Here is a 57,671-nt window from a genome sequence, read left to right on the forward strand (position 1 = left end):
CGCCACACCAACCTACCTCAACGCGATGGTGGCGATCGGTATCGTGGTTGGCGCAGGCGCGGCAGCGAAGCTGGTTACGCTGGAAACCGTTTCACGCTGTATGCCTGCTGGAATTTTGATTGGCGTGGTGGTGCTGATTTTCTCCCTACAACACGATCTGCTGCCTGCCTATGCCTTGCTGATGTTGATTGGCATGTTGGGTGGTTTTTTTGTTGTACCGCTCAATGCGTTATTACAGGAGCGAGGCAAAAAAAGCGTCGGGGCGGGGAATGCCATTGCGGTACAGAACCTGGGCGAAAACAGTGCTATGTTGCTGATGCTGGGGATTTATTCACTGGCGGTAATGGTGGGAATTCCGGTTGTGCCCATTGGCATTGGTTTTGGTGCGCTGTTTGCGCTGGCAATAACGGCGCTGTGGATCTGGCAACGCCGTCATTAATCTTTTGCCAGATGGCACATTCAGCCATCTGGTGAAGGTCACATTCCCGAAGGGGGCATACCTTTCGGATACTTCACGCTGTAAGAGAATGGCAGACTCACGTTCTCTTTGCCCGACAGTTTCAGCGTCCAGGTCAGTTCACCCGTTTTCGCATCAAACTGCGCCTGCCCGTACTGCATTTTTTCTACCGTAATATCACTATTAGTACTGACTGGGATCTGGTCGAGCAGAGTGATATCCACCGCTTCGCCGTAGCTGTTCTTCACATTAAGGGTGTAACTGAAGTTACGTATTGCGCTGTCGTTAAAGATAGATAACGCATTCTCTTTTTTGAGAGCGGCTTTACGCTGAATAATCAACTTAGGATCGCGGTTAAGCTGAATATCCAGCGACTTGCCATCTTCCGGCGGCACTTTTATTGGTTAATGTGCTATTTGCCTCTAATACCTTAATTTGAGCCGCAATATTGTTTTTCTCGGCGGTTAGTTTTGCCTGTTCCACCTTTGCTGCTTTTAACTGTTGCTGAATCTCTGACGGCAACGCATTCGGTTGTGTTTCCTGTAGCTCGATACGTGAGGAAAGCACCGTCACTCCGTTATCGATAGAGATGGCGATGCTGTCGTCAGTTACCGAATTGGCAATATGGGTGAAGATGATTTCGCTTTCACCTGCCGGTAAGTTGAGTGTCTCTTCACCTTGCAGGCTGGCACCATGCAGATAAACAGTGACGTCTTTAAGTGTTAGCGCTGGGTTAACTGCGCCCTCCAGGCGGAGGACATACACCCAGTAAGTAACATGGCGAGGGGAAGAGGTTTGAAAATCAACATGGTTATCCTTAACAATGGGCACAGACATTGAAACGCGCTCTGGCGTTGACCAAAAGAGTCTATTGCGCTTTGTCAGGAAAGATGCGGCGAAAAGTAGTGAATATATTCTGAAAAGTGGAGAAAAGAGACGCCTGGCGCATAACACCAGGCGAAAGGATCACGGTGCCGGATAAGTATAAACCTGATGTACCGCTTCAATTTCAGCCAATACGTCTTCGCTTAACTCCAGATGCAAACTTTCGACGTTGGTTTTTAACTGTTCCATCGTCGTTGCGCCCAGCAGAGTGCTGGCAACAAACGGTTGACGGCGTACAAAGGCCAGCGCCATCTGCGCAGGATCGAGACCATGACGTCTGGCGATATCAACATACGCCGCGACGGCTTTTTGCGTCTGCTCGCTGCTGTAGCGGGTGAAGCGACTAAAGAGTGTATTGCGTGCGCCAGCCGGTTTTGCACCATTGAGATATTTCCCGGTCAGCGTGCCGAAACCCAGACACGAATAGGTCAGTAACTCGACGCCTTCATACTGACTGACTTCCGCCAGACCCACTTCAAAGCTGCGGTTTAACAGACTATAGGGGTTCTGAATAGTGACGATGCGCGGCAGATCGTGTTTGTCTGCCAGATGCAGATAACGCATTACGCCAAATGCGGTTTCATTCGACACGCCGATATAACGAATTTTTCCCGCGCGTTGGTACTCCGCCAGTGCATCCAGCGTGTCGAGCAGAGAAATCGCAGGGGCAGAATCCGTCCAGCTATAACCGAGCTTGCCGAAGCAGTTAGTCGGGCGCTGTGGCCAGTGCACCTGATAAAGATCGAGATAATCCGTCTGCAAACGTTTGAGGCTGTCATGCAGGGCTTCGCGGATATTTTTTCTGTCCAGCGCCTGATCCGGGCGAATGCCCTTGTCATTATTGCGCGACGGTCCGCTCACTTTGGAGGCGATAATTAACTTTTCGCGGTTGCCATGTTTTGCCAACCAGTTACCGACATAGGTTTCGGTTAAACCCTGAGTTTCGGGGCGCGGCGGTACGGGGTACATTTCGGCAACGTCAATAAGATTAATGCCCTGAGCGACGGCATAGTCGAGTTGTGCGTGGGCGTCGGCTTCGCTGTTCTGTTCACCAAACGTCATCGTGCCAAGCCCCAGCGTGCTGACTTCCAGCGAGCTGTGGGGTATACGGTGATATTGCATAGCCGTTTCCTTTTTATAATCACGACATAAGGAATATAAAAATGGCAGAGGGAAGGGAAAAGGGAAAGCGAAAAATCTTAAGGCCAGCCGGATGCTGACCTTATTTTTTAACGTTCAATAATTTGCGAGACATCATCACGGTTAATTTGCATAGCGTTACCTTGCTGATCGTGATAACTCACAAGCCCGGTATCATCGTCAATTTCCGGTTTTCCATCCGTCAGGATCATTCGACCATCTTTAGTTGCCATCACATAATCACTGCTACAACCGGAAACAGCAAATGCCAGTCCGACTGCAGAGATTAATACTGCCCATTTTTTCATCCGGTTATCCTCATTAAGCCCATCAATGATAATAGTCTGTTTATAATCTGACGTTATACATCTTGAAAGCAGGAAAGTCTTAAACTGTGAGGATAAAGGGAAGGCATTCGCTCTCCCGCAGAAGAGCGAACGGAACATCAGAGTGGATTCTTTTTATTGCGAATCAGGTTGAGGCTTTCTACTGCAATGGAGAAGAACATTGCGAAGTAGATGTAACCTTTCGGTACGTGGATATCGAAACTTTCCAGAATCAGGGTAAAGCCCACCAGAATCAGGAAAGAGAGCGCCAACATTTTCACTGATGGATGGCGTTCAACAAAATCACCAATTGAACGTGCGGCGAACATCATCACGCCTACGGCAATCACTACGGCCGCCATCATAATAAACAGATGATCCGACAGACCCACGGCGGTAATGACCGAGTCGAGGCTGAAAATAATATCCAGCAGCATAATCTGCACGATAGCACCGAGGAATGAAGAAACGCGTGTTTTCAGCCCTTCTTCTTCGCCTTCGATAGACTCGTGGATCTCCTTACTGGCTTTCCAGATAAGGAACAGACCGCCCAGCAGCAGAATCAAATCACGAGCGGAAATTTCCTGACTGAAGATTGTAAAAAGCGGATTCGTCAGGCGAGTAACCCAGGCAATTGATGCCAGCAGCGCCAGACGCATAACCATGGCTCCAGCCAGCCCCAGACGCCGCGCATGACCACGCTGTGCGGTGGGCAACTTTGCGACCACCAGAGAAAGGAAAATAATATTATCGATCCCAAGAACGATCTCCAGCAGCGTCAGCGTACCGAGCGCAAGCCAGGCGTTAGGATCGGTTATCCATGCAAATAACATCTAAAAAGCCCTGCCAAAAAAAATGAAGCGGTAATTATATGCCCGGAATGCGGCAGGTCAAAGCGATGGCTACTGGATCAAAAAATGACGCGCCAGTAGCGCACTGGTGAAATTCTTCTTCAAATAAAAACCGCGTGGCAGCGTCAGAATCCGTTCGCCCCGGGTGCCAATGGCTTCGGTCAGAGCTTTCGCATTCGCTGCTTTCGGCCGTATTTGTAAATATTCCCCATGACGAGCGGTGATTCGCTCAACCTGACCGAGGACAATCATATCCATCAATTCTTCCCAGTCCTCGCGCAACTGCTGGTCTTCCTCTTCATTCGGGCTCCACAACAACGGTGACCCTACGCGACGTAGCGCCAGCGGGATGCTGCGCTCGCCTTCAACCGGTATCCACAGCACCCGTTTGAGTTTGTGGCGCACGTGGCTGGTTTCCCAGGTCACGCCGCTATTGCCGGTTAACGGTGCAACACAAACAAATGTCGTTTCCAGCGGACGTCCCAGACTATCCACAGGAATCGTTTTGAGTTCCACGCCTAAAGCAGCAAAATCTTGTTCAGGTTTACTGCCAGCGCTGGCTCCGAGCCAGATCTCCAGTAACACACCGATCCAACCCTTATCGCGTTTTAAATTCTCCGGTGTAACCAACCCGGCAAGCGCCGCTAGTTCACCTAGTGTGTAACCAGAAAGTTGCTGTGCTTGTGCCAGTAACTGCGCTTCAGTTTCGGGGGGAGAGAGCAATGGGCGAGGTTGGGACATGGCTTAACACCTTGGTTAAAAAACAAGCAGCTATTCTGTGCCGAATACTCAGAGTGTAACTTTTTCCACATGCGTTGTTCAATTCTATGATTTATCTTGTTTTTTAATCTACAGGCTACTGTGTTGCGCAACGTCCAGGTGGGTTTTCCAATTCTGGTCACTGAAAATAAACAGGATCTTACACCATGTTATCCACAGAAAGCTGGGATAACTGTGAAAAACCCTCACTACTGTTTCCATTTACAGCCTTGACGTGCGACGAAACTCTAATTTTTAGTGGTACGGTGCTTAACTTAGTGGCACATTCTGTGGATAAATACGACGTTGGTTGATCTTTCGCCAACGCGTAAATGAGTGGTGTGACCATGGTCACAAATATCTCTGTATCATCACTCTTTACGTATATAATATACTGATTAATAAAAAATATTTTAAAGCGCGTTTATCCGGCTGATTCAGAGTGTTCTGGGTTTTCCCGTGGTAATTCCGTACTTCTTCACAACTCTATCCACAGAAAAGGTGAATAAAAACGGTTATCCGCCCCTTCCTCTGTTTATAACTCTGCACTTAACTGTGAGTTATTCAATTGTTATTAGTGTGTAATGCCCTGCAGAGAGTGGTTTACCGTCTTCCTGGAGTATGAAACAATCATTCGTATATAAAGCTTTATTTTGAGGTAGTCCGGTGATTGATGACGATGGCTACCGCCCAAACGTAGGTATCGTGATTTGTAATCGTCAGGGGCAAGTAATGTGGGCCCGGCGATTTGGTCAGCACTCCTGGCAGTTTCCGCAAGGCGGAATTAATCCCGGAGAATCCGCAGAACAGGCGATGTACCGTGAATTGTTTGAAGAAGTAGGATTAAGCCGTAAAGACGTTCGAATCCTTGCTTCAACACGTAACTGGTTGCGCTACAAATTACCGAAACGTTTGGTGCGTTGGGACACGAAGCCGGTTTGTATCGGCCAAAAACAAAAATGGTTTCTCTTGCAGTTGGTGAGCGGCGATGCGGAAATCAATATGCAAACCAGCAGTACACCAGAGTTTGACGGCTGGCGATGGGTAAGTTACTGGTATCCGGTCAGACAGGTGGTGTCATTTAAACGTGATGTCTACCGTAGGGTAATGAAAGAGTTCGCGAGTGTTGTGATGGCGCTTCAGGAAAATACGCCTAAACCACAAAACGCATCAGCTTATCGACGTAAAAGAGGTTAAGTCACGCCAATTATGCTCACTCGCCTGCGCGAAATAGTCGAAAAGGTAGCCAGCGCACCACGCCTGAACGAGGCGTTAAATATTCTGGTTACCGACATCTGTCTTGCGATGGATACTGAGGTCTGTTCGGTCTACCTGGCCGATCACGACCGACGTTGTTACTACCTGATGGCGACCCGGGGATTAAAAAAACCACGTGGTCGCACTGTAACGCTTGCGTTTGATGAAGGGATCGTCGGTCTGGTTGGCAGGCTGGCGGAACCGATAAACCTTGCGGATGCGCAAAAACACCCCAGCTTCAAATATATCCCCTCCGTAAAAGAAGAGCGTTTCCGTGCGTTTTTAGGCGTGCCGATTATTCAACGTCGCCAGTTGCTTGGTGTACTGGTGGTGCAGCAACGCGAACTGCGGCAGTACAACGAAAGCGAAGAATCCTTCCTGGTGACGCTCGCCACCCAGATGGCCGCCATTCTATCCCAGTCGCAGTTGACTGCGTTGTTCGGGCAATATCGCCAGACGAGAATCCGCGCATTACCGGCCGCGCCCGGTGTAGCGATTGCCGAAGGTTGGCAGGATGCAACGTTACCCTTAATGGAACAGGTGTATCAGGCTTCAACGCTGGATCCGGCGCTGGAACGTGAGCGACTGACCGGGGCGCTGGAAGAGGCGGCCAATGAGTTTCGCCGTTACAGCAAACGCTTTGCCGCCGGGGCGCAAAAAGAAACGGCGGCTATTTTCGATCTTTACTCACACTTGCTTTCCGATACGCGTCTGCGTCGCGAACTGTTTGCTGAAGTGGATAAAGGTTCGGTCGCAGAGTGGGCGGTGAAAACGGTCATTGAAAAATTTGCCGAACAGTTCGCCACACTAAGCGATAGCTATCTCAAAGAACGAGCGGGCGATCTACGCGCGCTGGGTCAGCGATTACTGTTTCATCTTGATGATGCCAATCAGGGGGCGAACGCCTGGCCGGAACGTTTCATTCTGGTGGCAGATGAACTGTCAGCGACTACCCTTGCGGAACTGCCTCAGGATCGCTTAGTCGGCGTTGTCGTGCGCGATGGTGCTGCCAACTCCCACGCCGCGATCATGGTGCGTGCACTGGGGATCCCTACCGTGATGGGCGCGGACATTCAGCCTTCGGTGCTGCATCGTCGGACGTTGATCGTTGACGGTTATCGTGGGGAATTGCTGGTCGACCCGGAGCCGGTGCTGCTACATGAATATCAGCGGCTGATTAGCGAAGAGATTGAGCTTAGCCGTCTGGCAGAAGATGATGTCAATTTACCCGCGCAGCTAAAAAGCGGCGAGCGCATAAAAGTTATGCTCAATGCGGGGTTAAGTCCGGAACATGAAGAAAAATTAGGCAGCCGCATTGATGGCATCGGACTCTATCGCACTGAAATTCCCTTTATGCTGCAAAGCGGCTTCCCGTCGGAAGAAGAACAGGTGGCGCAGTATCAGGGCATGTTGCAAATGTTTAATGATAAGCCCGTCACGCTGCGCACGCTGGATGTCGGTGCTGATAAGCAACTGCCTTACATGCCTATCAGCGAAGAGAATCCATGTCTTGGTTGGCGTGGGATCCGCATTACGCTCGATCAGCCGGAGATCTTTTTGATTCAGGTACGGGCGATGTTGCGTGCTAACGCCGCCACGGGCAACCTGAACATCCTGTTGCCGATGGTCACAAGTCTCGATGAAGTTGACGAAGCACGCCGCCTGATCGAGCGTGCCGGACGTGAAGTCGAAGAAATGATTGGTTACGCAATTCCTAAACCGCGTATCGGTATCATGCTGGAAGTGCCATCGATGGTATTTATGTTGCCGCATCTGGCAAACCGGGTCGATTTTATCTCGGTAGGCACCAATGATCTGACCCAGTACATTCTGGCTGTCGATCGCAACAACACGCGGGTGGCAAACATTTATGACAGTCTTCATCCTGCAATGCTTCGAGCCCTGGCGATGATCGTCCGGGAAGCGGAAGCGCAGGGGATCGACTTACGTTTGTGCGGTGAAATGGCGGGCGATCCCATGTGTGTGGCGATCCTCATTGGGCTTGGGTATCGCCATCTATCTATGAACGGACGCTCTGTCGCGCGCGTAAAATACTTGCTGCGGCGCATTGATTTTGCCGAAGCAGAAAATCTTGCTCAGCGCAGTCTGGAAGCGCAACTGGCGACTGAAGTTCGTCATCAGGTTGCGGCATTTATGGAGCGTCGCGGCATGGGTGGGCTGATTCGCGGAGGATTATAGCACGGTTCCTATACATATCTTTTAACGGTATCCGGCAACCAGCCAGGTCCCCTTGTGCTATTATTCGCACCTTTGGAGCGCCTGAAACCTGCGGCGTGCATTTCAATCGCTGTTCTCTTTCAGCGAAATAACAAGAACTTGTGGTGACAGATGACCAGTAGCTATCTGCATTTTCCGGAATTTGATCCGGTCATTTTCTCAATAGGACCCGTTGCGCTTCACTGGTACGGCCTGATGTATCTGGTGGGGTTCATTTTTGCAATGTGGCTGGCGGGGCGTCGGGCGAATCGTCCGGGCAGTGGCTGGACCAAAAATGAAGTTGAAAACTTACTCTATGCGGGCTTCCTCGGTGTCTTCCTGGGCGGACGTATTGGTTATGTTCTGTTCTACAACTTCCCGCAGTTTATGGCCGATCCGCTGTATCTGTTCCGCGTCTGGGACGGTGGCATGTCCTTCCACGGCGGCCTGATTGGCGTTATCGTGGTGATGATTATCTTCGCCCGCCGTACCAAACGCTCCTTCTTCCAGGTCTCTGATTTTATTGCACCGCTCATTCCGTTTGGTCTTGGTGCCGGGCGTCTGGGCAACTTTATTAACGGTGAACTGTGGGGCCGCGTTGACCCGAACTTCCCGTTTGCCATGCTGTTCCCTGGCTCCCGTACCGAAGACATTCTGCTGCTGCAAAACAACCCACAGTGGCAATCCATTTTCGACACTTACGGTGTGCTGCCGCGCCACCCGTCACAGTTGTACGAACTGCTGCTGGAAGGTGTGGTGCTGTTTATCATCCTTAACCTCTACATTCGTAAACCGCGCCCAATGGGGGCTGTCTCAGGCTTGTTCCTGATTGGCTATGGCGCGTTTCGCATCATTGTTGAGTTTTTCCGCCAGCCCGACGCGCAGTTTACCGGTGCCTGGGTGCAGTACATCAGCATGGGGCAAATTCTTTCCATCCCGATGATTGTCGCGGGTGTGATCATGATGGTCTGGGCATATCGTCGCAGCCCACAGCAACACGTTTCCTGAGGAACCATGAAACAGTATTTAGAACTGATGCAAAAAGTGCTCGACGAAGGCACACAGAAAAACGACCGTACCGGAACCGGAACGCTTTCCATTTTTGGTCATCAGATGCGTTTTAACCTGCAGGATGGATTCCCACTGGTGACAACCAAGCGTTGCCACCTGCGTTCCATCATCCATGAGCTGCTATGGTTCCTGCAGGGCGATACCAACATTGCTTATCTGCATGAAAACAATGTCACTATCTGGGACGAATGGGCCGATGAAAATGGCGATCTCGGCCCGGTGTATGGCAAACAGTGGCGCGCATGGCCAACGCCAGATGGTCGTCATATTGATCAAATCACCACGGTATTGAATCAATTGAAAAACGACCCGGACTCCCGCCGCATTATTGTTTCGGCGTGGAACGTGGGCGAACTGGATAAAATGGCGCTGGCTCCGTGCCATGCGTTCTTCCAGTTTTATGTGGCAGACGGCAAGCTTTCTTGCCAGCTTTATCAACGCTCCTGTGACGTCTTCCTCGGCCTGCCGTTTAACATCGCCAGCTACGCACTACTGGTGCATATGATGGCGCAGCAGTGCGATCTGGAAGTGGGTGATTTTGTCTGGACCGGTGGCGACACGCACCTGTACAGCAACCATATGGATCAAACCCATCTACAATTAAGCCGCGAGCCGCGTCCGCTGCCGAAGCTGATTATCAAACGTAAACCAGAATCCATCTTCGACTACCGTTTCGAAGATTTTGAGATTGAAGGCTACGATCCGCATCCGGGCATTAAGGCTCCGGTTGCTATCTGATTTACGAAACATCCTGCCAGAGCCGACGCCAGTGTGCGTCGGTTTTTTTTACCCTCTGTTAAATTCTTCGAGACGCCTTCCCGAAATTTTGCAACGCCCTGCAACAACGTAAATAGTGCGGAAGACGCGCCGAGAAAATAGAAACAGGGCCTCGCCTTTTTTTCTCCTCGTCGCATACTGCCGACATGAAAACACAACGTGGTTATACGCTGATTGAAACACTGGTTGCGATGCTGATTTTAGTCATGTTAAGCGCAACTGGACTCTATGGCTGGCAATACTGGCAGCAGTCGCAACGGCTATGGCAAACCGCCAGCCAGGCGCGGGATTATTTGCTCTATTTACGTGAGGATGCCAACTGGCATAACCGCGACCACAGTATCAGCGTCATCAGGGAGGGAACGTCATGGTGTCTTGTAAGTGCCGCCGCAGGGACGAATACCTGTCATGGCCATTCACCGTTGGTCTTTGTGCCACGCTGGCCCGAAGTCGAAATGAGTGACCTGACCCCTTCGCTTACGTTCTTTGGCCTGCGCAATACCGCATGGGCCGGGCATATTCACTTCAAAAACTCAGCGGGCGAGTGGTGGCTGGTGATTTCACCGTGGGGAAGACTCCGGCTTTGTCAGCAAGGAGAAACACAAGGATGTCTGTAAAAGAACAAGGATTTTCGCTGCTGGAAGTGCTGATTGCTATGGCTATCAGTAGCGTATTGCTGCTGGGGGCTGCGCGGTTTCTGCCAGCATTACAGCGGGAAAGCTTGATTACAACGCGCAAGCTGGCACTGGAAGATGAGATCTGGCTGCGGGTCTACACCGTCGCGAAGCATCTTCAAAGGGCTGGTTATTGTCATGGTAACTGCACTGGTGAAGGGCTGGAAATTGTCGGGCAGGGTGACTGCATCATTGTGCAGTGGGACGCGAACAGTAACGGTATCTGGGATCGTGAGCCGGTAAAAGAGTCCGACCAGATTGGATTTCGTTTGAAAGAGCATGTGCTGGAAACGTTACGTGGTGCCGCATCCTGTGAAGGTAAAGGCTGGGATAAAGTCACCAACCCGGACGCCGTCATTATCGACACTTTTCAGGTCCTGCGTCAGGATGTCAGCGGATTCTCGCCGGTATTAACGGTTAGTATGCGCGGTGCCAGTAAGGCTGAACCACAAACCGTGGTGGATGCCAGCTATAGCGTAACAGGATTCAACCTGTGAACCGTGAACGGGGCGTTTCATCGCTGGCACTGGTCCTGATGTTGCTGGTATTGGGCAGTTTGCTGCTACAAGGAATGAGCCAACAGGAGCGCAGTTTTGCTTCTCGGGTGACTATGGAAAGCCAGTCATTGCGTCGTCAGGCAATTGTACAGTCGGCGCTGGAATGGGGAAAAATGCACACCTGGCAGACGCAACCCGTAGTTCAGTGCTCACAGTTCGCTGCAACCGGTGCCCGAGTTTGTCTGCGTTTACTGGCTGATAGTGAAATCTTGCTGATTGCCAGTTATGAAGGCGTTTCATTATGGCGAACAGGCGAAGTGAACGATGGAAATATTGCTTTTTCGCCACACGGCTGGAGTGATTTTTGTCCGCAGAAAGAGGTGGCGTTATGTCAGCTTCCCTGAAGAATCAACAAGGCTTTAGTCTACCGGAAGTGATGCTGGCGATGGTGCTGATGGTGATGATTGTCACTGCGTTATCCGGTTTCCAGCGAACATTAATGAACAGTCTTACCAGCAGAGGCCAGTACCAACAGCTCTGGCGGCATGGCTGGCAGCAAACGCAACTGCGCGCGATTTCGCCACCTGCCAACTGGCAGGTCAACCGAATGCAGACATCGCAGGCGGGATGTGTCAGCATCAGCGTTACGTTAGTTTCACCCGGGGGCAGAGAAGGCGAGATGACCCGCCTGCATTGCCCGAATCGTCAGTAGTCAGGAGCCGCTATGTTAAGGGTCTACCATTCCAATCGTCTGGACGTGCTGGAAGCGTTGATGGAGTTTATCGTCGAACGCGAGCGGCTGGACGATCCTTTCGAGCCAGAGATGATTCTGGTGCAAAGTACCGGTATGGCACAGTGGCTGCAAATGACCCTGTCGCAGAAGTTCGGTATTGCGGCAAACATTGATTTCCCGCTCCCTGCGAGTTTTATCTGGGATATGTTCGTCCGCGTATTGCCGGAGATCCCCAAAGAGAGTGCCTTTAACAAGCAGAGCATGAGCTGGAAACTGATGACTCTGCTGCCGCAACTGTTGGATTGCGAAGATTTTACCCTGTTGCGCCATTACCTGACTGACGATAGTGACAAGCGGAAACTGTTTCAGCTTTCCTCAAAAGCGGCGGACCTGTTTGACCAGTATCTGGTCTATCGCCCGGACTGGCTGGCTCAGTGGGAAGCGGGACATCTGGTTGAAGGGCTGGGAGAAGCGCAGGCCTGGCAAGCTCCATTGTGGAAGGCGCTGGTAGAATATACTGACGAGCTGGGGCAACCTCGTTGGCACCGTGCCAATCTCTATCAACGCTTTATCGAAACGCTGGAGTCTGCAACGACCTGCCCGCCAGGGCTACCTTCGCGCGTATTTATCTGCGGTATTTCCGCATTACCGCCAGTTTATCTACAGGCGTTACAGGCGCTGGGTAAACATATTGAAATCCATCTTCTGTTTACCAACCCTTGCCGTTATTACTGGGGCGATATTAAAGATCCTGCGTATCTGGCGAAACTGCTAACCCGCCAGCGTCGGCACAGCTTTGAAGATCGCGAATTGCCGCTATTTCGCGATAGCGAAAATGCCGGGCAGTTGTTTAACAGCGACGGCGAACAGGATATTGGCAACCCTCTGCTGGCCTCATGGGGCAAGCTGGGGCGAGACTACATCTATCTGCTTGCTGATCTCCAGAGCAGTCAGGAACTGGATGCCTTTGTCGATGTTACTCCAGACAGCCTGCTGCATAACATTCAGTCCGACATTCTGGAACTGGAAAACCGCGCCGTCGCAGGCGTGAACCTTGAAGAGTTTTCCCGCAGCGATAACAAACGGCAGCTCGATCCGCAGGATAACAGCGTCACCTTCCATGTTTGCCATAGCCCGCAGCGCGAAGTTGAAGTCTTGCACGATCGATTGCTGGCGATGCTGGAAGAAGATCCGACACTCACTCCGCGCGATATCATCGTGATGGTGGCTGACATCGATAGCTACAGTCCGTTTATTCAGGCGGTGTTTGGTAGTGCTCCGGCGGATCGTTATCTGCCTTACGCCATTTCCGACCGTCGGGCGCGACAGTCGCATCCGGTACTGGAAGCATTTATCAGCCTGTTATCGTTGCCTGACAGCCGCTTTGTATCGGAGGACGTTTTGGCGCTGCTGGACGTACCGGTGCTGGCGGCGCGGTTTGATATCACCGAAGAAGGGCTGCGTTATTTACGCCAGTGGGTCAATGAATCCGGCATTCGCTGGGGGATTGATGACGACAACGTTCGCGAGCTGGAACTTCCCGCCACCGGGCAACACACCTGGCAATTTGGCCTGACGCGTATGTTGCTGGGCTACGCGATGGAGAGTGCTCAGGGAGAATGGCAATCTGTTCTTCCTTATGATGAGTCGAGCGGCTTAATTGCAGAGCTGGTGGGGCATCTGGCGTCACTGCTGATGCAGCTCAACATCTGGCGTCGCGGGTTGGCACAGGAGCGACCGCTGGAAGAGTGGCTGCCGGTATGCCGCGACATGCTCAATGCTTTCTTCCTGCCGGATGCGGAAACCGAAGCGGCGATGACGCTTATTGAGCAACAGTGGCTGGCTATCATCGCAGAAGGGCTGGGAGCGCAGTATGGCGACGTGGTGCCGCTGTCACTGTTACGTGATGAACTGGCACAACGTCTGGATCAAGAACGTATCAGCCAGCGTTTTCTTGCCGGTCCGGTCAATATTTGTACCCTGATGCCAATGCGTTCCATCCCGTTCAAAGTAGTTTGCCTGCTGGGAATGAACGATGGTGTTTACCCGCGCCAGCTCGCGCCGCTGGGTTTTGATTTAATGAGCCAGAAACCAAAGCGTGGCGACCGCAGTCGTCGCGATGACGACCGCTATCTGTTCCTGGAGGCGTTAATTTCCGCGCAGCAAAAACTCTATATCAGCTATATTGGGCGCTCCATTCAGGATAACAGCGAACGTTTCCCGTCGGTTTTGGTGCAGGAACTGATCGACTACATCGGGCAAAGCCATTATCTGCCGGGCGATGAAGCGCTTAACTGCGATGAAAGTGAGGCGAGGGTGAAAGCGCATCTTACTTGCCTCCATACCCGGATGCCGTTTGATCCGCAAAACTACCAACCCGGTGAGCGACAAAGCTATGCGCGCGAGTGGCTACCGGCAGCCAGCCAGGCAGGCAAGGCGCACTCTGAATTTGTTCAGCCACTGCCGTTTACCTTGCCGGAAACTGTGCCGCTGGAGACGCTACAACGATTCTGGTCACATCCGGTGCGAGCATTTTTCCAGATGCGCTTGCAGGTGAACTTCCGCACCGAAGACAGCGAAATCCCCGACACCGAGCCATTTATTCTGGAGGGACTTAGCCGTTATCAGATCAACCAGCAGCTATTAAATGCATTGGTCGAGCAGGATGATGCCGAACGTTTGTTCCGCCGGTTCCGGGCGGCAGGTGATTTGCCGTATGGCGCATTTGGTGAAATTTTCTGGGAAACGCAGTGCCAGGAGATGCAGCAACTTGCCGACAGAGTCATTGCCTGTCGGCAACCGGGGCAGAGTTTAGAAATCGATCTCACCTGCAATGGCGTGCAAATTACGGGCTGGTTGCCGCAGGTCCAGCCGGATGGTCTGTTGCGCTGGCGTCCCTCTTTGCTCAGTGTGGCACAGGGAATGCAACTTTGGCTGGAACACCTTGTCTACTGTGCCAGCGGTGGTAACGGTGAGAGTCGCCTTTTCCTGCGTAAAGACGGTGAGTGGCGTTTTCCGCCGCTTGCAGCCGAACAGGCTTTACATTACCTCTCACAACTGATTGAAGGGTATCGTGAAGGAATGTCCGCGCCGTTACTGGTGTTACCTGAAAGTGGCGGCGCGTGGCTAAAAACCTGTTATGACGCTGAACACGATGTCATGCTGGATGACGAGTCCACTGTGCAAAAAGCCCGTACGAAATTCCTTCAGGCTTACGAAGGCAACATGATGGTGCGTGGAGAAGGTGACGATATCTGGTATCAGAGGCTCTGGCGGCAATTAACGCCAGAGACAATGGAAGCCATCGTTGAGCAGTCGCAACGTTTCCTGTTACCGCTGTTTCGTTTTAATCAGTCATGAGTGTTGTATAAAAATTGCGCAATCCATTTGCTTACTTTATTATGCGCACCAGTCACGGACTGATGGTTATATAGACATAGGCTGACTTGTTCAGCGCGAGATTAAATTCTGCCGGATGATTTACGTTAACGTGTTGAATCTGGCTGAAAAATAAAGTTGATAATGAGGTCCGTGAATGCCCCGCAGCACCTGGTTCAAAGCAGTACTGTTGTTTGTTGCCCTTTGGGCCCCCTTAAGTCAGGCAGAAACGGGATGGCAGCCGATTCAGGAAACCATCCGTAAAAGTGATAAAGATAACCGTCAGTATCAGGCTGTGCGTCTGGATAACGGCATGGTGGTATTGTTGGTTTCTGACCCGCAGGCGGTAAAATCCCTTTCTGCACTGGTGGTGCCCGTTGGATCGCTGGAAGATCCCGAGGCTTATCAGGGGCTGGCACATTATCTTGAACATATGAGCCTGATGGGGTCGAAAAAGTACCCGCAGGCTGACAGTCTGGCCGAATACCTCAAAATGCACGGTGGCAGTCATAACGCCAGCACGGCACCGTATCGCACCGCTTTCTATCTGGAAGTGGAAAATGACGCCTTACCAGGGGCGGTAGACCGCTTGGCGGACGCCATTGCGGAACCTTTACTCGACAAGAAATATGCCGAACGTGAGCGTAATGCAGTGAACGCCGAATTAACTATGGCGCGCACGCGTGACGGGATGCGTATGGCGCAGGTCAGCGCAGAAACCATTAACCCGGCCCACCCTGGTGCAAAGTTTTCTGGTGGCAACCTGGAAACCTTAAGCGACAAACCCGGTAATCCGGTGCAGCAGGCGCTGAAAAATTTCCATGAGAAATATTACTCCGCCAATCTGATGAAGGCTGTTATCTACAGTAACAAACCGCTGCAGGAGCTGGCGAAGATGGCGGCGGACACCTTCGGTCGAGTGCCGAACAAAGAGAGCAAAAAACCGGAAATCACCGTGCCGGTAGTCACCGATGCACAAAAGGGCATTATCATTCATTACGTCCCGGCGTTGCCGCGTAAAGTGCTGCGTGTCGAGTTTCGCATCGATAACAATTCGGCGGAGTTCCGTAGTAAAACTGATGAGTTGATTACCTATCTGATTGGCAATCGCAGCCCAGGAACGCTTTCTGACTGGTTGCAAAAACAGGGATTAGTTGAGGGCATTAGCGCCAACTCCGATCCTATCGTCAATGGCAACAGTGGCGTGTTAGCGATCTCTGCGTCCTTAACCGATAAAGGTCTGGCTAATCGCGATCAGGTTGTAGCGGCTATTTTCAGCTACCTCAATCTGTTACGCGAAAAAGGGATTGATAAACAGTATTTCGATGAACTGGCGAATGTGCTGGATATCGATTTCCGTTATCCGTCAATCACTCGTGATATGGATTACGTCGAGTGGCTGGTAGATACCATGATTCGCGTTCCCGTTGAGCATACGCTGGACGCGGTCAATATAGCCGATCAGTATGATGCTAAAGCAGTAAAAGAACGTCTGGCGATGATGACGCCGCAAAACGCGCGTATCTGGTATATCAGCCCGAAAGAGCCACACAATAAAATGGCTTACTTTGTCGATGCGCCGTATCAGGTCGATAAAATCAGCGAGCAAACTTTCGCTGACTGGCAGAAAAAAGCTGCCGACATAGCGCTCTCCCTGCCGGAGCTTAATCCCTATATTCCTGACGATTTCTCGCTGATTAAATCAGAGAAGAAATACGACCATCCAGAGCTGATTGTTGATGAATCCAATTTGCGTGTGGTGTATGCGCCGAGTCGCTATTTTGCCAGCGAACCAAAAGCCGATGTCAGCCTGATTTTGCGTAACCCGAAAGCGATGGACAGCGCCCGTAACCAGGTGATGTTTGCGCTCAATGATTATCTCGCAGGGTTGGCGCTTGATCAGTTAAGCAACCAGGCGTCGGTTGGCGGCATTAGTTTTTCCACCAATGCTAACAACGGCCTTATGGTTAATGCTAATGGTTACACTCAGCGTCTGCCGCAACTTTTTCAGGCTCTGCTGGAGGGCTACTTTAGCTATACCGCTACACCAGAGCAGCTTGAACAGGCGAAATCCTGGTATAACCAGATGATGGATTCCGCAGAAAAAGGCAAAGCGTTTGAGCAGGCGATTATGCCCGCGCAGATGCTCTCGCAGGTGCCGTACTTCTCGCGAGATGAGCGCCGTAAAATTTTGCCCACTATCACCCTGAAAGAGGTGATGGCCTATCGCGACGCCTTAAAATCCGGGGCACGACCAGAGTTCATGGTTATCGGCAACATGACCGAAGCCCAGGCAACAACGCTGGCGCGCGATGTGCAAAAACAGTTAGGGGCTGATGGCTCAGAGTGGTGTCGTAACAAAGATGTCCTGGTCGATAAAAAACAGTCCGTCATTTTTGAAAAAGCTGGTAACAGTACCGACTCCGCACTGGCAGCAGTATTTGTACCGACTGGCTATGATGAATACACCAGTTCAGCCTACAGTTCTCTGTTGGCGCAGATTGTACAACCGTGGTTCTACAATCAGTTGCGTACTGAAGAGCAGTTGGGGTACGCCGTGTTCGCGTTCCCAATGAGCGTGGGACGTCAGTGGGGCATGGGCTTCTTACTGCAAAGTAATGATAAACAGCCTTCGTACCTGTGGGATCGTTACAAGGCCTTTTTCCCAACGGCTGAGGCGAAACTGCGCGCGATGAAGCCAGAAGAGTTCGCGCAAATCCAGCAGGCGGTTATCAGCCAGATGCTACAGGCACCGCAAACGCTGGGCGAAGAAGCATCGAAGTTAAGTAAAGATTTCGATCGCGGCAATATGCGCTTTGATTCGCGTGATAAAATCGTGGCACAGATAAAACTGCTGACGCCGCAAAAACTTGCCGATTTCTTCCATCAGGCAGTGGTCGAGCCGCAAGGCATGGCTATCCTGTCGCAGATTTCCGGCAGCCAGAATGGGAAAGCTGAATATGTGCATCCTGAAGGCTGGAAAGTGTGGGAGAACGTCAGCGCGTTGCAGCAAACAATGCCCCTGATGAGTGAAAAGAATGAGTGATGTCGCTGAGACACTAGATCCTTTGCGCTTGCCCTTACTGGGTGAGCGCCTGATTGAAGCCTCTGCCGGCACAGGCAAAACCTTTACGATAGCAGCGCTCTATTTGCGCCTGTTACTTGGACTAGGTGGTTCTGCTGCCTTTCCCCGCCCGTTGACCGTTGAAGAACTGCTGGTGGTGACCTTTACCGAGGCTGCCACCGCAGAGTTGCGCGGTCGTATCCGTAGCAATATTCATGAGTTGCGCATCGCCTGTCTACGTGAAACCACCGACAACCCTCTGTATGCGCGCCTGCTGGAAGAGATTGACGATAAAGCGCAGGCCGCGCAGTGGCTGCTGTTAGCCGAACGACAGATGGATGAAGCGGCAGTTTTTACCATTCACGGTTTTTGTCAGCGAATGCTCAACCTGAATGCTTTTGAATCCGGTATGTTGTTTGAGCAGCAACTGATTGAAGATGAATCGCTACTGCGCTACCAGGCCTGCGCCGATTTCTGGCGTCGCCACTGCTATCCTCTGCCGCGTGAAATTGCTCAGGTGGTCTTTGAAACATGGAAAGGGCCGCAGGCGTTGCTGCGCGATATTAATCGATATCTGCAAGGGGAAGCGCCAGTTATTAAAGCGCCGCCGCCCGATGATGAAACGCTGGCTTCCCGCCACGCGCAAATTGTGGCGCGTATCGATACCGTAAAACAGCAGTGGCGTGATGCGGTAGGTGAACTGGATGCGCTAATCGAATCTTCAGGTATTGATCGACGCAAGTTTAACCGTAGCAATCAGGCTAAATGGATTGACAAGATTAGCGCCTGGGCAGAAGAAGAGACCAACAGTTATCAGTTGCCGGAGTCGCTGGAAAAATTCTCTCAGCGTTTCTTAGAAGATCGCACAAAAGCAGGGGGCGAGACACCGCGCCATCCGCTGTTTGAGGCGATCGATCAATTACTTGCTGAACCATTATCGATCCGCGATCTGGTGATCACTCGCGCATTAGCTGAGATCCGTGAAACGGTAGCGCGTGAAAAACGCCGCCGTGGCGAACTGGGTTTTGACGACATGTTAAATCGGCTGGATTCCGCGTTGTGTAGCGAAAGCGGAGAGGCGCTGGCGACGGCGATCCGCACGCGATTCCCGGTGGCAATGATCGACGAGTTTCAGGATACCGACCCTCAGCAGTACCGGATTTTCCGCCACATCTGGCACCATCAGCCGGAAACCGCATTGTTACTGATTGGTGATCCGAAACAGGCTATTTATGCGTTCCGTGGTGCGGATATCTTCACCTACATGAAGGCGCGTAGCGAAGTTCGCGCTCATTACACGTTGGATACCAACTGGCGTTCCGCACCAGGAATGGTGAACAGTGTGAACACGCTTTTTAGCCAGACTGATGACGCTTTTATGTTTCGCGAAATACCGTTTATTCCTGTGAAATCAGCCGGGAAAAATCAGGCGCTGCGTTTCGTATTTAAAGGTGAAACGCAGCCTTCGATGAAAATGTGGCTGATGGAAGGCGAAAGCTGCGGCGTTGGCGATTATCAAAGTACCATGGCGCAGGTATGCGCCGCGCAAATCCGCGACTGGCTGCAGGCCGGGCAGCGCGGAGACGCGTTGTTGATGAATGGCGATGACGCGCGTCCGGTGCGTGCTTCAGACATCAGTGTGTTGGTGCGCAGCCGCCAGGAGGCCGCCCAGATACGTGATGCCTTAACGCTGCTGGAAATCCCTTCCGTTTACCTTTCGAACCGCGACAGTGTTTTTGAAACTCTGGAAGCGCAGGAGATGCTTTGGCTGTTGCAGGCAGTGATGACGCCTGAACGTGAAAATACTCTGCGTAGCGCGCTGGCAACGTCAATGATGGGGCTGAACGCGCTGGATATCGAAATGCTGAATAATGACGAACATGCCTGGGATGCAGTCGTTGAAGAGTTCGATGGTTATCGACAAATCTGGCGAAAACGCGGCGTTATGCCAATGCTGCGGGCGCTGATGTCGGCGCGCAACATTGCAGAAAACCTGCTGGCAACGGCGGGTGGTGAGCGGCGTCTTACAGATATTTTACATATCAGTGAATTACTTCAGGAAGCGGGAACGCAGCTTGAAAGTGAACATGCGCTGGTACGCTGGTTATCACAGCATATCCTCGAGCCAGACAGTAACGCGTCCAGCCAGCAAATGCGCCTCGAAAGTGACAAACATCTGGTGCAGATTGTTACGATCCACAAGTCGAAAGGACTGGAGTATCCGCTAGTCTGGTTGCCATTTATTACCAATTTCCGCGTCCAGGATCAGGCGTTCTATCACGATCGTCACTCATTTGAGGCTGTTCTGGATCTTAACGCTGCGCCAGAAAGCGTCGATCTCGCTGAGGCCGAACGTCTGGCGGAAGATCTGCGTTTGCTTTATGTGGCGCTGACGCGTTCGGTCTGGCATTGCAGTCTTGGCGTCGCGCCACTGGTGCGCCGTCGAGGCGATAAAAAAGGTGACACCGACGTCCATCAAAGTGCGCTCGGACGCTTGCTGCAAAAAGGGGAACCAAAGGATGCGGCAGGACTTCGCGCCTGTATTGAAGCATTGTGCGATGAGGATATTGCCTGGCAAACGGCACAAACCGGTGATAATCAGCCCTGGCAGGTTAATGATGTTTCTACAGCAGAACTGAATGCGAAGACGTTACAACGTTTACCTGGCGATAACTGGCGGGTCACCAGCTACTCTGGTTTGCAGCAGCGTGGTCACGGTATCGCTCAGGATTTGATGCCACGGCTGGATGTTGACGCCGCAGGTGTGGTCAGCGTCGTTGAAGAACCGACGTTAACACCGCATCAGTTTCCGCGCGGAGCGTCACCGGGGACGTTCTTGCACAGTTTGTTTGAGGATCTGGATTTTACCCAGCCGGTTGAGCCTGACTGGGTGCGGGAAAAACTGGAACTTGGCGGTTTTGAAGCGCATTGGGAACCGGTGTTGACCGAGTGGATCATGGCTGTTCTCCAGGCACCGCTCAATGAAACGGGAGTCAGCCTGAGTCAGCTTTCCGCCCGCGATAAACAGGTGGAGATGGAATTTTATCTGCCAATTAGTGAACCGCTCGTCGCCAGCCAACTTGATGCGCTAATCCGCCAGTTTGACCCGCTTTCTGCTGGCTGCCCGTCGCTGGAGTTCATGCAGGTGCGTGGCATGTTAAAAGGCTTTATCGACCTGGTGTTTCGCCACGAAGGGCGTTATTACCTGCTCGACTATAAATCCAACTGGCTGGGTGAAAACAGCTCAGCATACACCCAACAGGCTATGGCAGCGGCGATGCAAGCACACCGCTATGATCTGCAATATCAGCTTTATACCCTGGCATTGCATCGTTATCTGCGCCATCGCATTGCTGATTACGACTATGAGCGCCACTTTGGCGGCGTTATCTATCTGTTCCTGCGCGGCGTTGATAAAGAGCATCCGCAACAAGGGATTTACGCGACCCGCCCCGATGCCGGGTTGATTGCCCTGATGGATGAGATGTTTGCTGGTATGACCCTGGAGGAGGCGTAATGAAATTGCAAAAGCAATTACTGGAAGCTGTGGAGCACAAACAGCTACGCCCGCTGGACGTGCAGTTTGCCCTGACCGTGGCGGGTGATGAACATCCCGCCGTCACCCTTGCGGCGGCACTGTTAAGTTATGATGCCGGGGAAGGACATGTCTGTTTGCCGCTTTCACGGCTGGAGAACAACGAAGCCTCGCACCCGCTCCTGGCGACCTGCGTCAGTGAAATCGGTGAGCTACAAAACTGGGAAGAGTGTCTGCTGGCTTCACACGCGGTCAGCCGGGGAGATGAACCTACACCAATGATCCTTTGTGGCGATCGTCTCTATCTCAACCGCATGTGGTGTAACGAGCGCACGGTGGCGCGCTTTTTCAATGAAGTGAATCATGCCATTGAGGTTGATGAAGCTCTACTGGCGCAAACCCTGGACCAACTTTTTCCAGTAAGCGATGACATTAACTGGCAAAAAGTGGCGGCAGCGGTGGCGCTGACGAGGCGGATCTCGGTGATTTCCGGTGGCCCCGGCACCGGTAAAACGACCACCGTGGCGAAGTTGCTGGCGGCGTTAATTCAGATGGCCGACGGTGAACGTTGTCGCATCCGTTTGGCTGCGCCGACGGGGAAAGCCGCCGCGCGCTTAACCGAATCACTTGGCAAAGCTTTGCGCCAGTTACCGCTGACGGATGAACAAAAGAAACGTATTCCGGAAGATGCCAGCACTCTGCACCGCTTGCTGGGCGCGCAGCCGGGCAGTCAGCGTTTACGCCATCATGCGGGTAACCCATTGCATCTTGATGTGTTGGTGGTCGATGAAGCGTCAATGATCGATCTGCCCATGATGTCACGATTGATCGACGCATTGCCCGATCATGCCAGAGTGATCTTTCTTGGCGACCGTGATCAACTGGCCTCTGTTGAGGCTGGGGCTGTTCTTGGCGATATTTGCGCTTATGCCAATGCGGGCTTTACCGCAGAACGAGCGGAGCAGCTAAGTCGCCTGACGGGGAGCTACGTTCCTGCGGGCAGTGGCACAGAGGCGGCATCTTTGCGCGATAGTCTCTGCCTTTTGCAAAAAAGTTACCGTTTCGGCAGCGATTCTGGCATTGGTCAGCTCGCGGCGGCTATCAATCGCGGCGATAAAACGGCAGTAAAAACCGTTTTTCAGCAGGATTTTACTGATATCGAAAAACGGATTTTACAGAGTGGCGAAGATTATATTGCGATGCTTGAGGAAGCTCTTGCGGGTTACGGACGCTATCTGGATCTGCTGCAAGCGCGTGCCGAGCCGGATTTAATTATTCAGGCATTCAATGAATACCAGCTTTTGTGCGCCCTGCGGGAAGGGCCGTTTGGCGTAGCCGGGCTGAATGAGCGAATTGAGCAGTTTATGCAACAGAAGCGAAAAATCCATCGCCATCCGCACTCGCGTTGGTACGAAGGCAGGCCGGTGATGATTGCCCGCAATGACAGCGCCCTTGGGTTGTTTAATGGTGATATTGGTATTGCACTGGATCGCGGGCAAGGAACGCGCGTCTGGTTTGCAATGCCGGACGGTAATATCAAGTCAGTGCAACCAAGTCGTTTACCGGAACACGAAACCACGTGGGCGATGACGGTACATAAATCGCAGGGTTCTGAGTTCGACCATGCGGCGTTGATTTTGCCGAGCCAGCGCACGCCGGTCGTGACGCGAGAGCTGGTTTACACCGCAGTGACCCGTGCGCGTCGCCGTTTATCGTTGTATGCCGATGAGCGCATATTAAGTGCGGCAATCGCCACACGTACCGAGCGGCGTAGCGGACTGGCAGCGTTATTTAGTTCGCGGGGATAAACGCGAATGCCTGATGCGACGCATGCGCGTCTTATTATGCCCCCGGGCATTGCGCATATCGCATCTGGCGATTTCAACTACTTACCCTAAATCCGCCATCAACGTCTTCGACTTGACGTAGGTCGGATAAGGCGTTCACGCCGCATCCGACGATGAGCGTCAATGCCTGATGCGATGCTAGCGTGTTTATCATGCCCCCGGAAATTGCGCATATCGCATCTGGCGATTTCAACCACTTACCCTAAATCCGCCATCAGCACTTTGGATTTACGCTGATAGTTGTACATCTGCTTTTTGCTCTCTGGCAGTGAATCAATATCCACCGGGGTAAAACCACGCTCCTGGAACCAGTGAATACTGCGCGTGGTCAGCACAAATAATTTGCTTAAGCCGCTTTGCCTGGCCTGGGCTGCGATACGCTCCAGCAGGACTTCACCACGGGAAGAACTGCGGTAATCCGGGTGTACCGCCACGCAGGCCATTTCGCCAATTTTCTCTTCCGGGAACGGATAGAGCGCAGCGCAGGCAATAGTTGTGTTATCGCGCTGAATAATGGTGAATTTGTCGATTTCCATCTCCAGTTGTTCCCGAGAACGACGCACCAGAATACCTTGCTGCTCCAGCGGGCGGATCAACTCCAGAATACCGCCGATATCATTGATTGTTGCGCGACGAATCTGCTCGGCGCTTTCCATCACAATTTGCGTACCGATACCGTCACGTGAGAACAGCTCTTGTAGCAGCGCGCCATCTTCCTGATAACTGATTAAATGACAGCGACGAACACCGCTGCGGCAAGCCTTCACTGCACCACGTAAAAAGCGCACCGTACCGGAGTTGTAATCGCCTTTCTCTTCCTGAGCTTCTACCCGCGATTGCGCTTCGTTGGGGAAAAGCTCGGAGACGATGTCACCGTCGTCATTGGTGACCCCCTGTGAAGAGCAAAAACCAATCATCTTCTCGGCTTTCAGCTTGATGGCGAGTTGAGTGGCAATCTCTTCCGAGGTCAGGTTAAAACTCTCGCCAGTGACCGAAACCGCCACCGGCCCCATCAGCACAATTGCACCGCTGTCCAGTTGGCGATGAATCGCTTCTTCGTCAATCCGCCGGATGCGCCCGCTATGACAGTAATCCACGCCGTCATCGACGCCCAGCGGCTGGGCAATAATAAAATTGCCACTGACGACGTTGATATGCGCTCCCTGCAATGGCGTGTTATTAAGGCTCATCGACAGGCGTGCAGTGATGTCCAGTTGTAATGTCCCCGCAGCCTGCTTCACCAGTTCCAGTGTTTTGCCGTCGGTCACACGTATATTTTTGTGATACAGCGGTTCGTGGCGATGCGCTGCCAGATTCGCATCTATTTGTGGACGCGCGCCATAGACCACGACCAGACGGATGCCGAGGCTGTGCAGCAACCCGATATCATTAACGATACTGGAGAAATTTTCATGCTCAATGGCTTCACCGCCGAGCATGATGACAAACGTTTTCCCCCGGTGGGTGTTGATATAGGGAACCGAATGGCGGAATCCCTCGACCAGCTCGGTTTTACGTTCCTTCACCACGGCACACCTCTTTGCATGATTATTCGAAATTAATGTATTTTTATTCTGTTTTTTTGCCGTGTGCAAGTGCAAATTTTATGCGTGAACATTTTTTTTATCAGTAATGCCGTGAATATAAAAAGAATGTTTACCGTTTTATAGATGACAGAATATGCGTCTTTCGCTAAAGTTTCCGGTCAAATTGGTCGTTTACTTGTTACACAGCTTAGATTTATTTGCTCGGGAGAGGCATGTCGGGATCCAACACTGCAATCAGCCGTCGTCGTTTACTGCAAGGCGCGGGTGCCATGTGGCTATTGAGCGTAAGTCAGGTGAGTCTGGCTGCGGTCAGTCAGGTCGTGGCGGTGCGCGTCTGGCCTGCGTCCAGCTATACCCGTGTAACGGTAGAATCAAATCGTCAACTGAAATATAAGCAGTTTGCGTTGAGTAACCCTGAACGCGTGGTAGTGGATATCGAAGATGTAAACCTGAACTCGGTGCTTAAGGGGATGGCTGCGCAAATTCGTGCTGACGACCCGTTCATCAAGTCTGCACGCGTCGGGCAATTTGATCCGCAAACCGTGCGGATGGTTTTTGAGTTAAAGCAAAACGTAAAACCGCAGATGTTTGCCCTCGCGCCAGTTGCCGGGTTTAAAGAGCGTCTGGTGATGGATCTCTACCCGGTCAATGCCCAGGATATGCAGGATCCACTGTTGGCACTGCTGGAGGATTACAACAAAGGCGATCTCGAAAAGCAGGTGCCGCCTGCGCAGAGTGGCCCACAGCCTGGCAAGGCTGGGCGCGATCGTCCTATTGTCATCATGCTTGATCCGGGCCATGGCGGCGAAGACTCCGGCGCGGTGGGGAAATACAAAACGCGTGAAAAAGACGTGGTATTGCAAATTGCCCGCCGTCTGCGCTCTCTGATCGAGAAAGAGGGCAATATGAAGGTGTACATGACGCGTAATGAAGACATCTTCATTCCGTTGCAAGTGCGTGTAGCAAAAGCACAGAAACAACGTGCTGACCTTTTTGTTTCTATCCATGCAGATGCCTTTACCAGCCGCCAGCCGAGCGGTTCTTCCGTGTTTGCGCTTTCGACCAAAGGCGCGACCAGTACTGCGGCAAAATATCTGGCACAAACTCAGAACGCCTCGGATTTGATTGGTGGCGTGAGCAAAAGCGGTGACCGCTATGTCGACCACACCATGTTCGATATGGTGCAGTCGCTGACCATTGCCGACAGCCTGAAGTTTGGTAGGGCAGTCCTGAATAAACTTGGCAAAATCAACAAGCTGCATAAGAATCAGGTTGAGCAGGCCGGGTTTGCTGTACTGAAAGCGCCAGATATTCCATCTATTCTCGTCGAAACGGCGTTTATCAGTAACGTTGAGGAAGAGCGCAAACTGAAAACGGCGACTTTCCAGCAGGAAGTTGCAGAGTCTATCCTCGCGGGGATTAAAGCGTATTTTTCTGATGGGGCGACGCTGGCGAGAAGGGGATAGTAAAAAAGCGCTGAATAGCGCTTTTTTTATGGAAGAGCAGAAATAAAAAAACACCCATAAGGGTGCTTAATAATTGGTTGCGGGGGCCGGATTTGAACCGACGACCTTCGGGTTATGAGCCCGACGAGCTACCAGGCTGCTCCACCCCGCGTCACCGTACTGCTTTTACTTCGTCAAATTTTGATTGGTTGCGGGGGCCGGATTTGAACCGACGACCTTCGGGTTATGAGCCCGACGAGCTACCAGGCTGCTCCACCCCGCGTCCGTGGATGCGCACTATACTCCGCTCGCGTTTTCATGCAACCTTTTTTTTACCCGGATCACGGAATTGGGATGTTTTTGAACAAAAACAAACCACTAAAGCCTATTTTTTGTGCAAAATTTGCGTCAGGGAGCGGCTACGCATTTCATTAAACCCAACGGTTTGTTATCTTCGTTGCGCCTTATTTTTTAACCTGAAGAAGAGAACAATGAAAGGACGTTGGGTAAAGTACCTTCTTATGGGCGCAGTCGTAACGATACTTGCCGCCTGCTCCTCCAAACCAACCGATCGCGGACAGCAATATAAAGACGGGAAATTTACCCAGCCTTTCTCTCTGGTGAACCAGCCAGATGCCGTTGGCGCGCCAATTAACGCCGGTGATTTTGCCGAGCAAATTAACCATATCCGTAACGCGTCGCCGCGTCTGTATGGCAACCAGAGTAATGTTTATAACGCGGTGCAGGAGTGGCTGCGCGCAGGTGGTGATACCCGCAATATGCGTCAGTTTGGTATTGACGCCTGGCAGATGGAAGGGGCGGATAACTACGGCAACGTGCAGTTTACGGGTTACTACACACCGGTAATTCAGGCGCGCCATACTCGCCAGGGCGAGTTTCAGTACCCTATTTACCGTATGCCGCCAAAACGCGGTCGTCTGCCGTCTCGTGCGGAGATCTACGCGGGGGCACTGAGCGATAAATATATCCTTGCTTACAGCAACTCTCTGATGGATAACTTCATTATGGATGTGCAGGGGAGTGGATATATCGATTTTGGCGATGGCAGCCCGCTTAACTTCTTCAGCTATGCCGGAAAGAACGGTCATGCCTATCGCAGTATTGGTAAGGTTTTGATCGATCGTGGCGAAGTGAAAAAAGAAGATATGTCGATGCAGGCGATTCGTCACTGGGGTGAAACGCACAGTGAAGCCGAAGTTCGCGAACTGCTGGAACAGAATCCATCTTTCGTCTTCTTTAAACCGCAATCTTTCGCGCCGGTGAAAGGGGCAAGTGCAGTGCCGCTGGTTGGCCGTGCGTCGGTTGCCTCTGATCGTTCGCTTATCCCACCAGGTACTACCTTGCTGGCAGAAGTGCCGCTGCTGGATAATAACGGCAAATTCAATGGTCAGTACGAACTGCGTCTGATGGTGGCTCTGGATGTCGGTGGCGCAATCAAAGGCCAACACTTCGATATCTATCAGGGGATTGGCCCTGAAGCTGGCCACCGCGCCGGTTGGTACAATCACTATGGTCGTGTCTGGGTGCTGAAAACGGCCCCGGGCGCAGGTAACGTTTTTAGCGGCTGATGTGATATTCTGTACGCCGTTTTTACGGATAAGCCAGGTGAGGGATAACCTCACCCTTTTTAATTCTGAGGTGCTATGTCTGTTGTAATAAGTGATGCCTGGCGTCAGCGTTTTGGCGGCACAGCGCGTCTGTATGGTGAAAAAGCGTTGCAACTGTTTGCTGATGCGCATATTTGTGTCGTCGGTATCGGTGGTGTCGGTTCCTGGGCGGCGGAAGCTCTGGCGCGAACGGGGATTGGCGCAATCACACTTATTGATATGGATGATGTGTGCGTCACCAATACTAATCGGCAAATTCACGCGCTGCGCGATAACGTCGGGCTGGCAAAAGCTGAAGTGATGGCGGAACGTATTCGCCAGATTAACCCGGAGTGCCGGGTAACGGTGGTGGATGATTTTGTGACGCCGGATAACGTAGCGCAATATATGAGTGCCGGTTATTCGTATGTGATTGATGCCATTGATAGCGTGCGACCTAAAGCGGCGCTGATCGCTTATTGCCGTCGCAATAAAATCCCATTGGTCACGACCGGTGGCGCAGGCGGGCAGATTGATCCGACGCAGATTCAGGTTACTGATCTGGCAAAGACAATTCAGGATCCGCTGGCGGCGAAACTGCGCGAGCGCCTGAAAAGTGATTTTGGCGTGGTGAAAAACAGTAAAGGTAAGCTCGGCGTGGACTGCGTTTTCTCTACCGAAGCACTGGTGTACCCGCAGTCAGACGGTACGGTGTGTGCGATGAAAGCCACGGCAGAAGGGCCGAAGCGGATGGATTGCGCGTCAGGATTTGGCGCGGCAACGATGGTAACCGCCACCTTTGGTTTTGTTGCGGTTTCTCATGCGCTGAAGAAGATGATGGCGAAAGCGGCGCGTCAGGGGTAAACATTAGGTCGGAGGCGACGTCTGGTGCGTCTTATCCGACCTTGAACGTGCAACATCAAGCTTGCTTCGCCGCCGCGATAATCGCCTCGCTTAACGCATTCAGCCCTTGACTGCGTGAGGCTCTAAGTTGCGCACGCAATCCCAGCTCATCAAACAATGCCAGCGGCGACTGTGCCTGTAACTCGGCAGCGGTTTTCCCCTCCACTGCGGTCAACAACACGGCCAGCAGACCGCGCACAATGCGTCCTTCGCTATCACCAAAGAAATGCATCTTGCCGTTTTCAGCGACGCTATACCCCAACCAGACGCGGTTTTCGCATCCGGCAATCTCTTTGGCCTGCGCTTTTAACTCGTCTGGCAAAGCAGGAAGCTGTTTCCCCAGCATAATCAACTGGCGATATTTATCTTCCCATTGCGTCAGCGGCGCGAAAGTGTTGTGTAACGACTCTGCCGTTACGGTTGTGCCGAACGGATGTCCGGCGAATTGCGGGTTCGTCATTAATCCACCAATAATTCCAGTGCGCGGTCAACGGCGTTCACCAGCGCATCCACATCACTCTTTGTATTATATGGCGCAAAAGAGGCGCGCAGAGTGCCGGTTACGCCTAATTCTGCCAACAGTGGCTGAGCGCAATGCTGCCCGGCGCGTAGGGCAATGCCATACTCCGCCAGCAGCGTTACCATATCGCTATGATGAACACCGGCGAAATCAAAGGCCAGCAGGCTGGAGTCCTGACAGCGGAATGAACGAAAGCCAGGACGTTTTGCCAGCGCCTCTTCTGCAAGCGTCGCCAGACTGCGACTCCAGCTTTCTGCCTGGTTGATATCATAATCTGCCAGCCATTCCAGCGCCGCGCTTAACCCAATGACGCCTGCGACGTTGGGCGTTCCGGCTTCCAGTTTCCACGGCGCAGATTGAGTGGTGAAGCCGTCAAAACTGACTTCGTGGATCATTTTGCCGCCGCCCAGCCAGGGCGACATTGCTTCCAGCAGTTCTGGTTTGCCATACAGCACGCCGATACCTGTCGGGCCATAAAGTTTGTGACCTGAAAAAGCGTAGAAATCGATATCCAGTTGCTGAACATCGGCAGGGAAATGCACCGCCCCCTGAGCTCCATCAACCATCACCACCATTCCGGCGGCGTGGGCAAACGTAATCGCTCTCGCCAAATCCGGGCAACCACCGGTGACGTTCGACATCTGGCCCAGCGCCAGAATCCGGCTACGAGGCGTCATTAGCGCTGGCAATAAATCGACATCCGGCAACCGCTGCGCATTAAGCGGCAGTTTCACCACTTTGGCTCCAGTTTGTTGGGCGACCATCAGCCAGGGAACAAGATTGGCGTGATGTTCTGCCACACTGACAATAATTTCATCGCCTGGTTGCAGGCGTGGACGGGCATAACATTGCGCCACCATGTTAATAGATTCGGTGGTGCCACGTGTCCAGACAATAGTTTTGTCATCCGATGCATTCAGCAGTTGGGCGACTTTCTCCCGCGCGGCCTCATAACGTGCGGTTAACCGTTGGGCTTCGGCGTACTGGCTGCGATGCACGTTTCCAGCACTCAGGCTATAGAACTGCCGGGTTGCCTCAATAACGGCTTCGGGTTTGAGCGCAGTAGCGGCGCTGTCGAGATAGACGCCCGCATCCTGTAATGCGGGAAAGTGCGCGCGAAACGGCGCGGGATTAAAAACGTTCATGGTACTCCTCGGCTTGATAAACCGATCGTGGCGCAAAATTCACTTCGACACAAGGATAGCCCTAACCTTCGGATTCATCTGGATATCCAGGCGAAAGCGACTCGGTCGCTTATGCTTAATAGTGTTAGGCGTTAATTTTAGCCTGTTAATGAATTTTTATTGCGAGTGAATAATCGCTTTAAGGAGAAGAAGATGAAAAAGACTGCCGCAATTATCTCTGCCTGTATGCTGACTTTTGCCCTTAGTGCCTGTTCCGGTTCAAACTATGTCATGCACACCAACGATGGACGCACCATTGTTGCCGATGGCAAACCGATGACGGATGATGAAACCGGTATGATTTCTTATAAAGACGCTAATGGCAACAAACAGCAGATCAACCGCACTGACGTGAAAGAGATGGTCGAACTGGATCAGTAATTCACGATCGCAAGGTAAAAAAAAGCACCGCAATTAGGCGGTGCTACATTAATCACTATGGACAGACAGGGTAAATGTACAGGAAGTGAAAAAAGGTAGCTTTGCTACCATGGTCTGAATCGCAGACCAATTGCAAACACAACAACACAACATCACAACCGTAAGCCAAAAGTTCACCAGAACACGCATTCCGATAAAACTTTTCGTTCCGGCTCAGGAAGTGCCGCCACTATAGGTATTTGCTGGTAGAAGCTCAACGGACAAATTATAATGGCCCAGATAAAAAAAACTAATAGGTTACATACTGTGATCTAATTGTTAAATTCATTTAACATCAAAGTTTAAAAGCCATGTCAAAACGATTACCACCGCTAAATGCCTTACGAGTTTTTGATGCCGCCGCACGCCATTTAAGCTTCACACGTGCAGCAGAAGAGCTTTTTGTGACTCAGGCCGCAGTAAGTCATCAAATCAAGTCACTTGAGGACTTTTTGGGACTAAAACTGTTCCGTCGTCGTAATCGTTCACTTCTGTTGACCGAGGAAGGGCAAAGCTATTTCCTCGATATCAAAGAGATATTTTCGCAATTAACTGAAGCAACGCGTAAACTCCAGGCCCGTAGCGCCAAGGGTGCGTTGACGGTCAGCTTACTCCCCAGTTTTGCCATCCACTGGCTGGTGCCGCGACTTTCCAGCTTTAATTCAGCTTATCCGGGAATCGATGTTCGAATCCAGGCGGTCGATCGTCAGGAAGATAAACTGGCGGACGACGTTGATGTCGCTATATTTTATGGCCGTGGCAACTGGCCAGGGCTGCGGGTGGAAAAGCTTTACGCCGAATACCTGTTGCCAGTATGTTCGCCTTTGCTATTAACCGGTGAAAAACCCTTGAAGACCCCGGAAGATCTGGCTAAACATACGTTATTACACGATGCGTCCCGTCGTGACTGGCAGACATATACCCGCCAGTTGGGGTTAAATCATATTAACGTTCAGCAAGGACCGATATTCAGCCATAGCGCCATGGTGCTACAAGCTGCCATTCATGGGCAGGGTGTGGCGCTGGCAAATAACGTGATGGCGCAATCTGAAATCGAGGCTGGACGTCTTGTCTGCCCGTTTAATGATGTTTTGGTCAGTAAAAATGCTTTTTATCTGGTATGTCATGACAGTCAGGCAGAACTGGGTAAAATAGCCGCCTTTCGCCAATGGATCCTGGCGAAAGCCGCTGCTGAACAAGAAAAATTCCGCTTTCGTTATGAACAATAATTTACGTAGGGTACGACCATGACCAGCCGTTTTATGCTGATTTTTGCCGCCATTAGCGGTTTCATTTTTGTGGCTCTGGGCGCTTTTGGTGCACATGTTTTAAGTAAAACAATGGGAGCCGTTGAGATGGGCTGGATCCAGACCGGCCTTGAATACCAGGCGTTCCATACACTGGCGATTTTGGGGCTGGCAGTGGCGATGCAGCGTCGCATCAGTATCTGGTTTTACTGGAGTAGTGTTTTCCTCGCGTTAGGCACGGTGCTGTTCAGCGGCAGCCTTTATTGCCTGGCGCTGTCTCATCTGCGTTTGTGGGCGTTTGTCACTCCGGTCGGTGGTGTGAGCTTCCTCGCGGGTTGGGCGTTAATGTTAGTCGGTGCTATCCGTTTAAAGCGCAAGGGCGTAAGTCATGAATAAGGTTGTATTGTTGTGTCGTCCGGGCTTTGAAAAAGAGTGCGCCGCAGAAATTACCGATAAAGCCGGTCAGCGGGAAATCTTCGGTTTTGCCCGCGTGAAAGAGAATGCGGGTTATGTCATTTATGAATGTTATCAACCGGATGATGGCGATAAGCTAATTCGTGAGCTGCCGTTCAGTTCATTAATTTTTGCCCGCCAGTGGTTTTTGGTAGGAGAACTCCTCCAACATTTGCCGCCAGAAGACCGCATTACGCCTATTGTTGGCATGTTGCAGGGCGTGGTGGAGAAGGGCGGTGAACTGCGTGTTGAAGTCGCGGACACCAACGAAAGCAAAGAGTTACTGAAATTCTGCCGTAAATTCACGGTTCCGCTACGGGCTGCCTTGCGCGATGCGGGCGTGCTGGTGAACTATGAAACACCGAAGCGTCCGGTGGTGCATGTATTCTTCATTGCCCCAGGTTGCTGCTATACCGGTTACTCTTACAGCCACAATAATTCGCCGTTCTATATGGGCATTCCGCGTCTGAAGTTTCCGGCAGATGCGCCGAGTCGTTCCACGCTCAAACTGGAAGAGGCATTTCATGTGTTTATTCCGGCGGATGAGTGGGATGAACGCCTGGCGAACGGGATGTGGGCGGTGGATTTAGGTGCTTGCCCGGGTGGCTGGACCTACCAACTGGTGAAGCGCAACATGTGGGTTTATTCCGTCGACAACGGCCCGATGGCGCAAAGTCTGATGGATACCGGGCAGGTGACATGGCTGCGGGAAGACGGTTTCAAATTCCGTCCGACACGCAGCAATATCTCATGGATGGTATGCGATATGGTTGAAAAACCAGCGAAAGTTGCGGCATTGATGGCGCAGTGGCTGGTTAATGGCTGGTGCCGTGAAACAATCTTCAACCTCAAACTGCCGATGAAAAAACGCTACGAAGAAGTGTCACACAATCTGGCGTATATTCAGGCACAGCTTGATGAACATGGCATAAATGCTCAGATTCAGGCGCGGCAGTTATATCACGATCGCGAAGAAGTGACGGTGCATGTCCGTCGTATCTGGGCTGCGGTGGGTGGTCGTCGCGACGAGCGATAACGGGCAAGGCCGGGGCGCCGTCTCCGGCCTGCTACCATTGCCATCAGGCTGTCACCAAAGAAGCCGCAACCTGGCGCTCATCAGAAATAATGTGCGTGACCTCATCCAGATGCCCGATGCGGGCTTCTCCAGAACGATTAAATTTACTTTTATCAATCAATAACAACGATTGCGCGGCACGTTTTAATAGCATCGATTTGTAGTCAGCGTTGATCGCATTGGAGTCCCACAGTGCGCCGCTGCTGTCGATCCCTTCGCAAGAAAAAATAAACAGATCGATTTCCAGCGATTTAAGCTGGGAAATCAGCGAGGGATTGACGTAACAACCATATTTGCGCTCAAGTGTGCCGCCGGAACTGATCAGTTGAATGCGTTCGCGCTTACCGAGTTCATGACAAATTGGATGGCTATTGGTGAAGACCTGAATGTCGATGTCAGGCAACTGGCGTGCCAGATACCAGCAAGTTGAACTGGCGTCTAAGGCGATCACCATCCCTTCTTCAATCCACGCGAGCGCTTCGCGGGCAATATCTGCTTTATGCGCATAATGGCTTTTCAGCCGGATATGAAAGGGATCGCCGCTGTCTTGATTTTGACGGTGGATATATTTAGCGCGCCCATGATTGCGCAGAATTTTACCCTGCGTCTGTAATTCATTGAGATCGCGACGAATGGTTTCTTTACTGACCTTTAGCTGTTCAGAGAGAGCTTCCGTGGTCAGGCTGGTATGGTTCAGCAGCAGGTCGACTATCGCTTGCTGGCGTGCCGCTTTCATATTTTTCACCCCATCATTCGATAACCGCCCGCGTCATGCGGGCGTACCGGTATGAGATTACGGTGTTACCCCTTTTTTTAAAAGAATATTCCCGTACTTCGCTCGTTCGCCTGTGATAACGATCGCAAAGGCTTTTTGTGCCCGTTCATAAAACGCAAAACGGTCGATGCGGGTGATTTCAGGGCACGGGGTCTGTAGTGAAAGCGCATCACGATAGCGTTGTTCCACTTCAGGATCGAGGGTGTCACCTTCTACTGCCGCCATCATCACCAGCGGCGGCGCATAGCTGTCCAGTTCAAATAACGGGATAATTGCCTGGAGCAAGTCGCTCACTAACAGGCCATCAGCGCGGATCACCTGTGGTCCCATCGCATGGGCGGGAAAGTGAGCATCGGAAAAAATAATTTCATCTCCATGCCCCATCTCTGCCAGCACTTTCAATAGTTCGGGAGAAATTAACGGCGAAATTGTTTTCAGCATTTCACACTTCCTCTGTAAATTCGGGTTCAGTTTGTGGGTAGAAATAACGGTACTGATAATGAATTTGCGCGCGGGCTTCTTCCGGGCTGTTAAATTCCCCTACGCCATACCAGCCAAACAGCGCAGCTCCTGCGACGGTCGTTTCGGCATCGTCGAGAACTTTTACCGGAATATCAAGCACATTGGCTTTAATCTGATTCCACAATGTGTTGCGACTTCCGCCACCGACTAACAACAATTCAGAGGCTTTAAAGTGGCCGATTTTTTCCAGCATCTGTAGATTGCGCTGTAACTGCGCGGTTAACCCTTCCAGCGCCGCGCGATAGAAATGCCCCCGCGTGGTATTGAGCGTCACTCCTTGCCAGCCTGCGTCCTGACATGACAATAAATCACACTGCATTTTCACGCCGTCCGCGCCCGGTGGGATCAGACGAGCTTCTTCAATCAGCATTTGCCACGGAGTTTCAGTAGTCCATAACAGTTTTCTCACCCATTCCAGCACACCGGATGCCAGCCATTGCATACCCGGGTTATACAAACCTGCCTGGCTGTCCAGTTCACAGGTAGAACCGGCGTACTGACTAAGCAGTGAAGTATCAACCTGCGCGCTGCGAACCATTAAAATTTCCCATGTACCGGAAGAGAGCACGGGTTCATTTTGTTCGGCACCCGCGCCAAAAAGGGCGAACTGAGTATCGTGACCCGCGGAGATCACCGGTATGCCAACGGGTAAGCCGAGCATTGCTGCGGCGCTGTTCTGTAGTGTGCCAATCTGTTCACCCGCTTCCACCAGACGAGGGAAGAGTCGGCGTGGAATACCGGTGGCTTGTAAAATTTGCGGACTGAAATCGCGTTGCTGGATATCCAGCATCTGGCTGGTTCCGGCCATGGTGATATCGGTAGTCAATTCGCCGGTTAAACGGTGGTTAATCAGCGACGAAATAAAGAGCCAGGCGTGCGCGCGTTCCAGCAGTTGTGGATGGTTTTCTTTCAACCATACCAGCTTATATAACGTGTTGAAACTAAAGGCTCCGACACCAGAAATGGCCTGCAACTGCTGTGCGGAGATCAACCGTTCAATATTGTCCATTACCGCCGCCGTTCGCGGACATTTCCAGCTAATGACCGGATAGAGCAGATTTCCTTGCTTATCAACCAGAGCGCCGTCCACACCAAAGGTCGTTACGGCGATACCGCGGATGTGGCATTCAGCCAGTTCACTGTTGATTTGCCGACAGCAATCAGCGAAGCGTTGCAAAATAGCGTCTAAAGACCACTGGTGCCAGGTGTTGTTTTCCATCGCGATATCGCTGGCATTAGGCGTTGAGGCGCGGGCAACAATTTTTCCCTGCCGATTAACCGCGATGGCCCTGACATTGGTCGCGCCACAGTCGAGTACCAGGATAACTTCTTGTTTCATAATCGCTCCTGCAATATAGCCGGATAACATTGCTTATCCGGCTAACCACTCTTGCTTGTTCAGGCCCGGTAGCCGGAGCGACCGGGCATCACATCAGGGAGTAATGTATTAACGCTTGTACAACGGACCGTAGTTCTGGCAAGCGCGGTAATCCTGGCCTTCAATATCCATGCCGTGCGCGGCCCAGGCAGAAGGACGATACACTTTTGTCTCTTCAACGTTGTGCATACATACCGGGATCCGCAGCATTGAGGCGAGAGTGATAAAGTCCGCGCCGACGTGGCCGATGGTCAGAACGCCGTGGTTAGCGCCCCAGTTCGCCATTACCGAGTACACATCCGTAAACGGCCCTTTGCCGGTGAGGCGCGGTGCAAACCAGGTGGTTGGCCAGGTTGAGTTGGTGCGTTTGTTGAGGATGTCATGCACATCCTTCGGCAACTCCACACTCCAGCCTTCCGCGATTTGCAGTACCGGTCCCAGGCCTTTAATAATGTTGACTCGAGTCATGGTGAACGGGACGCCGCCTTCAGTGAGGAAGCGGGAAGAGTAACCGCCGCCACGGAAATATTCGTGGATCGCCGGGCACCATTCGGTAGCGGCGAGGCAAGCGTCAGCCTCTTGCTGGGAGATTTCCCAGTGCGGCTTCATCGTCGGTTTTCCTTCGCTGTCGCGTTGTTTACAGGAACCGTCCAGCGCAGCAGAACCGGAGTTGATCAAATGGATGATGCCGTGTTCTGCCAGCCCGTCCAGTTTATGCCCCGTTACGCGCTCAATTGCTTCAGGTGACCAGTAGGTACGCACATCGGCAAATACCTGAGCGGTGCCGGTGAGCTGGTGACCCATTAGCATTGCCACGCCGTTAAGACTGTCGTTTTCGGTAGCCACGACAAGGGGTTTGCGCACGCCATTCCAGTCAAATGAACTGTTGAGGATCGCTTCGGCGGTGTCGCCATTTGGATATTGATCGGTCCAGTGACGTTGTCCCTGGAAGCCCGCCGCAATGGCGTTGTAGCCAAGAGATTCTTCCACGCGACCGATATCAGCCAGTTTGCTGTTGCCTTGCATCATGTCGCGGATACACATTGCCATCAGCAAACTTTCGCGCAGAACTGCGCGGCTTTGTTCGGCATTACGTTGATATTGTTTGTTATTTTCATCTTCGCCATAGCGGAAGTTTTTATCAGCCCAGGCCAGCGCCATTTCCAGTTCTGCTTCGTCGTAAATCTTCTGATCAATACGGCGACGCAGTTCGGTCATATCCACCGCCTGGACTTTCATTCCCAGCCAGGATTCAAAGAAGTTGTGGTCAACGATGGAACCGGCGATCCCCATCGAAACGCCGCCCAGTGACAGATAGCTTTTACCTTTCATACTGGCGACCGCCAAACCGGCACGGGCAAAGCGCAGCAGTTTTTCTTCAACGTCGGCAGGAATCGATGTGTCATCGGCATCCTGAACGTCATGGCCGTAAATGGAGAATGCCGGGATACCTTTCTGACTGTGAGCTGCCAGGGCTGCGGCGAGGTAAACAGCGCCCGGGCGTTCAGTGCCGTTAAAGCCCCAAATGGCTTTCGGACGGGTAGGGTCCATGTCAATGGTTTCACTGCCATAGCACCAGCAAGGCGTTACCGTAATGGTGAGGCCTACATTCTGGCTGCTGAATTTTTCTTCGCAGGCGGCGGCTTCAGCCATCCCCGCGATACAGGTATCGGAAATGATGCACTCGACGGCAGCACCGCAGGCATGGCGCAGTTTCTCGGTTAGCAGTGCGGCCGTGGCTTTCGCCATATTCATTGTTTGTTCTTCAAGCGACTCACGAACACCCATGCGACGACCGTCAATAACCGGGCGGATACCAATTTTCGGTAACGTATTAATTTTCATCAGGATTCCTCATCTCGCTTTATTGGCGCTCTGCTAAGGCGGAGAAAGGAACCACCGAAGCAGTAATATTGATTATTAGTTGCTAACTCGAGTTAGCTTAGATATGTAGGCTTTTTGTGTACAACTTTTTTCTTGTTGAAATGTGAGGGGCTTCACGAGAAGTGGTTAAAATTCGATCTCTGTCAAATTATTATTTGGTGAGATAAAAACTAATATTGTTAATAATCATTGAGTTATGAGATTTTGGTGGTTATGCATCACAGTTTTACCTCAAATTATTTGGCTAATTTGTATACCTAAAATAGCCTTTAAAAGGTGAACGCTAACTCGAGTTAGCAAAATGCGAAAAATAAATTGATGCGATGAATATCCATTCAAACGTTATTCGTATCACAGTGAAGAGGGCTTTAGTAGCGACATTTATGTCGTACTTCACATTTTCAGTTTCTGATTATTGAGGAAAGCGGCAATGTCCGAAACATTTTTGCAAATGAAGCATATCACCAAACGCTTTCCAGGCGTGTTGGCGCTTAATGATGTGCAATTTACTCTACGCCGGGGCGAAGTTCATGCACTATTAGGTGAAAATGGCGCAGGAAAATCTACCCTAATGAAAATTTTGTCGGGTGTTTATCAACCTGACGAAGGTGAAATAGTTTTTGAAGATCAATCTGTCTCATTTTCTGAGCCGTTAAGTGCGCAGCGTGTTGGTATTACTATTATTCATCAGGAATTTAATTTATTTCCTGATCTTACAGTGGAAGAAAATATTTTTATCGGTAGGGAGTTTTGTAAAAAAAATCGCTGGCGTCTGGATGAAAAACAGCAACGTCAGGCGACGATTGAGATTTTGCAAAAATTAAATTTGGCAATTTCACCAGATACTCTGGTTGCCGACCTTACAGTAGCTCAGCAGCAGATGGTAGAAATTGCCAAGGCCATTTCAGTTAACGCAAAGATTCTCATTATGGATGAACCTACTGCAGCGCTAACAGAAACAGAAATTGAAAGTTTATTTCGTGTCACCCGATTATTGAAAGAACAGGGCACTGGGATTGTTTATATCTCCCACCGTCTGGAAGAGTTGGCGCTCATTGCCGATCGCGCGACCGTAATGCGTGATGGTCAGTATATCAATACTGTGGATTATGAATGCGTAAAAATAAGTGACTTGATTGCCATGATGGTGGGGCGCGATTTAGGAAATATCTATCCCCGTCGCGAAGCGCTACAGCAGCGGATTCCGGTACTGGAGGTGAATGGACTGACGCGTAAAGGCGTGCTGAACGATATTGATTTCACGCTCTATCGAGGTGAGATCCTCGGCTTTGCCGGTCTGATGGGGGCTGGTCGTACTGAGCTTGCGCGCGCGATTTTTGGGGCGGACTCCATTGATAGCGGAACGCTAATATTGAATGGTAAAGAAATCGTTATCAAAGATATTTCAGATGCAATTCAGCAAGGGATCAGTTATCTGACGGAAGACCGTAAAAAAGAGGGGCTGGCGCTTAACTTGTCTGTTGAGCGAAATATTATGCTAGGAAATTATCCTGAATATTCCGACCGTTTTGGGAATGTTGATTCACATCGTTGTCAGCAAACCAGTGAACAACAAGTGAAGGCCTTAAGAATTAAAACCCCACATCTTGAACAGGCTGCAGTAAATCTAAGTGGAGGAAACCAGCAAAAAATTATTATTGCGCGCTGGGTATGTAAAGATACTGATATTTTAATCTTCGACGAACCTACTCGCGGTATTGATGTTGGTGCCAAACTGGAAATCTACGAGTTAATGAATCGTCTCGTGGCTAAAGGGAAATCAATTATCATGATCTCCTCTGAATTGCCGGAAGTGTTAGGAATGTGCGACCGTATTTTAGTGATGCGTAGTGGTCGAATTACCGGCGAGCTTAGTGCAAATGAAGCCACGCAAGAAAAAATTATGCAATACGCGACGTTAGAGGATTAAATTATGACTATCTCTGTAACCTCTTCAGACAGCAATAATAAGAAAATAAAAATCAATAAGGAATTATTGATGCGTCTGGCGCCATTATTCAGCCTGATTATTTTAGTGCTGTTTTTTAGCTTCAGTTCGCCCTTTTTCTTTAATACCGAAAATATCATGACGATTGCTCTGCAAACGTCGGTAATTGGCATCATGGCCATTGGAGTCACTTTTGTCATTATTACCGCAGGCATCGATCTATCACTGGGTTCCGTGGTGGCTTTTTCTGGTGTCGCCGTGGGTATTTGCGCCACGCTGGGACTGCCGCTGCCTGTTTGTATTATTGCTGGTGTTTTAGCAGGCGGATTGTGCGGCTATGTGAATGGTTTGCTGGTTACTAAAATGACCATTCCACCGTTTATCGCTACGTTGGGACTGATGATGTCCGTCAGGGGGATCAATATGGTGATGACCGACGGGCGTGCAATCTATTTTTCCGATTACCCAACGTTCAAAACGCTCGCTCAGGGACGCTTATTTGATGTGCTGCCTTATCCTGTTTTCTACCTTGTCATCGTGGCACTTGTCGGCGCTTACATTCTGAAAAAAACCGTTATTGGTCGCTATGTCTATGCCGTAGGCAGTAATGAAGTTGCCGCTCATCTTTCAGGTATTAAAGTTCAGCGCGTGAAAATTTTCGTCTATGCCTTCTGCGGCTTACTAACGGGGATAGCGGGTGTCATTCTGGCATCTCGTCTCAACTCCGGACAACCGACGGTAGGAGTGGGTTATGAGCTGGAGGCTATTGCCGCGGTAGTGATTGGCGGAACCAGCTTAATGGGTGGTATTGGCACTATTGGCGGCACAATCATTGGCGCTTTCATTATGAGTGTACTGAAAAATGGCCTCAATTTAATGGGCGTCTCCCAGTTCTGGCAAATGGTCGCAATGGGTGTAGTTGTAGTCGCTGCCGTTTACCTCGATACATTACGCAAAAAGATTCGTTGACTTAGGCTCCCTGTTTTATCGGGAAATAACAGCCCTGACGTTAAGGGTGACTCACTCAAAACGGAGTAAAACAATGAAAAACAGGCATTTTGTCTATGCGTTATCTCTGCTGGCCTGTATGACTTCCAGCGCACTGGCAAAGGATTTGAATCTTCCGGTTGTTAGTAAAGGTTTTCAGCATGAATTCTGGCAAACCGTAAAAATGGGCACTGAAGCTGCGGCTAAAGAAATGGGTGATAAAACCAGCTATGTTGGCCCGGCTGATGAAACGCAAATAGCCGAGCAGATTCAGTTAGTCGAAAATGCGATGGCGCAAAAACCGAATGGCTTGCTCCTGGCTGCCCTCGACGCGAATGCGCTCGCCCCACTGGTAGAAACAGCAAATTCACGCGGTATTAAAGTGGTGACCTTTGATTCAGGCATCAACTCGGACATTCCGGTGAGTTTTGTCGCGACCAACAACCGTAAAGCAGGGGCACAGGCTGCCGATGCGTTAGCCGCGCAGGTCAACAATAAAGGAAAAGTCGGGATTATCGCGCATGTAGCAGGAACTTCTTCCGCCATTGAACGCTCGGAAGGCTTCATGGAACGGATGAAAGAAAAATATCCTGACATCAAAGTATTACCCGTTCAGTACAGCGATGGTGATCCCCAAAAAGCGATGGATAAAACTATCGACATGATCCAGGCCAACCCCGATCTTGCGGGGATCTATGGCACCAATGAAGGTTCAACGCTCGGGGTGGCGAATGCCATTGATAGCCAGAATCTGAAAGGTAAGGTGAAGGTCATTGGTTTTGATAGTACAGAAGCGATTATTAACTTCCTGAAGAACGGCGTCATTCAGGGCTTTGTTGTTCAGGATGCATACCAGATTGGCTATCAGGGGATCAAAACCTTGAATGCGGCCCTCTCAGGACAACCCGTTGAAAAAGAGATCGATATTCCCGTGAAATTTGTGAATACCGAGAACATTAACACGCCAGAAATCGACAAACTGCTACACCCATTTGGTAAGAAATAAAAAATTGGGGGTGAACTTTCATCCCCGTTATCTCCAGCGTCAGGGAGGCTTTATGCACAACGGTTATTTTCTCGGTGTCGATGTCGGATCGGCCAGTGTCAGAGCGGGAGTTTACTGTGCCAATGGCCGCAGGTTGGCATTTGCCACTGCGCCTGTCTCCCAGTTTCGCCCGGGCGGCGAGCGTGTCGAACAGTCTTCGGCTGAGATCTGGCAACAGGTCTGTAAAACGGTGAAAGAGGCGACAGCTCTGGCGGGCATCCCCGTTTCCGCGATTTGCTCGCTGGGTTTTGATGCTACCTGTTCGCTGGTTGTTCTTGATGGACAAGGCAAAGGTTTAGCGGTCTCGCCCAGCGGACCTGCGAATCAGGACATCATTATGTGGATGGATCATCGCGCAACAGCCGAGGCGGCGCAGATTAACGCGACGAAGGATCCCGCATTGCGCTACGTTGGCGGCGAAGTGAGTGTCGAGATGGAGCTACCAAAGTTACGTTGGTTGAAGACACATCTACCACAAACCTGGCAGGCCGCTCATCGCTTTTTCGATCTGGCGGATTTTCTGGTCTGGAAAGCAACAGGGCGAGACGTCGCGGGATTGTGCACGCTAACGTGTAAATGGAATTATCTGGCTCATGAGCAACGCTTTAGCCATAACTTACTGGAATCGATAGACCTGACGGACATGCTTGAAAGAATTCCCGCCGAAATTCTTCCGCCAGGCGCTGCCGTGGGAACGTTAACTGCCACTGCTGCTGAAGAATTGGGATTAACGACCAATGTTATAGTGGCCAGTGGCTTGATTGATGCTCATGCCGGTGGTGTGGCGCTGGTTGGCGCGCAGCCATCAGGTACGCTGGCAGTGATAAGCGGAACGTCGAATTGCCATATGTTGTGCAGTGAAAAAGAGATATTTACCCCTGGCGTCTGGGGGCCATACTGGTCGGCCATGCTGCCAAATTACTGGCTAACCGAAGGTGGGCAAAGCGCCGCAGGGGCGCTGGTGGAGTGGACGCTTCAGGAGTCCGGAGCAAGCGCAAATCTCTTTAACAAGGCGCAACAACGCGGGTGCCATCCGATTCAACTGATTAATGAATGGGTAGCCGCCCTGGAAAATAACGAGTCTGAACCTACACGAAATTTACATGTGCTTGCCGATCATCACGGCAACCGTTCGCCACGAGCACGGCCCGATGCCAGAGGCAGTGTCTATGGTTTAACGCTGGAGCGTGGAGAAAATCAACTCGCGCGACTTTACCTTGCGACTTTACAGGCAATAGCCTTTGGCACCAGACATATTATTGAAACTCTAAGGGAAAATGGGCATATCATTACCCAATTAACGTTATGTGGTGGTGCAACGCACAACCCCTTGTGGCTACGCGAATATGCAGACGTGACAAGCTGCGATATCCACCTGATGCAAGAAGAAGATGCCGTTACGTTGGGCGCAGCAATTAGCGGTGCTGTTGCCAGCGGAGCATGGCGTAATTTTTCATCCGCATGTAAAGCAATGGTTGAGGCCGGCGAGGTTATTCGGGCAAACCCACAACGCCGTGAATTTTTAGAACGTAAATACCAGGTTTACCTGACGCTTTGGGATCAACAACAGGTAGTTAACCAACTGATGTAATAAGACAAAAGTTAAAAATACTTTTATGATTGTGATTTGACGTCTGGATGTTAACTGGGAAAGACCTATGGCTAAAACAGTAGAGCAGATAGCCAGCGACCTGAATTTATCGGTTACGACCGTGCGACTGGTGCTAAATGGAAAAGCGGAACAATATCGGATCAGCGTCAAAACCCAAACGCGTATCAATGAATATGTAGAACGCTATGGTTATATCATTAATCATTCCGCCCGCAGTCTTAAACTTAACAAAACAGATACATTGGGATTGATTGTTCCCAACATATCCAACGTCTTTTTTGCAACGCTGGCAGAAAAACTCGAACAACGCTGTCGACGTTCCGGATATCAACTTACAATCAGTTGTACTTATGATGACGTTGATTATGAAAATAAATTGACTAAAGCATTTATCGCACGAAATGTAGATGGTCTTTTTATTGTCCCTTCGACACTGGAAAATCAACAGCATCATTTACGCAAAATTCGTAAACCAATGGTGTTACTCGATCGTGATTTTAAATATACCGATAACGCATTGGTAGAAAGTAATAATATTTCTGGCGGTGAAAAACTGACACAAAATATTCTCGAGGCAGGGCAGGCACCAGTATGGTTTTTGCTGGGAGATGCCGGGTTGCCGAGTATCAGCGATCGTCTGACTGGCTATTTGAATGCGTTGGCGAAAAAGGGTATTACCCATCGTAATTGGGTGAGGGAAGGCCCGGTAAATACCCCTGAAGGCGGCTATGTCATTATGGACAAACTCATTGAAGATCAGGGATGTCCACAGGCATTTATCGCCTCGTCTTTACCTGTGCTTGAAGGCGCTGTTCGCGCGATTCGCGATCGTTTTGGCGCTGTACCGCCAGAAATCAATATCGGCACTTTCGATGAACATCCCATGCTGGGATTTCTCGCCAATAACGTCTGGTCAATGCAGCAGGATGAAAATGCCTGGGCAGAAAAAGCGTTTGAAATGATGTTAAGCGCTATTGAAGAAAGGCCCGTAAAAAAAACGGTCAAAGTAGAAATGAAATTAATTAAGCGCATAAGAAAAAAATAATAATCGCAGAAAATAAGCAGGCTATTGGGCAATAATATTCAATAGCCTTTCCTTACTAAAAATAACCCCGTCTTTATTTGCGGTGCTGTTTTACGCAACAAGGCGAGCTGAACCTGTATCTGGAGAATAGAGATGGAAAGAACACGTTTATCCCGTGAAATAATTGAAACCTGTCTGGAAATGACGCGTCTTGGGTTAAATCAGGGGACTGCGGGGAATGTCAGCACGCGTTTTGAAAATGGCATGTTGATTACTCCCAGCGGTATTCCTTATGAAAGAATGACGGAAAATATGATTGTCTATGTTGATGGCAACGGAAAATACGAAGAAGATAAAATCCCTTCCAGCGAATGGCGTTTCCATATGGCGGCCTACCAAAGCAGACCGGATGCCAACGCGGTTGTTCACAACCATGCCGTTCATTGCACGGCAGTTTCCATTCTTAACCGGCCGATCCCCGCCATTCACTACATGATCGCGGCGGCTGGCGGAAATTCCATTCCTTGCGCACCTTATGCGACCTTTGGGACACGCGAACTTTCCGAACATGTTGCGCTGGCTCTCAAAAATCGTAAAGCAATTCTGCTACAACATCATGGGCTTATCGCTTGTGAGGCTAATCTGGAAAAAGCGTTATGGCTGGCGCATGAAGTTGAAGTGCTGGCGCAGCTTTATCTGGCGACCCTGGCGATTACTGACCCGGTTCCAGTACTGAGCGATGAAGAGATTGCCGTGGTGCTGGAGAAATTCAAAACCTATGGATTACGGATTGAAGAGTAATTTCGTAAAGCAACAAGGAGAAGGATGATGGCTAACAGAATGATTCTGAACGAAACGGCATGGTTTGGGCGGGGCGCAATTGGCGCTTTAACCGATGAGGTGAAACGCCGTGGTTATCAGAAGGCGCTGATCGTGACTGATAAAACGCTGGTACAGTGCGGCGTGGTGGCGAAAGTGACCGATAAGATGGATGCCGCCGGGCTGGCATGGGCGATTTACGACGGCGTAGTGCCGAATCCGACAATCACCGTAGTCAAAGAAGGGCTGGGTGTATTCCAGAACAGCGGTGCGGATTACCTGATCGCTATTGGTGGTGGTTCTCCGCAGGATACCTGTAAAGCGATTGGCATCATCAGCAACAACCCGGAGTTTGCCGATGTGCGTAGTCTGGAAGGGCTTTCACCGACCAATAAACCCAGCGTACCGATTCTGGCGATCCCCACCACGGCGGGCACTGCGGCGGAAGTGACCATTAACTATGTCATCACTGACGAAGAAAAACGGCGCAAGTTTGTTTGCGTTGATTCGCATGATATCCCGCAGGTGGCGTTTATTGATGCTGACATGATGGATGGTATGCCACCGGCGCTGAAAGCCGCGACCGGTGTCGATGCGCTGACTCATGCCATCGAGGGGTATATTACGCGTGGTGCGTGGGCGCTGACCGATGCGTTGCATATTAAAGCCATTGAAATTATTGCCGGGGCGCTGCGGGGATCGGTTGCCGGTGATAAGGATGCCGGAGAACAGATGGCGCTCGGACAGTATGTCGCGGGCATGGGCTTCTCGAACGTTGGGTTGGGGCTGGTGCATGGTATGGCGCACCCGCTGGGCGCGTTTTATAACACCCCGCACGGTGTTGCGAACGCCATTCTGTTACCGCATGTTATGCGCTATAACGCCGAATTTACCGGCGAGAAGTACCGCGATATTGCGCGCGTAATGGGCGTGAAAGTGGAAGGCATGAGCCTGGAAGAGGCGCGTAATGCTGCTGTTGACGCGGTGTTTGCTCTCAATCGTGATGTAGGTATTCCGCCACATTTGCGTGATGTTGGTGTACGCAAGGAAGACATTCCGGCACTGGCGCAGGCGGCTCTGGACGATGTTTGTACCGGTGGCAACCCGCGTGAAGCAACGCTTGAGGATATTGTAGAGCTTTACCATACCGCCTGGTAATTGCGCTGATGTGATAATGCCGGATGCGACGCTGGCGCGTCTTATCCGGCCTACACGGTCATGAAATTCAATGGGGTGTTAATCGGTAGCATCCGGTATCTCTTTACCGTACCAACCGTAATTGCTGTAAATTGCCGTCGATATGCAAATCAGTTTGTAAGCGGGCAATATCGCGGCACAGAAACGCCATCTCTTTATGTACTTCTAATTTTTTGCGCCACTTTTCGGCAACCGTGTCGAGATTCTCATAAATTCCTTCCAGACTCTGAAACTCGACCAGCAACTGCGTGGCGCTTTTCGGGCCAATCCCTGCAACACCCGGCACCTTTGAACTGCTGATCCCCGCCAGCCCCCAGTAATCGGGCAACTGTTGCGGTTGAACGCCAAATTCTTTATCGATAAACGGCGCATCCAGCCAGCGTTTCTGGAAGTAATCGCGAATGCGCAACGTTGGCGAAAGTAGCTGGCAGTAGCCTTTATCTGTCGAAACAATGGTTGCCTGATGCCCGGCCTGCGTCACTTTGACCGCCAGCGTAGCGGCTAAGTCATCGGCTTCGTTGCCGCTGGCTGACCAGCACGGGACGCCGCGTTGCTCAAAGGCGGCGCGTAATGCAGGCATTTCGTTGTGCAACTCTTCCGGCATTGGTGGGCGACCCGCTTTGTAATCCGGTAAACGTTGATGACGCCAGCCGCTACTGCGGTTTTCATCATCAAAAACGGCGACCGCGTGGGTTGGCTGGCTGTGCATAATAAGTTGATCGAGAGCGTGCTGGCAGGTCTCCACGCAGGGCGAACCCTGAACGGCATGAATGCGACGGATAAGATTCAGTGCATCGACGATAAGCAAATGAACAGCCACGATAACCCCCTTAAAGATCAGGCGATAAGGGTAACATTCGATACCGGAACAGGCTACGGCTGGATGAGAAAACAGGAAGAGGCCTCGCAAAACGAGGCCTCTGGAGAGAGATTAATCGCAGGCAACGATTTTCATCGCCAGGCCGCCGCGAGATGTTTCGCGGTACTTGGCATTCATGTCTTTACCTGTTTCGTACATGGTTTCGATAACTTTATCGAGGCATACGCGTGGCTCGCTGGTACGGCGCAGTGCCATACGTGCAGCGTTCACTGCTTTCACTGCTGCAATAGCATTACGCTCGATGCACGGCACCTGTACCTGTCCGGCGACCGGATCACAAGTCAGGCCGAGGTTATGCTCCATAGCGATTTCCGCCGCGATGCACACCTGCGCCGGGCTTGCGCCTAACAGTTCAGCCAGGCCAGCCGCAGCCATAGAGCACGCCACACCAACTTCACCCTGGCAACCCACTTCGGCACCAGAAATCGAGGCGTTCATCTTATAAAGAGAACCAATCGCGCTGGCAACCAGCAGATAACGAGCCAGTGAGTTAGCGTTCACTTCGCGGATAAACTTGTCGTAGTATGCCAGCACCGCCGGGATAATTCCGCACGCGCCGTTAGTCGGCGCAGTAACCACTCGACCACCTGCTGCGTTTTCTTCGTTTACCGCCAGTGCGAACATGTTGATCCAGTCGACAACCGCCATTGGGTCAGTTGTGGTCTTATCCTGGCTAACCAGCATTCGACGCAGCGCCGCCGCACGACGTGGAACGCGCAGTTTGCCTGGCAACACGCCTTCGGTGGAAATACCGCGCTCAATACCGCCGCGCATCACTTCCCAGACGTTCGCCAGATGCTGTTCCAGCTCTTCTTTGCTGTGCAGCGCCAGCTCGTTTTTCATCATCAGGCCAGAGAGTGACAGACCAGTTTCCTGGCAATGTTTTTGCAGGTCGGCTGCTGAACTGTAAGGATAGGGAACTTCAACCGGTGCGCTATCCTGCTGACCAAAATGTTCTTCATCAACGATAAAGCCACCGCCGATGGAGTAGTAAGTCTGACTGTAAACAACTTTGTCGCCTGCCAGAGCGGTGATGCGCATACCATTCTCATGCAGAGAAAGGTTGTCAGCATGGAAGTTCATGCACTGATCAACCGGGAACTCCACTTCGTGCTGACCGTTTGCCAGCATCAGACGACCGTGAGTATTCACATCCTGAATAAAACCAGGGATAGAGTCGATATCCACGGTATCTGGCAGATTACCCGCCAGACCCATAATAATGGCGATATCCGTGTGGTGGCCTTTACCGGTCAGAGAGAGTGAGCCGTAGACGTCAACCACCACGCGGGTTACGTCTTTCAGCAGATTACGGGCAATCAGATCGTCGGTAAATTGTTTACCCGCTTTCATCGGTCCAACGGTATGAGAGCTGGAAGGGCCAATGCCGATTTTGAAAATATCGAATACGCTAATCATAGGAAATACATCGCGTTAAAACGGAGGAAGCGCCGCCCGAAAGCGGCGCGAAAGGACTTAGCTGAACAGAGAGTAGAAGATTGCGGAGATAGCAATCAGACCCATCACGACAACGAATACGTTGCTGATGTGACCGCTGTACTTACGCATTGCCGGTACTTTCTGGATTGCGTACATCGGCATCAGGAACAGGATCATCGCGATGATTGGGCCGCCCAGGGTTTCAATCATACCCAGGATGCTCGGGTTCAGGGTGGCAACAATCCAGGTTGTTACCAGCATGAACAGTGCAGTGATACGGTTCAGCTTGTTGATTTCAATAGACTTACCTTTACCACGCAGTGATTTAATCACCATACCGTTGAAGCCTTCACGCGCGCCCAGGTAGTGGCCGAGGAAGGATTTGGTGATGGCAATCATCGCGATAATCGGTGCCATCCACGCGATAATCGGCGCATTAAAGTGGTTAGCCAGGTAAGACAGAATCGAGATGTTCTGTTCTTTTGCCGCAGCCAGGTCTGCCGGAGACAGGCTCAGTACGCAGCTAAAGACGAAGAACATAACGGTCAGCACCATCATGATGTGTGCGAATGCCAGGATCTTAGAGCATTTCTGTTCTGCCATATCGCCGTACTCTTCACGCTTCGCAACGGCGAAAGAAGAGATGATCGGAGAGTGGTTGAACGAGAACACCATGACCGGAATCGCCAGCCACAGAGTCATCCACAGACCGTTACCGGTAGAAGCTGCAGTATCCAGAGACAGAGTTTCCAGCGCCGCGCCGTTCCACTGTGGGATCAGGTACAGAGCCAGCAGCATCAGAACTGCAACGAACGGGAATACCAGGATGCTCATTGCTTTAACGATCATCTGCTCACCGAAGCGAACGATGGTCATCATACCCACGATCAGGATCAGGGACAGAATCGCACGCGGCGGCGGTGTCATGCCCAGTTGGTGGGCCATGAAGCTTTCTACCGTGTTAGTGATTGCCACGCTGTACACCAGCAGGATCGGGTAAATAGCAAAGAAGTACAGCAGGGTAATCAGTTTACCTGCGCCAACACCGAAGTGTTCTTCTACTACCTCGGTGATGTCTTCGCCCGGATTTTTACCAGACAGTACGAAGCGAGTCAGGCCGCGGTGAGCAAAAAACGTCATCGGAAACGCAAGGATGGCCATGATGATCAGCGGGATCATACCGCCAACACCGGCGTTGATTGGCAGGAACAGTACACCCGCGCCGATTGCTGTACCATAAAGGCCCAGCATCCACATGGTGTCTGTCTTGCGCCAGGCACTGCGAGAGTCTTTCGACGCAATCGTGCTGGTTTGAGTTGTTTCCATCTATTTCTCCTGGAGGAATGCAAATAATTCAGCTTTTAGCCAGTTCAGCCCGGGAAGGTGCCTGGCCGTAAAAATGAAATCTGTCTATCGGCGATGGCTCAATCATTTTCCGCCGTAATAATTTGAGGGCGGAAAGATACACACAACTTATGTCTCTATCAGTGATCTTGATCTCAAATACAATAATCTACTTGGAAGATAGATAATCCCAACGCTTTACTCTGTAAATCAAAAGTAAAAGAGAATTTAAGGGCGATATTTGCCCACTAAACGACATCTGTTTTCTTCCGGGGCGCGCAATATATGTAGGTTGAACTGAAAAAATCAATACTTTTAGTTAATCATGATGAGATTTTATTTTTATCAGCGATAAAATGCGGTTTATAAAAGCAGGTAAACGTTTGCGTTACAATATAAATTGTATGACATATTGATGTTGGTGATATTAATTGCATGATGACGTGCTGAAATATTCAGATGGAAAATGAAATAGATTGCTTAGTGAGTGACCAGGGAGAACAAAACCCGGCAACGATCGTTACCGGGAGAAGGGAGATTAAGTGCAGATTTCGTAGCAAGGGATATAGGCAGAGCCAGGCAACTTCATACGATGCTGGGCGACAAACCCCTGAAGCAGGTCGTCCATACGACGCATAATCTCTTTATCGCCGTTGATTTTGTAAGGGCCAAACTCTTCAATGGCGCGAATACCGACTTCTTTCACGTTACCCGCAACAATACCGGAGAATGCTCGACGCAGATCGGCGGCCAGCACTTCAACGGGTTGATCCGGGTAAAGCTTCAGATTGGCCATGTTCTCGTGAGACGGCTCAAACGGCATTTGCAGATCTGGCGCAATGCGCATTGACCAGTTAAAGCTGTACGCATCGCCGGTATCGCGACGGTTTTCTTTCACCAGCGGCATCGCTTTTTTCATCTGACGTGCTACTTCGGCAGCGTCATCAATAATGATGCGATAATGGCGGCGCGCGTTTTCTCCCAGCGTATGTACGACAAATTCGTCCAGTACGCAGAAGTAGTCGGCGCTTTCTTTCGGCCCGGTGAGGATCAACGGTAAAACCTGATCTTTGTTGGCCGGATTCATTAAAATTCCCAGCAAGTACAGCAACTCTTCTGCCGTACCCACACCACCCGGGAAAATAATGATGCCGTGAGCGATACGCACAAACGCCTCAAGACGTTTTTCGATATCCGGCATGATGATCAGTTCGTTGACCAGTGGGTTAGGCGGTTCAGCGGCGATAATCGACGGTTCTGTCATACCAATAAAACGACTGTCTTTGTAACGCTGCTGTGCGTGACCTACTGCTGCACCTTTCATCGGCGCTTCCATCGCTCCTGGACCGCAGCCGGTGCAGATATTCAGCTCGCGAAGCCCCAGTTGATTACCAACGCGCCGTGCATACAGATATTCGTTTTCATTGATGGAGTGACCACCCCAGCACACCACCATATTCGGTGCTTCGCCTACATGCAGCGCGCGCGCGTTGCGCAATATAGAAAAGACCAGATTAGTAATGTGGACAGAGTTGTCGAGATTCAGATTGGGAAAACGAACGGTGTTATGGATTTGCCCGTAGACGAAGAGAATGTCGCGCAGAACCGCAAACAAGTTGGCCTGTAAGGCGCGGATAATGCGCCCATCGACGAAAGCTTCTTCCGGAGGGTTGATCAGTTCCAGCTTAACACCGCGTTCACGGCGCAACACGTTAATGTCGAAATTTTCAAAACGGGATAGCAATTCTTTGCTGTTATCGGTGAGGCTACCGGAGTTCAGAACGGCAAGTGAACAGTTGCGAAACAGTTGATAGAGGTCGCTGCTGGCGGTGCGTTTAAGCATGTCCACCTCCAACTGCGACAACATATCCATGGAGCCAAGTGGGCTAATATGTGTAATCAAGAAAAACTCCTTATGGGACAATTATTGTCATTCCCTTTGATTACAATAGCCCTGCCTGATGGCCTTTCACAACTCTATGCTTGAATCCAGCACGCAAAACTGAAAAAAAATTTATTGTCGTACCAGTCGGGTAGTCGATGGGACAAAGTCACTATTGCTACGCCAGGGGTTAATGTCCAGACCGCCACGACGGGTATAACGAGCGTAAACGCTTAATTTTTCTGGCTGGCAGAAGCGCAGCAGATCATTAAAAATACGCTCTACGCATTGCTCATGGAACTCGTTGTGATGACGGAAAGAAACCAGATAACGCAGCAGTTTTTCCCGATCAATCTTGTGTCCACGGTACTGAATTTGAATGGAACCCCAGTCTGGCTGATGGGTGATCAGACAGTTTGATTTCAGCAGATGGCTAACCAGCGTCTCTTCCACCACTTTTTCACCGCTGGCGGCATTCTCAAGGTAGTCAGTGGTGAATTCATAGTTATCGATAGCGATATCCTGCTCATCAATGCAGGTGCCATTGAAATGACCCATTGGCTGGCCTTCCAGTTCATCGAGTCGATATAACGCCACGCTGACCTTACCCTGGGCGCAGGTACTTAAATCGCGCTCCAGCGTCTGGCGCACCTCTTCCCAATTGTTAAATCGAGTCTGATTAAAGCTATTGAGATAGAGCTTAAAACTCTTCGACTCAATGAGATTCACGCTGGTGTAATCAAGTTCAACATGACCCACAGCGACCTGCGGTAAACCTTTCGCATTTAGCCAGGAAAGCTCATATAGCGTCCAGATATCCGCGCCGTGAAAAGGCAGGTTATCCGCTTTCAGACCCAGTGGATCGCGATTCAGACTACGCGGAACGCCTTGCAGCAGGCTGGCGTCATAGGTATCCCTGTAATCGGTTGATTTTCCGAGAGTCAGGCCTGCAAGTGCCTGATGGTTTGCATAAGAAGACATGTTTCACCGTCATAAACCAGATAAACTAAACAACAAGTGTATCTGGTTTAAGTGAAGAGAGAAATTAGTGGACGATTTGACCGCACAAGCCCTGAAGGATTTTACTGCGCGCTACTGCGATGCCTGGCATGAACAGTATAAAAGCTGGCCGTTAAGTGAGGAGCTGTATGGCGTTCCTTCGCCATGCATTATTTCAACCACCGAAGACGCCGTATACTGGCAACCTCAACCGTTTACCGGTGAGCAAAATGTAAACGCGGTTGAACGGGCGTTTGATATTGTGATACAACCCACAATTCATACCTTCTATACGACCCAGTTTGCCGGGGATATGCATGCGCAGTTTGGTGATATCAAACTGACATTACTGCAAACCTGGAGCGAAGATGACTTCCGTCGAGTGCAGGAAAATCTGATTGGCCATTTGGTTACTCAGAAACGTCTAAAACTACCGCCTACGCTATTTATCGCGACGCTGGAAGAAGAGCTGGAGGTAATCTCGGTGTGTAATCTCTCAGGCGAAGTATGCAAAGAGACACTGGGAACGCGTAAACGGGCGCATTTAGCCTCAAATCTTGCGGAATTCCTCAACCAACTTAAGCCTCTTCTGTAATCCAAATACCCCGTCTTGTTGTGAGAGATCTCTTACAGACCCTGTAGGAGATCGCCAGGAAATAAGCGAATGCTTAATAAGATGAGATTTGATATTTTGATTTGAAATCAATTGCTTATTGTTGTTTTTTCGACTTTCATATGAAATTATCCTTAAGGCATTGTCTGTAAGCTCCTTGTAAGACGCAGTGAAAAAGACGATTCTATCTTCGTCGACAGGGAGTCAGACAATGAAGTGAACATCAGGATGATGACACTTCTGAAGGACACGCCAGGATGGTGTTTCAGGGAAAGGCTTCCGGATGAAGCGAAGAGGATAACGCAGGACGCGTTAAAGGACACCTCCAGGATGGAGAATGAGAACCGGTCAGGATGATTCGGTGGGTCAGGAAGGCCAGGGACACTTCAGGATGAAGTATCACATCGGGGTGGTGTGAGCAGGGAGCAATAGTTCAGGATGAACGATTGGCCGTAAGGCTAAAGGAAAAGTTGTCAAGGATGAGCAGGGAGCAACAAAAGTAGCTGGAATGCTGCGAAACGAATCGGGAGCACTGTGAATACAGTGCTCCCTTTTTTTATTCCTGCTATTCTTCGCGGCAGTTTTTTACTTGAGGCTGCTTTATGACTACTCATGACCGCGTTCGTTTCCAGTTGCAGGCGCTTGAAGCGCTGCTGCGTGAACATCAGCACTGGCGCAATGATGAACCCCAGCCGCATCTATTCAACAGTACCCAACCGTTTTTTATGGACACCATGGAACCGTTGGAGTGGTTGCAGTGGGTGCTTATCCCGCGGATGCACGATTTATTAGATAACAATCAGCCATTACCAGGGGCATTTGCTGTGGCGCCGTACTATGAAATGGCGCTGGCGACGGATCACCCGCAACGAGCGCTTATTCTGGCGGAGCTGGAAAAGCTGGATGCCCTTTTTGCGGATGATGCTAACTGATGTTGGAAATACTCTACCAGGATGAATGGTTGGTGGCGGTAAATAAACCGTCCGGCTGGCTGGTCCACCGTAGCTGGCTGGATCGCGACGAGAAAGTTGTGGTGATGCAAACTGTGCGTGACCAGATTGGCCAGCATGTTTTTACCGCGCATCGTCTGGATCGCCCGACTTCTGGCGTATTGCTGATGGGGTTATCCAGTGAGGCAGGGCGACTGTTGGCGCAACAGTTTGAACAGCACCAAATCCAGAAACGTTACCATGCGATTGTGCGTGGCTGGCTGATGGATGAGGCAGAGCTGGATTATCCGCTGGTAGAAGAACTGGACAAAATCGCTGATAAATATGCCCGCGAAGATAAAGGTCCACAGCCAGCGGTAACGCATTATCGCGGTCTGGCGACGGTGGAAATGCCTGTGGCGACTGGACGTTACCCGACCACGCGCTATGGCCTGGTGGAACTGGAGCCGAAAACTGGACGTAAACACCAACTACGCCGCCATCTGGCCCATTTGCGTCATCCCATTATTGGGGACAGCAAACACGGCGATTTGCGCCAGAACCGCAGCGGGGCTGAACATTTCGGCCTGCAGAGGTTAATGCTACATGCCAGCCAGTTGTCATTGACGCATCCTTTTACTGGCGAGCCGCTCACTATTTACGCGGGTCTGGACGACACCTGGATGCAGGCGTTATCACAGTTTGGTTGGCGCGGTCTACTTCCTGAAAATGAAAGGGTTGAGTTCAGCGCGGCATCCGGTCAGGATGGTGAGATGAGTTCCTAATCCAGGGAGAAAACGGTATGGCGGAAATTGGTATTTTTGTTGGCACCATGTACGGCAACGCATTGTTAGTTGCAGAAGAAGCGGAAGCCATTTTGTCCGGGCAAGGACACAAAGCAACGGTATTTGAAGATCCAGAGTTAAGTGACTGGCTACCCTATCAGGACAAGTACGTACTGGTAGTCACCTCGACCACCGGGCAGGGCGACCTTCCTGACAGCATTGTGCCGCTCTTTCTGGGAATAAAGGATAACCTCGGTTTCCAGCCGAACCTGCGTTATGGCGTGATTGCCCTTGGCGACAGCAGTTATGTGAATTTCTGCAATGGTGGCAAACAGTTCGATGCTTTGTTGCAGGAACAAAGCGCGCAGCGGGTAGGGGAAATGCTGCTGATTGATGCCAGCGAGACCCCGGAACCAGAAACGGAATCAAACCCGTGGGTTGAACATTGGGGCACGCTGTTGTCCTGAGTCCTCGCTATTTTTGCTGATATACCTATGGTCGGCAAAAATATTGTTTCAGCGATGCTGAATCGAATTTTTTCAGGCAAATGCCAGTAAATGTGCCTTCTTAAGGGGCATTTTTACTAGCGTTTGCCTGGCGTCAAGTGAACCACTTCATATGATGTTGTAGACATGGCAAGGCGTTCTCGCCGCATTCGGCATAAACACAGGTACTTGCCACCAATCTGAAACCGGCTTCATAAAGAAGCCGGTTTTTACTCGACAAGAGGTTTATTAACCGAGAATTTTACTGGCTTCGCGCGCCACATTATCCATCTCGTCCAACAGTTCCAGTAGCTCCGGCTCCAAATCTTCTTCTTTAGTACCGTTGCGTAGCTGTTGTTCGATTAGTTGGCAGAGATTCTTCATTCGCGGTACGCCGCTATAACCGCAACTGCCATGCAGTTTATGGATCAAATCAACCAGGCCTTCCGGGTTTTCTCCAACCAATTGTTCTTCAACTTTGTTGCGAACTTCTGGCAGGAAATCGAGCAACATTTGCAGCATATCGCGCGCCAGATCGTTTTTTCCTGCAGCCTGGCGCAGTGCCAGTTGCCAGTCGAGAGTCGCATTCTGATTCACCACAATTTCGTTCACTTCTGGCGTCACGACGCGAGAAGAAATGCCACTGCCGGGCTTGTAACGTAACAGCAAATTATGCAACCGCTCTTCTTCAATCGGTTTCGCCAGATAATCGCTCATTCCCGCGCCAAGCAGTTTCTCTTTTTGCCCGGCCATCGCGTGCGCCGTTACCGCGATAACTGGTGTTTGCTGCTGATGCGGGAGCTGGTGAATGAGCTCACATGCCCGAATGCCGTCCATATCCGGCATTTGAATATCCATTAAGATTAAATCGAACGGCATCTGTTTCGCCCGTTCAACCGCCTGATGTCCGCTATCGCACAGCTCAACATGCTGCACCATATCTTCCAGCAATGCGCCGATAAGTTTCAGGTTTGCCGGATTATCATCAACAGCCATAACCGTCATTGCCAGCTTACTTTCATCGGTAACAGGCAAAAGTGTGTTTTGCTTTTGATGACAAAATTCCGTCAGTACAGGCAACAAACGTGTAGGCGTCAGGGGTTTCAGCAGACACGCGCCGATACCATCTTGCTTGAGCTTTTCGGCATTGACCTGTGCATGGCACGGAAGTGCCAGCATCAGAAAATCGGTCATTAACACCGCTTGCGCCAACCGCTCATGCTGCATCGTCAGCGGTTCGCGGAAGGTTACCGC

General features: G+C 51.0%; 51 protein-coding genes and 2 tRNA genes (2 of these 53 running past the window's edge). 32 read left to right on the plus strand and 21 right to left on the minus strand.

Annotated elements, in window-relative coordinates:
- Positions 1–439: the 3' portion of a lysophospholipid transporter LplT gene (lplT, locus tag BEA93_RS01445; RefSeq protein ID WP_000004668.1), read on the plus strand. Its footprint begins 755 nt before the window's first position; the window shows 439 of its 1,194 coding nt (coding positions 756–1,194); the start codon falls outside the window, past its left edge; it ends in the stop codon at positions 437–439.
- Positions 440–477: 38 nt separating this feature from the next.
- Here the strand turns inward: lplT and BEA93_RS25505 are convergent, their stop codons facing one another.
- The 6 genes from BEA93_RS25505 to mutH form a co-directional block, all read right to left on the minus strand.
- A complete protein-coding gene (locus BEA93_RS25505) occupies positions 478–852 on the minus strand; it encodes a DUF4139 domain-containing protein (protein ID WP_001516993.1) in 375 nt (124 codons plus the stop codon).
- Complete coding sequence (locus BEA93_RS25510; protein ID WP_228929093.1) at positions 812–1,294, minus strand: DUF4140 domain-containing protein; 483 nt, start codon at positions 1,292–1,294, stop codon at positions 812–814. The genes BEA93_RS25505 and BEA93_RS25510 overlap by 41 nt, the downstream gene beginning before the upstream one ends.
- A gap of 129 nt (positions 1,295–1,423) precedes the next feature.
- Positions 1,424–2,464 carry an NADP(H)-dependent aldo-keto reductase gene (locus BEA93_RS01455; RefSeq protein WP_105224346.1) on the minus strand — a complete coding sequence of 347 codons (1,041 nt, stop codon included), beginning with the start codon at positions 2,462–2,464 and terminating at the stop codon, positions 1,424–1,426.
- 107 nt (positions 2,465–2,571) lie between these two features.
- Entirely contained in the window at positions 2,572–2,790 is a 219-nt protein-coding gene (ygdR, locus tag BEA93_RS01460) for a lipoprotein YgdR (RefSeq protein ID WP_000758660.1), read from the minus strand.
- Positions 2,791–2,927: 137 nt separating this feature from the next.
- Complete coding sequence (locus BEA93_RS01465) at positions 2,928–3,641, minus strand: TerC family protein (protein WP_000895631.1); 714 nt, start codon at positions 3,639–3,641, stop codon at positions 2,928–2,930.
- A 69-nt stretch (positions 3,642–3,710) separates the two neighbouring features.
- Positions 3,711–4,400 (minus strand): DNA mismatch repair endonuclease MutH, encoded by a 690-nt coding sequence (mutH, locus tag BEA93_RS01470; RefSeq protein ID WP_000082178.1) that lies wholly within the window; start codon positions 4,398–4,400, stop codon positions 3,711–3,713.
- Positions 4,401–4,585: 185 nt separating this feature from the next.
- Between mutH and BEA93_RS26040 the strand changes: the two genes are divergently transcribed.
- From BEA93_RS26040 to recD, 13 genes are all read left to right on the plus strand, one after another.
- Positions 4,586–4,732 carry a hypothetical protein gene (locus BEA93_RS26040; protein ID WP_001516990.1) on the plus strand — a complete coding sequence of 49 codons (147 nt, stop codon included), beginning with the start codon at positions 4,586–4,588 and terminating at the stop codon, positions 4,730–4,732.
- 352 nt (positions 4,733–5,084) lie between these two features.
- The gene (gene rppH, locus BEA93_RS01475; RefSeq protein ID WP_000564487.1) at positions 5,085–5,615 is read left to right on the plus strand and encodes an RNA pyrophosphohydrolase; all 531 of its coding nucleotides are present in this window, start codon (positions 5,085–5,087) and stop codon (positions 5,613–5,615) included.
- A 12-nt stretch (positions 5,616–5,627) separates the two neighbouring features.
- Complete coding sequence (gene ptsP / locus BEA93_RS01480; RefSeq protein ID WP_105224345.1) at positions 5,628–7,874, plus strand: phosphoenolpyruvate--protein phosphotransferase; 2,247 nt, start codon at positions 5,628–5,630, stop codon at positions 7,872–7,874.
- Between the two features lie 150 nt (positions 7,875–8,024).
- Positions 8,025–8,900, plus strand: a complete 876-nt coding sequence (lgt, locus tag BEA93_RS01485) for a prolipoprotein diacylglyceryl transferase (protein ID WP_000204650.1) — start codon at positions 8,025–8,027, stop codon at positions 8,898–8,900.
- A 6-nt stretch (positions 8,901–8,906) separates the two neighbouring features.
- Entirely contained in the window at positions 8,907–9,701 is a 795-nt protein-coding gene (gene thyA, locus BEA93_RS01490) for a thymidylate synthase (protein WP_000816232.1), read from the plus strand.
- A 185-nt stretch (positions 9,702–9,886) separates the two neighbouring features.
- Positions 9,887–10,357 (plus strand): prepilin peptidase-dependent protein, encoded by a 471-nt coding sequence (locus tag BEA93_RS01495; protein WP_000857060.1) that lies wholly within the window; start codon positions 9,887–9,889, stop codon positions 10,355–10,357.
- Positions 10,348–10,911 carry a prepilin peptidase-dependent protein gene (locus BEA93_RS01500; protein ID WP_000111600.1) on the plus strand — a complete coding sequence of 188 codons (564 nt, stop codon included), beginning with the start codon at positions 10,348–10,350 and terminating at the stop codon, positions 10,909–10,911. The genes BEA93_RS01495 and BEA93_RS01500 overlap by 10 nt, the downstream gene beginning before the upstream one ends.
- Positions 10,908–11,315: a DUF2509 family protein gene (locus tag BEA93_RS01505; RefSeq protein WP_016249147.1), complete on the plus strand. Its 408-nt coding sequence runs from the start codon at positions 10,908–10,910 to the stop codon at positions 11,313–11,315. Before BEA93_RS01500 ends, BEA93_RS01505 begins: the two co-directional genes overlap by 4 nt.
- The gene (locus BEA93_RS01510; RefSeq protein ID WP_001276464.1) at positions 11,300–11,623 is read left to right on the plus strand and encodes a prepilin-type N-terminal cleavage/methylation domain-containing protein; all 324 of its coding nucleotides are present in this window, start codon (positions 11,300–11,302) and stop codon (positions 11,621–11,623) included. The genes BEA93_RS01505 and BEA93_RS01510 overlap by 16 nt, the downstream gene beginning before the upstream one ends.
- A 12-nt stretch (positions 11,624–11,635) precedes the next feature.
- The gene (gene recC / locus BEA93_RS01515) at positions 11,636–15,004 is read left to right on the plus strand and encodes an exodeoxyribonuclease V subunit gamma (RefSeq protein WP_016249146.1); all 3,369 of its coding nucleotides are present in this window, start codon (positions 11,636–11,638) and stop codon (positions 15,002–15,004) included.
- Positions 15,005–15,179: 175 nt separating this feature from the next.
- Positions 15,180–18,068, plus strand: coding sequence for a pitrilysin (gene ptrA / locus BEA93_RS01520; protein WP_105224344.1), 2,889 nt, complete (start codon positions 15,180–15,182; stop codon positions 18,066–18,068).
- A complete protein-coding gene (gene recB / locus BEA93_RS01525; protein ID WP_105224343.1) occupies positions 18,061–21,603 on the plus strand; it encodes an exodeoxyribonuclease V subunit beta in 3,543 nt (1,180 codons plus the stop codon). Before ptrA ends, recB begins: the two co-directional genes overlap by 8 nt.
- Positions 21,603–23,429, plus strand: coding sequence for an exodeoxyribonuclease V subunit alpha (gene recD, locus BEA93_RS01530; RefSeq protein ID WP_000775997.1), 1,827 nt, complete (start codon positions 21,603–21,605; stop codon positions 23,427–23,429). The genes recB and recD overlap by 1 nt, the downstream gene beginning before the upstream one ends.
- A gap of 236 nt (positions 23,430–23,665) precedes the next feature.
- On the opposite strand, the gene argA is transcribed toward recD, so the two are convergent.
- Positions 23,666–24,997, minus strand: a complete 1,332-nt coding sequence (gene argA / locus BEA93_RS01535) for an amino-acid N-acetyltransferase (RefSeq protein ID WP_000237970.1) — start codon at positions 24,995–24,997, stop codon at positions 23,666–23,668.
- A 230-nt stretch (positions 24,998–25,227) separates the two neighbouring features.
- On the opposite strand from argA, the gene amiC reads away from it, so the two are divergent.
- Positions 25,228–26,481 (plus strand): N-acetylmuramoyl-L-alanine amidase AmiC, encoded by a 1,254-nt coding sequence (gene amiC, locus BEA93_RS01545; RefSeq protein WP_000016909.1) that lies wholly within the window; start codon positions 25,228–25,230, stop codon positions 26,479–26,481.
- 74 nt (positions 26,482–26,555) lie between these two features.
- Here amiC and BEA93_RS01550 read toward each other — a convergent pair.
- Positions 26,556–26,632: transfer RNA gene (locus BEA93_RS01550), tRNA-Met, on the minus strand.
- A 34-nt stretch (positions 26,633–26,666) separates the two neighbouring features.
- Positions 26,667–26,743 (minus strand) — tRNA-Met (locus BEA93_RS01555).
- 208 nt (positions 26,744–26,951) lie between these two features.
- Here BEA93_RS01555 and mltA point away from each other — a divergent pair.
- Positions 26,952–28,049, plus strand: a complete 1,098-nt coding sequence (gene mltA / locus BEA93_RS01565; RefSeq protein WP_000678632.1) for a murein transglycosylase A — start codon at positions 26,952–26,954, stop codon at positions 28,047–28,049.
- 75 nt (positions 28,050–28,124) lie between these two features.
- On the plus strand, positions 28,125–28,931 hold the full coding sequence (gene tcdA / locus BEA93_RS01570; protein WP_000117724.1) for a tRNA cyclic N6-threonylcarbamoyladenosine(37) synthase TcdA: 807 nt from the start codon (positions 28,125–28,127) through the stop codon (positions 28,929–28,931).
- A 55-nt stretch (positions 28,932–28,986) separates the two neighbouring features.
- Here the strand turns inward: tcdA and csdE are convergent, their stop codons facing one another.
- Together csdE and csdA are read right to left on the minus strand one after the other, a co-directional pair.
- The gene (csdE, locus tag BEA93_RS01575) at positions 28,987–29,430 is read right to left on the minus strand and encodes a cysteine desulfurase sulfur acceptor subunit CsdE (protein WP_105224758.1); all 444 of its coding nucleotides are present in this window, start codon (positions 29,428–29,430) and stop codon (positions 28,987–28,989) included.
- Entirely contained in the window at positions 29,430–30,635 is a 1,206-nt protein-coding gene (gene csdA, locus BEA93_RS01580; RefSeq protein WP_016249142.1) for a cysteine desulfurase CsdA, read from the minus strand. The genes csdE and csdA overlap by 1 nt, the downstream gene beginning before the upstream one ends.
- Positions 30,636–30,827: 192 nt before the next feature.
- On the opposite strand from csdA, the gene BEA93_RS01585 reads away from it, so the two are divergent.
- The 4 genes from BEA93_RS01585 (at position 30,828) to rlmM (ending at position 33,830) form a co-directional block, all read left to right on the plus strand.
- Positions 30,828–31,055, plus strand: a complete 228-nt coding sequence (locus BEA93_RS01585; protein WP_000750396.1) for a YgdI/YgdR family lipoprotein — start codon at positions 30,828–30,830, stop codon at positions 31,053–31,055.
- A 350-nt stretch (positions 31,056–31,405) separates the two neighbouring features.
- On the plus strand, positions 31,406–32,323 hold the full coding sequence (gene gcvA / locus BEA93_RS01590; RefSeq protein ID WP_000044401.1) for a glycine cleavage system transcriptional regulator GcvA: 918 nt from the start codon (positions 31,406–31,408) through the stop codon (positions 32,321–32,323).
- Positions 32,324–32,341: 18 nt separating this feature from the next.
- Positions 32,342–32,737 (plus strand): DUF423 domain-containing protein, encoded by a 396-nt coding sequence (locus BEA93_RS01595; protein ID WP_000203905.1) that lies wholly within the window; start codon positions 32,342–32,344, stop codon positions 32,735–32,737.
- Positions 32,730–33,830, plus strand: coding sequence for a 23S rRNA (cytidine(2498)-2'-O)-methyltransferase RlmM (gene rlmM / locus BEA93_RS01600; RefSeq protein ID WP_001045507.1), 1,101 nt, complete (start codon positions 32,730–32,732; stop codon positions 33,828–33,830). The genes BEA93_RS01595 and rlmM overlap by 8 nt, the downstream gene beginning before the upstream one ends.
- Positions 33,831–33,873: 43 nt before the next feature.
- Here the strand turns inward: rlmM and fucR are convergent, their stop codons facing one another.
- The 4 genes from fucR to fucI all read right to left on the minus strand — a co-directional run bounded on the left by fucR (position 33,874) and on the right by fucI (position 38,389).
- On the minus strand, positions 33,874–34,605 hold the full coding sequence (fucR, locus tag BEA93_RS01605) for an L-fucose operon activator (protein ID WP_010378533.1): 732 nt from the start codon (positions 34,603–34,605) through the stop codon (positions 33,874–33,876).
- A gap of 57 nt (positions 34,606–34,662) precedes the next feature.
- Positions 34,663–35,085 carry an L-fucose mutarotase gene (gene fucU / locus BEA93_RS01610; protein WP_000920827.1) on the minus strand — a complete coding sequence of 141 codons (423 nt, stop codon included), beginning with the start codon at positions 35,083–35,085 and terminating at the stop codon, positions 34,663–34,665.
- A gap of 1 nt (position 35,086) precedes the next feature.
- Positions 35,087–36,505, minus strand: a complete 1,419-nt coding sequence (gene fucK / locus BEA93_RS01615) for an L-fuculokinase (RefSeq protein ID WP_105224757.1) — start codon at positions 36,503–36,505, stop codon at positions 35,087–35,089.
- Between the two features lie 108 nt (positions 36,506–36,613).
- Positions 36,614–38,389 carry an L-fucose isomerase gene (gene fucI, locus BEA93_RS01620; RefSeq protein WP_105224756.1) on the minus strand — a complete coding sequence of 592 codons (1,776 nt, stop codon included), beginning with the start codon at positions 38,387–38,389 and terminating at the stop codon, positions 36,614–36,616.
- Positions 38,390–38,858: 469 nt separating this feature from the next.
- Here fucI and BEA93_RS01625 point away from each other — a divergent pair, with 469 nt between their 5' ends.
- From BEA93_RS01625 to fucO, 7 genes are all read left to right on the plus strand, one after another.
- Positions 38,859–40,358 (plus strand): sugar ABC transporter ATP-binding protein, encoded by a 1,500-nt coding sequence (locus tag BEA93_RS01625; RefSeq protein WP_001516976.1) that lies wholly within the window; start codon positions 38,859–38,861, stop codon positions 40,356–40,358.
- Positions 40,359–40,361: 3 nt separating this feature from the next.
- Positions 40,362–41,345, plus strand: coding sequence for an ABC transporter permease (locus BEA93_RS01630; RefSeq protein ID WP_001516975.1), 984 nt, complete (start codon positions 40,362–40,364; stop codon positions 41,343–41,345).
- Between the two features lie 73 nt (positions 41,346–41,418).
- Positions 41,419–42,369 carry an ABC transporter substrate-binding protein gene (locus BEA93_RS01635; protein ID WP_001516974.1) on the plus strand — a complete coding sequence of 317 codons (951 nt, stop codon included), beginning with the start codon at positions 41,419–41,421 and terminating at the stop codon, positions 42,367–42,369.
- A gap of 52 nt (positions 42,370–42,421) precedes the next feature.
- On the plus strand, positions 42,422–43,999 hold the full coding sequence (locus tag BEA93_RS01640) for an FGGY-family carbohydrate kinase (RefSeq protein ID WP_105224755.1): 1,578 nt from the start codon (positions 42,422–42,424) through the stop codon (positions 43,997–43,999).
- Positions 44,000–44,066: 67 nt separating this feature from the next.
- Positions 44,067–45,065, plus strand: coding sequence for a LacI family DNA-binding transcriptional regulator (locus BEA93_RS01645; protein WP_001516972.1), 999 nt, complete (start codon positions 44,067–44,069; stop codon positions 45,063–45,065).
- A gap of 132 nt (positions 45,066–45,197) precedes the next feature.
- Positions 45,198–45,845 carry an L-fuculose-phosphate aldolase gene (fucA, locus tag BEA93_RS01650; protein ID WP_001516971.1) on the plus strand — a complete coding sequence of 216 codons (648 nt, stop codon included), beginning with the start codon at positions 45,198–45,200 and terminating at the stop codon, positions 45,843–45,845.
- A gap of 27 nt (positions 45,846–45,872) precedes the next feature.
- Positions 45,873–47,021: a lactaldehyde reductase gene (gene fucO / locus BEA93_RS01655; RefSeq protein WP_105224754.1), complete on the plus strand. Its 1,149-nt coding sequence runs from the start codon at positions 45,873–45,875 to the stop codon at positions 47,019–47,021.
- Between the two features lie 103 nt (positions 47,022–47,124).
- On the opposite strand, the gene xni is transcribed toward fucO, so the two are convergent.
- The 5 genes from xni to queF all read right to left on the minus strand — a co-directional run bounded on the left by xni (position 47,125) and on the right by queF (position 53,587).
- A complete protein-coding gene (gene xni / locus BEA93_RS01660) occupies positions 47,125–47,880 on the minus strand; it encodes a flap endonuclease Xni (RefSeq protein ID WP_024191905.1) in 756 nt (251 codons plus the stop codon).
- A gap of 111 nt (positions 47,881–47,991) precedes the next feature.
- The gene (gene sdaB, locus BEA93_RS01665; protein WP_000626404.1) at positions 47,992–49,359 is read right to left on the minus strand and encodes an L-serine ammonia-lyase II; all 1,368 of its coding nucleotides are present in this window, start codon (positions 49,357–49,359) and stop codon (positions 47,992–47,994) included.
- Positions 49,360–49,416: 57 nt separating this feature from the next.
- Positions 49,417–50,706, minus strand: coding sequence for an HAAAP family serine/threonine permease SdaC (sdaC, locus tag BEA93_RS01670; RefSeq protein ID WP_000450483.1), 1,290 nt, complete (start codon positions 50,704–50,706; stop codon positions 49,417–49,419).
- Positions 50,707–51,262: 556 nt separating this feature from the next.
- Positions 51,263–52,627 (minus strand): nucleotide 5'-monophosphate nucleosidase PpnN, encoded by a 1,365-nt coding sequence (gene ppnN, locus BEA93_RS01675; RefSeq protein ID WP_105224753.1) that lies wholly within the window; start codon positions 52,625–52,627, stop codon positions 51,263–51,265.
- A gap of 111 nt (positions 52,628–52,738) precedes the next feature.
- The gene (gene queF, locus BEA93_RS01680) at positions 52,739–53,587 is read right to left on the minus strand and encodes an NADPH-dependent 7-cyano-7-deazaguanine reductase QueF (protein ID WP_000100401.1); all 849 of its coding nucleotides are present in this window, start codon (positions 53,585–53,587) and stop codon (positions 52,739–52,741) included.
- Positions 53,588–53,654: 67 nt separating this feature from the next.
- On the opposite strand from queF, the gene syd reads away from it, so the two are divergent.
- From syd to BEA93_RS01700, 4 genes are all read left to right on the plus strand, one after another.
- Positions 53,655–54,200 carry a SecY-interacting protein gene (syd, locus tag BEA93_RS01685; RefSeq protein WP_000342441.1) on the plus strand — a complete coding sequence of 182 codons (546 nt, stop codon included), beginning with the start codon at positions 53,655–53,657 and terminating at the stop codon, positions 54,198–54,200.
- Positions 54,201–54,820: 620 nt separating this feature from the next.
- Positions 54,821–55,150, plus strand: a complete 330-nt coding sequence (locus tag BEA93_RS01690; protein WP_000206974.1) for a YqcC family protein — start codon at positions 54,821–54,823, stop codon at positions 55,148–55,150.
- Entirely contained in the window at positions 55,150–55,932 is a 783-nt protein-coding gene (truC, locus tag BEA93_RS01695; RefSeq protein ID WP_000889990.1) for a tRNA pseudouridine(65) synthase TruC, read from the plus strand. The genes BEA93_RS01690 and truC overlap by 1 nt, the downstream gene beginning before the upstream one ends.
- A gap of 17 nt (positions 55,933–55,949) precedes the next feature.
- Positions 55,950–56,399, plus strand: coding sequence for a flavodoxin (locus BEA93_RS01700; protein WP_000807727.1), 450 nt, complete (start codon positions 55,950–55,952; stop codon positions 56,397–56,399).
- A 267-nt stretch (positions 56,400–56,666) separates the two neighbouring features.
- Here the strand turns inward: BEA93_RS01700 and barA are convergent, their stop codons facing one another.
- Positions 56,667–57,671, minus strand: partial view of a two-component sensor histidine kinase BarA gene (barA, locus tag BEA93_RS01705; protein ID WP_105224752.1) — the end only. It continues 1,752 nt past the right edge of the window; only the last 1,005 of its 2,757 coding nucleotides appear in the window; its start codon lies beyond the right edge, outside the window — the gene reads right to left on this strand; its stop codon occupies positions 56,667–56,669.

The organism is Escherichia sp. MOD1-EC5950, from assembly GCF_002965345.1.
Lineage (GTDB): Bacteria > Pseudomonadota > Gammaproteobacteria > Enterobacterales > Enterobacteriaceae > Escherichia > Escherichia marmotae.

Coding starts and splice junctions, on each gene's coding strand:
- BEA93_RS01645 (WP_001516972.1), top strand. CDS start 44,067: ATGGCTAAAACAGTAGAGCAGATAGCCAGCGACCTGAATTTATCGGTT.
- ptrA (WP_105224344.1), top strand. CDS start 15,180: ATGCCCCGCAGCACCTGGTTCAAAGCAGTACTGTTGTTTGTTGCCCTT.
- BEA93_RS01465 (WP_000895631.1), bottom strand. CDS start 3,641: ATGTTATTTGCATGGATAACCGATCCTAACGCCTGGCTTGCGCTCGGT.
- truC (WP_000889990.1), top strand. CDS start 55,150: ATGTTGGAAATACTCTACCAGGATGAATGGTTGGTGGCGGTAAATAAA.
- sdaB (WP_000626404.1), bottom strand. CDS start 49,359: ATGATTAGCGTATTCGATATTTTCAAAATCGGCATTGGCCCTTCCAGC.
- lgt (WP_000204650.1), top strand. CDS start 8,025: ATGACCAGTAGCTATCTGCATTTTCCGGAATTTGATCCGGTCATTTTC.
- BEA93_RS25510 (WP_228929093.1), bottom strand. CDS start 1,294: ATGTCTGTGCCCATTGTTAAGGATAACCATGTTGATTTTCAAACCTCT.
- ygdR (WP_000758660.1), bottom strand. CDS start 2,790: ATGAAAAAATGGGCAGTATTAATCTCTGCAGTCGGACTGGCATTTGCT.
- fucO (WP_105224754.1), top strand. CDS start 45,873: ATGGCTAACAGAATGATTCTGAACGAAACGGCATGGTTTGGGCGGGGC.
- BEA93_RS01455 (WP_105224346.1), bottom strand. CDS start 2,464: ATGCAATATCACCGTATACCCCACAGCTCGCTGGAAGTCAGCACGCTG.
- gcvA (WP_000044401.1), top strand. CDS start 31,406: ATGTCAAAACGATTACCACCGCTAAATGCCTTACGAGTTTTTGATGCC.
- BEA93_RS01495 (WP_000857060.1), top strand. CDS start 9,887: ATGAAAACACAACGTGGTTATACGCTGATTGAAACACTGGTTGCGATG.
- ptsP (WP_105224345.1), top strand. CDS start 5,628: ATGCTCACTCGCCTGCGCGAAATAGTCGAAAAGGTAGCCAGCGCACCA.
- fucU (WP_000920827.1), bottom strand. CDS start 35,085: ATGCTGAAAACAATTTCGCCGTTAATTTCTCCCGAACTATTGAAAGTG.
- BEA93_RS01630 (WP_001516975.1), top strand. CDS start 40,362: ATGACTATCTCTGTAACCTCTTCAGACAGCAATAATAAGAAAATAAAA.
- BEA93_RS26040 (WP_001516990.1), top strand. CDS start 4,586: ATGTTATCCACAGAAAGCTGGGATAACTGTGAAAAACCCTCACTACTG.
- recC (WP_016249146.1), top strand. CDS start 11,636: ATGTTAAGGGTCTACCATTCCAATCGTCTGGACGTGCTGGAAGCGTTG.
- BEA93_RS01585 (WP_000750396.1), top strand. CDS start 30,828: ATGAAAAAGACTGCCGCAATTATCTCTGCCTGTATGCTGACTTTTGCC.
- fucI (WP_105224756.1), bottom strand. CDS start 38,389: ATGAAAATTAATACGTTACCGAAAATTGGTATCCGCCCGGTTATTGAC.
- sdaC (WP_000450483.1), bottom strand. CDS start 50,706: ATGGAAACAACTCAAACCAGCACGATTGCGTCGAAAGACTCTCGCAGT.
- BEA93_RS01510 (WP_001276464.1), top strand. CDS start 11,300: ATGTCAGCTTCCCTGAAGAATCAACAAGGCTTTAGTCTACCGGAAGTG.
- fucR (WP_010378533.1), bottom strand. CDS start 34,605: ATGAAAGCGGCACGCCAGCAAGCGATAGTCGACCTGCTGCTGAACCAT.
- tcdA (WP_000117724.1), top strand. CDS start 28,125: ATGTCTGTTGTAATAAGTGATGCCTGGCGTCAGCGTTTTGGCGGCACA.
- mutH (WP_000082178.1), bottom strand. CDS start 4,400: ATGTCCCAACCTCGCCCATTGCTCTCTCCCCCCGAAACTGAAGCGCAG.
- BEA93_RS01500 (WP_000111600.1), top strand. CDS start 10,348: ATGTCTGTAAAAGAACAAGGATTTTCGCTGCTGGAAGTGCTGATTGCT.
- amiC (WP_000016909.1), top strand. CDS start 25,228: ATGTCGGGATCCAACACTGCAATCAGCCGTCGTCGTTTACTGCAAGGC.
- BEA93_RS01640 (WP_105224755.1), top strand. CDS start 42,422: ATGCACAACGGTTATTTTCTCGGTGTCGATGTCGGATCGGCCAGTGTC.
- mltA (WP_000678632.1), top strand. CDS start 26,952: ATGAAAGGACGTTGGGTAAAGTACCTTCTTATGGGCGCAGTCGTAACG.
- BEA93_RS01635 (WP_001516974.1), top strand. CDS start 41,419: ATGAAAAACAGGCATTTTGTCTATGCGTTATCTCTGCTGGCCTGTATG.
- BEA93_RS01625 (WP_001516976.1), top strand. CDS start 38,859: ATGTCCGAAACATTTTTGCAAATGAAGCATATCACCAAACGCTTTCCA.
- csdE (WP_105224758.1), bottom strand. CDS start 29,430: ATGACGAACCCGCAATTCGCCGGACATCCGTTCGGCACAACCGTAACG.
- recD (WP_000775997.1), top strand. CDS start 21,603: ATGAAATTGCAAAAGCAATTACTGGAAGCTGTGGAGCACAAACAGCTA.
- BEA93_RS01700 (WP_000807727.1), top strand. CDS start 55,950: ATGGCGGAAATTGGTATTTTTGTTGGCACCATGTACGGCAACGCATTG.
- thyA (WP_000816232.1), top strand. CDS start 8,907: ATGAAACAGTATTTAGAACTGATGCAAAAAGTGCTCGACGAAGGCACA.
- queF (WP_000100401.1), bottom strand. CDS start 53,587: ATGTCTTCTTATGCAAACCATCAGGCACTTGCAGGCCTGACTCTCGGA.
- BEA93_RS01595 (WP_000203905.1), top strand. CDS start 32,342: ATGACCAGCCGTTTTATGCTGATTTTTGCCGCCATTAGCGGTTTCATT.
- rlmM (WP_001045507.1), top strand. CDS start 32,730: ATGAATAAGGTTGTATTGTTGTGTCGTCCGGGCTTTGAAAAAGAGTGC.
- fucA (WP_001516971.1), top strand. CDS start 45,198: ATGGAAAGAACACGTTTATCCCGTGAAATAATTGAAACCTGTCTGGAA.
- recB (WP_105224343.1), top strand. CDS start 18,061: ATGAGTGATGTCGCTGAGACACTAGATCCTTTGCGCTTGCCCTTACTG.
- fucK (WP_105224757.1), bottom strand. CDS start 36,505: ATGAAACAAGAAGTTATCCTGGTACTCGACTGTGGCGCGACCAATGTC.
- csdA (WP_016249142.1), bottom strand. CDS start 30,635: ATGAACGTTTTTAATCCCGCGCCGTTTCGCGCGCACTTTCCCGCATTA.
- BEA93_RS01690 (WP_000206974.1), top strand. CDS start 54,821: ATGACTACTCATGACCGCGTTCGTTTCCAGTTGCAGGCGCTTGAAGCG.